The 56475-nt window shown below is 68.6% G+C and carries 51 protein-coding genes (2 of these 51 running past the window's edge); 29 read left to right on the forward strand and 22 right to left on the reverse strand.

Going from position 1 to position 56475, the window contains the following annotated elements:
* Nucleotides 1-831, forward strand: partial view of a tRNA (adenosine(37)-N6)-dimethylallyltransferase MiaA gene (gene miaA, locus BKK81_RS16770; protein WP_071015248.1) — the 3' portion only. It extends 120 nt beyond the left edge of the window; 831 of the gene's 951 nt are visible here — the last part of the coding sequence; its start codon lies beyond the left edge, outside the window; its stop codon occupies nt 829-831.
* Nucleotides 832-918: 87 nt separating this feature from the next.
* The gene (locus BKK81_RS16775; protein ID WP_071015250.1) at nt 919-1440 is read left to right on the forward strand and encodes a GNAT family N-acetyltransferase; all 522 of its coding nucleotides are present in this window, start codon (nt 919-921) and stop codon (nt 1438-1440) included.
* A gap of 105 nt (nt 1441-1545) precedes the next feature.
* On the opposite strand, the gene purM is transcribed toward BKK81_RS16775, so the two are convergent.
* Complete coding sequence (gene purM, locus BKK81_RS16780; protein ID WP_071015253.1) at nt 1546-2598, reverse strand: phosphoribosylformylglycinamidine cyclo-ligase; 1053 nt, start codon at nt 2596-2598, stop codon at nt 1546-1548.
* A gap of 189 nt (nt 2599-2787) precedes the next feature.
* Between purM and BKK81_RS16785 the strand changes: the two genes are divergently transcribed.
* The 9 genes from BKK81_RS16785 (at nt 2788) to BKK81_RS16825 (ending at nt 13015) form a co-directional block, all read left to right on the forward strand.
* Nucleotides 2788-3858: an AI-2E family transporter gene (locus BKK81_RS16785; RefSeq protein ID WP_071015256.1), complete on the forward strand. Its 1071-nt coding sequence runs from the start codon at nt 2788-2790 to the stop codon at nt 3856-3858.
* A gap of 30 nt (nt 3859-3888) precedes the next feature.
* On the forward strand, nt 3889-4596 hold the full coding sequence (hda, locus tag BKK81_RS16790; RefSeq protein ID WP_071015258.1) for a DnaA regulatory inactivator Hda: 708 nt from the start codon (nt 3889-3891) through the stop codon (nt 4594-4596).
* Between the two features lie 90 nt (nt 4597-4686).
* Entirely contained in the window at nt 4687-5361 is a 675-nt protein-coding gene (locus tag BKK81_RS16795) for an HAD family hydrolase (RefSeq protein ID WP_071015261.1), read from the forward strand.
* A gap of 1 nt (nt 5362) precedes the next feature.
* A complete protein-coding gene (pcnB, locus tag BKK81_RS16800) occupies nt 5363-6865 on the forward strand; it encodes a polynucleotide adenylyltransferase PcnB (protein WP_071015263.1) in 1503 nt (500 codons plus the stop codon).
* Entirely contained in the window at nt 6862-7374 is a 513-nt protein-coding gene (gene folK, locus BKK81_RS16805) for a 2-amino-4-hydroxy-6-hydroxymethyldihydropteridine diphosphokinase (protein WP_071015267.1), read from the forward strand. The genes pcnB and folK overlap by 4 nt, the downstream gene beginning before the upstream one ends.
* 45 nt (nt 7375-7419) lie before the next feature.
* A complete protein-coding gene (locus BKK81_RS16810) occupies nt 7420-8061 on the forward strand; it encodes a deoxynucleoside kinase (RefSeq protein WP_071015270.1) in 642 nt (213 codons plus the stop codon).
* 137 nt (nt 8062-8198) lie between these two features.
* A complete protein-coding gene (gene panB, locus BKK81_RS16815; RefSeq protein WP_071015273.1) occupies nt 8199-9020 on the forward strand; it encodes a 3-methyl-2-oxobutanoate hydroxymethyltransferase in 822 nt (273 codons plus the stop codon).
* A 312-nt stretch (nt 9021-9332) separates the two neighbouring features.
* Nucleotides 9333-12074: a cation-transporting P-type ATPase gene (locus tag BKK81_RS16820; protein ID WP_071015276.1), complete on the forward strand. Its 2742-nt coding sequence runs from the start codon at nt 9333-9335 to the stop codon at nt 12072-12074.
* A 44-nt stretch (nt 12075-12118) separates the two neighbouring features.
* A complete protein-coding gene (locus tag BKK81_RS16825; protein WP_071015280.1) occupies nt 12119-13015 on the forward strand; it encodes a universal stress protein in 897 nt (298 codons plus the stop codon).
* 70 nt (nt 13016-13085) lie between these two features.
* Here BKK81_RS16825 and BKK81_RS16830 read toward each other — a convergent pair whose 3' ends face one another.
* The 4 genes from BKK81_RS16830 to BKK81_RS16845 all read right to left on the reverse strand — a co-directional run bounded on the left by BKK81_RS16830 (nt 13086) and on the right by BKK81_RS16845 (nt 19410).
* Nucleotides 13086-14831 carry a chorismate-binding protein gene (locus tag BKK81_RS16830; RefSeq protein WP_231908062.1) on the reverse strand — a complete coding sequence of 582 codons (1746 nt, stop codon included), beginning with the start codon at nt 14829-14831 and terminating at the stop codon, nt 13086-13088.
* Between the two features lie 584 nt (nt 14832-15415).
* Nucleotides 15416-16552 (reverse strand): molecular chaperone DnaJ, encoded by a 1137-nt coding sequence (gene dnaJ / locus BKK81_RS16835; RefSeq protein ID WP_071015286.1) that lies wholly within the window; start codon nt 16550-16552, stop codon nt 15416-15418.
* A gap of 171 nt (nt 16553-16723) precedes the next feature.
* Complete coding sequence (dnaK, locus tag BKK81_RS16840; RefSeq protein WP_071015289.1) at nt 16724-18661, reverse strand: molecular chaperone DnaK; 1938 nt, start codon at nt 18659-18661, stop codon at nt 16724-16726.
* Between the two features lie 197 nt (nt 18662-18858).
* Entirely contained in the window at nt 18859-19410 is a 552-nt protein-coding gene (locus BKK81_RS16845; protein WP_071015291.1) for a cob(I)yrinic acid a,c-diamide adenosyltransferase, read from the reverse strand.
* A gap of 227 nt (nt 19411-19637) precedes the next feature.
* On the opposite strand from BKK81_RS16845, the gene BKK81_RS16850 reads away from it, so the two are divergent.
* The 10 genes from BKK81_RS16850 (at nt 19638) to BKK81_RS16895 (ending at nt 29529) form a co-directional block, all read left to right on the forward strand.
* Nucleotides 19638-21056 carry an FAD-binding oxidoreductase gene (locus BKK81_RS16850; protein WP_071015294.1) on the forward strand — a complete coding sequence of 473 codons (1419 nt, stop codon included), beginning with the start codon at nt 19638-19640 and terminating at the stop codon, nt 21054-21056.
* Nucleotides 21057-21072: 16 nt separating this feature from the next.
* Nucleotides 21073-21963, forward strand: a complete 891-nt coding sequence (locus BKK81_RS16855) for a LysR substrate-binding domain-containing protein (protein WP_071015297.1) — start codon at nt 21073-21075, stop codon at nt 21961-21963.
* A 189-nt stretch (nt 21964-22152) separates the two neighbouring features.
* Nucleotides 22153-23643, forward strand: a complete 1491-nt coding sequence (locus BKK81_RS16860; protein ID WP_071015299.1) for an FAD-linked oxidase C-terminal domain-containing protein — start codon at nt 22153-22155, stop codon at nt 23641-23643.
* Between the two features lie 7 nt (nt 23644-23650).
* Nucleotides 23651-24568 (forward strand): ion transporter, encoded by a 918-nt coding sequence (locus tag BKK81_RS16865; protein ID WP_071015301.1) that lies wholly within the window; start codon nt 23651-23653, stop codon nt 24566-24568.
* Between the two features lie 58 nt (nt 24569-24626).
* Nucleotides 24627-25721 (forward strand): glycolate oxidase subunit GlcE, encoded by a 1095-nt coding sequence (glcE, locus tag BKK81_RS16870; RefSeq protein ID WP_071015304.1) that lies wholly within the window; start codon nt 24627-24629, stop codon nt 25719-25721.
* Nucleotides 25722-25772: 51 nt separating this feature from the next.
* Nucleotides 25773-27017: a glycolate oxidase subunit GlcF gene (glcF, locus tag BKK81_RS16875; protein WP_071015306.1), complete on the forward strand. Its 1245-nt coding sequence runs from the start codon at nt 25773-25775 to the stop codon at nt 27015-27017.
* Nucleotides 27018-27271: 254 nt separating this feature from the next.
* Complete coding sequence (locus BKK81_RS16880) at nt 27272-27637, forward strand: CidA/LrgA family protein (protein ID WP_071015309.1); 366 nt, start codon at nt 27272-27274, stop codon at nt 27635-27637.
* Between the two features lie 2 nt (nt 27638-27639).
* Nucleotides 27640-28362: an LrgB family protein gene (locus BKK81_RS16885; RefSeq protein WP_071015311.1), complete on the forward strand. Its 723-nt coding sequence runs from the start codon at nt 27640-27642 to the stop codon at nt 28360-28362.
* A gap of 85 nt (nt 28363-28447) precedes the next feature.
* Nucleotides 28448-28828: a VOC family protein gene (locus BKK81_RS16890; protein WP_156811314.1), complete on the forward strand. Its 381-nt coding sequence runs from the start codon at nt 28448-28450 to the stop codon at nt 28826-28828.
* Between the two features lie 11 nt (nt 28829-28839).
* Complete coding sequence (locus BKK81_RS16895) at nt 28840-29529, forward strand: helix-turn-helix transcriptional regulator (protein WP_071015316.1); 690 nt, start codon at nt 28840-28842, stop codon at nt 29527-29529.
* Between the two features lie 100 nt (nt 29530-29629).
* Here BKK81_RS16895 and BKK81_RS16900 read toward each other — a convergent pair whose 3' ends face one another.
* The 3 genes from BKK81_RS16900 to BKK81_RS16910 form a co-directional block, all read right to left on the reverse strand.
* Nucleotides 29630-30130 (reverse strand): glutathione peroxidase, encoded by a 501-nt coding sequence (locus BKK81_RS16900; RefSeq protein ID WP_071015318.1) that lies wholly within the window; start codon nt 30128-30130, stop codon nt 29630-29632.
* A gap of 76 nt (nt 30131-30206) precedes the next feature.
* Nucleotides 30207-31346, reverse strand: a complete 1140-nt coding sequence (locus BKK81_RS16905) for a PilT/PilU family type 4a pilus ATPase (protein ID WP_071015321.1) — start codon at nt 31344-31346, stop codon at nt 30207-30209.
* A gap of 81 nt (nt 31347-31427) precedes the next feature.
* Nucleotides 31428-32474: a type IV pilus twitching motility protein PilT gene (locus BKK81_RS16910; RefSeq protein ID WP_071015324.1), complete on the reverse strand. Its 1047-nt coding sequence runs from the start codon at nt 32472-32474 to the stop codon at nt 31428-31430.
* 166 nt (nt 32475-32640) lie between these two features.
* Between BKK81_RS16910 and BKK81_RS16915 the strand changes: the two genes are divergently transcribed.
* Together BKK81_RS16915 and proC are read left to right on the forward strand one after the other, a co-directional pair.
* Nucleotides 32641-33348 (forward strand): YggS family pyridoxal phosphate-dependent enzyme, encoded by a 708-nt coding sequence (locus BKK81_RS16915; protein WP_071015327.1) that lies wholly within the window; start codon nt 32641-32643, stop codon nt 33346-33348.
* 62 nt (nt 33349-33410) lie between these two features.
* A complete protein-coding gene (proC, locus tag BKK81_RS16920; protein WP_071015330.1) occupies nt 33411-34247 on the forward strand; it encodes a pyrroline-5-carboxylate reductase in 837 nt (278 codons plus the stop codon).
* Nucleotides 34248-34364: 117 nt separating this feature from the next.
* On the opposite strand, the gene ubiA is transcribed toward proC, so the two are convergent.
* From ubiA to recG, 5 genes are all read right to left on the reverse strand, one after another.
* The gene (gene ubiA, locus BKK81_RS16925; RefSeq protein ID WP_071015334.1) at nt 34365-35222 is read right to left on the reverse strand and encodes a 4-hydroxybenzoate octaprenyltransferase; all 858 of its coding nucleotides are present in this window, start codon (nt 35220-35222) and stop codon (nt 34365-34367) included.
* Between the two features lie 212 nt (nt 35223-35434).
* A complete protein-coding gene (locus BKK81_RS16930; protein WP_071015337.1) occupies nt 35435-35920 on the reverse strand; it encodes a Dps family protein in 486 nt (161 codons plus the stop codon).
* A 114-nt stretch (nt 35921-36034) separates the two neighbouring features.
* A complete protein-coding gene (locus BKK81_RS16935; protein ID WP_071015339.1) occupies nt 36035-36217 on the reverse strand; it encodes a hypothetical protein in 183 nt (60 codons plus the stop codon).
* Between the two features lie 424 nt (nt 36218-36641).
* Complete coding sequence (locus tag BKK81_RS16940; protein WP_071015342.1) at nt 36642-37592, reverse strand: LysR substrate-binding domain-containing protein; 951 nt, start codon at nt 37590-37592, stop codon at nt 36642-36644.
* A gap of 134 nt (nt 37593-37726) precedes the next feature.
* A complete protein-coding gene (recG, locus tag BKK81_RS16945; protein WP_071016568.1) occupies nt 37727-39883 on the reverse strand; it encodes an ATP-dependent DNA helicase RecG in 2157 nt (718 codons plus the stop codon).
* 222 nt (nt 39884-40105) lie between these two features.
* Between recG and queA the strand changes: the two genes are divergently transcribed.
* From queA to secF, 5 genes are all read left to right on the forward strand, one after another.
* Nucleotides 40106-41194, forward strand: a complete 1089-nt coding sequence (queA, locus tag BKK81_RS16950; RefSeq protein WP_071016569.1) for a tRNA preQ1(34) S-adenosylmethionine ribosyltransferase-isomerase QueA — start codon at nt 40106-40108, stop codon at nt 41192-41194.
* Nucleotides 41195-41249: 55 nt separating this feature from the next.
* Nucleotides 41250-42380 (forward strand): tRNA guanosine(34) transglycosylase Tgt, encoded by a 1131-nt coding sequence (gene tgt / locus BKK81_RS16955; RefSeq protein WP_071015344.1) that lies wholly within the window; start codon nt 41250-41252, stop codon nt 42378-42380.
* A 209-nt stretch (nt 42381-42589) separates the two neighbouring features.
* Nucleotides 42590-42916: a preprotein translocase subunit YajC gene (gene yajC, locus BKK81_RS16960; protein WP_071015346.1), complete on the forward strand. Its 327-nt coding sequence runs from the start codon at nt 42590-42592 to the stop codon at nt 42914-42916.
* Nucleotides 42917-43139: 223 nt separating this feature from the next.
* Complete coding sequence (gene secD, locus BKK81_RS16965; protein ID WP_071015349.1) at nt 43140-45011, forward strand: protein translocase subunit SecD; 1872 nt, start codon at nt 43140-43142, stop codon at nt 45009-45011.
* Nucleotides 45012-45076: 65 nt separating this feature from the next.
* Nucleotides 45077-46048, forward strand: coding sequence for a protein translocase subunit SecF (gene secF / locus BKK81_RS16970; protein ID WP_071015351.1), 972 nt, complete (start codon nt 45077-45079; stop codon nt 46046-46048).
* Between the two features lie 139 nt (nt 46049-46187).
* Here secF and BKK81_RS16975 read toward each other — a convergent pair whose 3' ends face one another.
* The 8 genes from BKK81_RS16975 to purB form a co-directional block, all read right to left on the reverse strand.
* A complete protein-coding gene (locus BKK81_RS16975; RefSeq protein WP_071015354.1) occupies nt 46188-47183 on the reverse strand; it encodes a response regulator in 996 nt (331 codons plus the stop codon).
* Nucleotides 47180-48310, reverse strand: a complete 1131-nt coding sequence (locus BKK81_RS16980; protein WP_071016571.1) for a hybrid sensor histidine kinase/response regulator — start codon at nt 48308-48310, stop codon at nt 47180-47182. The genes BKK81_RS16975 and BKK81_RS16980 overlap by 4 nt, the downstream gene beginning before the upstream one ends.
* Nucleotides 48311-48330: 20 nt before the next feature.
* Nucleotides 48331-49668 carry a sensor histidine kinase gene (locus BKK81_RS16985; RefSeq protein ID WP_071015357.1) on the reverse strand — a complete coding sequence of 446 codons (1338 nt, stop codon included), beginning with the start codon at nt 49666-49668 and terminating at the stop codon, nt 48331-48333.
* 12 nt (nt 49669-49680) lie between these two features.
* Nucleotides 49681-51081 carry a class I SAM-dependent methyltransferase gene (locus BKK81_RS16990; RefSeq protein WP_071015358.1) on the reverse strand — a complete coding sequence of 467 codons (1401 nt, stop codon included), beginning with the start codon at nt 51079-51081 and terminating at the stop codon, nt 49681-49683.
* Between the two features lie 387 nt (nt 51082-51468).
* On the reverse strand, nt 51469-52059 hold the full coding sequence (locus BKK81_RS16995) for a YceI family protein (protein WP_071015361.1): 591 nt from the start codon (nt 52057-52059) through the stop codon (nt 51469-51471).
* 67 nt (nt 52060-52126) lie between these two features.
* The gene (locus BKK81_RS17000; protein ID WP_071015364.1) at nt 52127-52711 is read right to left on the reverse strand and encodes a YceI family protein; all 585 of its coding nucleotides are present in this window, start codon (nt 52709-52711) and stop codon (nt 52127-52129) included.
* 82 nt (nt 52712-52793) lie between these two features.
* Nucleotides 52794-53336, reverse strand: coding sequence for a cytochrome b (locus BKK81_RS17005; RefSeq protein ID WP_071015366.1), 543 nt, complete (start codon nt 53334-53336; stop codon nt 52794-52796).
* A 255-nt stretch (nt 53337-53591) separates the two neighbouring features.
* Entirely contained in the window at nt 53592-54968 is a 1377-nt protein-coding gene (gene purB / locus BKK81_RS17010) for an adenylosuccinate lyase (protein ID WP_071015369.1), read from the reverse strand.
* Between the two features lie 365 nt (nt 54969-55333).
* On the opposite strand from purB, the gene BKK81_RS17015 reads away from it, so the two are divergent.
* Nucleotides 55334-55948, forward strand: a complete 615-nt coding sequence (locus BKK81_RS17015; RefSeq protein ID WP_071015373.1) for a glutathione S-transferase C-terminal domain-containing protein — start codon at nt 55334-55336, stop codon at nt 55946-55948.
* 40 nt (nt 55949-55988) lie between these two features.
* Here BKK81_RS17015 and mnmA read toward each other — a convergent pair whose 3' ends face one another.
* Nucleotides 55989-56475, reverse strand: partial view of a tRNA 2-thiouridine(34) synthase MnmA gene (mnmA, locus tag BKK81_RS17020; RefSeq protein ID WP_071015375.1) — the end only. Its footprint extends 593 nt past the window's final position; only the last 487 of its 1080 coding nucleotides appear in the window; the start codon falls outside the window, past its right edge; the stop codon is at nt 55989-55991.

Here is a 56475-nt window from a genome sequence, read left to right on the forward strand (position 1 = left end):
CTGGTCTACCGTGGCATGGACATCGGCACAGCCAAGCCCAGCGCCGCCGAACTGGCGACCGTGCCGCACCACCTGATCGACATCATCGACCCCGTCGACAGCTACTCGGCGGCCCAGTTCGTCGCCGATGCCGAGCGCCTGATCGGCGAAATCCGCGCGCGCGGCCGCGAACCGCTGATCGTCGGCGGCACCATGCTGTACTACAAGGCGCTGACGCAGGGCTTGAACGAGCTGCCCCAGGCCGATGCCGCCGTGCGTGCCGAACTGGACGCGCTGGCGGCCGCGCGCGGCTGGCCCGCGCTGCATGCCATGCTGGCCGAGGTCGACCCGGTCACCGCGGCCCGGCTGGCGCCCAACGATGCGCAGCGCATCCAGCGCGCGCTGGAGATCCACCGCCTCAGCGGCCAACCGATGTCGGCCCTGCTGGCCCGCCAGGCCGAAGGCCGCACCTTCGCCGGCAGCGCCGGCGCACGCTTCCGCGTCATCGCGCTCGAGCCCGGCGACCGCGCCGTGCTGCATGCGCGCATCGCCACCCGCTTCGACGCCATGCTCGCCGGCGGCCTGATCGAGGAAGTGGAACGGCTGCGCGCACGCGGCGACCTGCATCCCGGCCTGCCGTCGATCCGCTGCGTCGGCTACCGCCAGGCCTGGGAATACCTGGACGGCGAAAGCGACCGGGACACCATGCGCGAACGTGGCATCGCCGCCACGCGCCAGCTCTGCAAGCGCCAGCTGACCTGGCTGCGCAGCACCCCGGAGCGGCTGGTGGTGGACTGCCTGGCGCCGGACTATGTGCAGCAGGTGGCAGCGCTGGCCGGCCTGGACCGCTGAGCCCGGCACGCCGTGCCAGCCCCGGCACGGAGCCGAAGTGACGCTTGAGCGATAATCCGGCACTCATTGTTCGCATCCGAGCCTGCCATGTCCGTCGACCGTCCCACCTCCTTCACGCTGCGCGCGGCTACCGCCGCCGACTGCGGCACCCTGTTCCGCCTGATCTCGGCGCTGGCCGAGTACGAGAAGCTGAGCCATCTGGTCGAGGCCACGCCGGCCCGGCTGGAGCAGGCGCTGTTCGGTCCCCAGGCGCACGCCGAGGCCATCCTGGTCGACGCCACCACGCCGGAGGGCAGCCGCAGTGTCGGCTTCGCCCTGTTCTTCCACAACTTCTCCACCTTCCTGGCCAAACCCGGCCTGTATCTGGAAGACCTGTTCGTGGAACCGGCCTGGCGCGGGCACGGCCTCGGCAAGCTGCTGCTCCGGCACCTGGCGGCGCTGGCGCTGGAACGCGGCTGCGGCCGCTTCGAATGGAGCGTGCTGGACTGGAACACGCCGTCCATCGAGTTCTACCGGGCGATGGGCGCCGACGTGATGCCGGACTGGCGCATCTGCCGCGTCACCGGCGACGCGCTGGCCAGGCTGGGCGCACCGGCCGCGGGCATCTGACGGGTCACGGATAAGAAAAAAGCCCGCAGGCCGAAGCTTGCGGGCTCTTGATGGCGCGCCCACGGCGCACCATGCCGGCGCGCAAGGCGCGCCGCCGGTCCGGCCTCAGACCACCACGGTCTGTGCCTGGCCTTCCTCGCGCTCGCGGATCTCGCCGATCTGCCACACCGACTCGCCGGCGGCCTGCAGATGAGCGATGGCACGCTCGGCGTCTTCCTTGGCCACGATCACCACCATGCCGATGCCGCAGTTGAAGACGCGGTGCATCTCGGCATCGGCCACCTGGCCTTGCGCCTGCAGCCACTGGAACAGCGGCGGCAGGGTCCAGGCGTCGCGCTGCAGCACGGCGGTCAGGTTCTGCGCCAGCACGCGCGGCACGTTCTCGGTCAGGCCGCCGCCGGTGATGTGGGCCATGCCCTTGACCGGCAGCGCCTGCATCAGCGACAGCAGCGGCTTCACGTAGATGCGGGTGGGCGCCATGATGGCGTCCTGCAGCCGCTGGCCGTGGAAGTCGGCGTTCAGGTCGGGCTTGGCCACCTCGATGATCTTGCGCACCAGCGAGTAACCGTTCGAATGCGCGCCCGACGAGGCCAGGCCCAGCACCACGTCGCCCGGGGCGATCTTGCTGCCGTCGATGATCTCGCTCTTCTCGACCGCGCCGACGGCGAAGCCGGCCAGGTCGTATTCGCCATCCGGGTACATGCTCGGCATCTCGGCGGTCTCGCCGCCGATCAGCGCGCAGCCGGCCAGTTCGCAGCCCTGGGCGATGCCCTGGATCACGGTGGCGGCGGTGTCGACGTCGAGCTTGCCGCAGGCGAAGTAGTCGAGGAAGAACAGCGGCTCCGCGCCCTGCACCAGGATGTCGTTGACGCTCATGGCGACCAGGTCCTGGCCCACGGTGTCGTGACGCTGCAGCTGGAAGGCCAGCTTGAGCTTGGTACCGACGCCGTCGGTGCCGGAAACCAGCACGGGCTCGCGGAATTTCTTCGACAGCTCGAACAGGGCACCGAACCCGCCGATGCCGGCCATCACGCCTTCGCGCATGGTGCGCTTGGCGAACGGCTTGATGCGGTCGACCAGCGCGTCGCCGGCGTCGATGTCAACACCGGCGTCGCGGTAGGAGAGGCCGGCCTGGCCGGAGGTCGGGGTTGCGCTCATGAGATTCAGCTTGTCTTTGAGGAATTGAGAAGTGCGGCAACGCTCGCGCGGGAACCAATGTGCGGCAACCGGCATGTGCGCCGTGCCGCCGAGTCGGTCGACGGCCGCGAGTCCAGTAGAATCGCAATTTTAACGGATACCGGCTCCCGGCTTCCAGTTTCCGGCACGCACGCCACCGCAAACCGCCCGATGAACGCTCCCCTGCTGTCGCAAGAAGCCAAGCGCATCCTGCTCTGGGTGGTGCTGGCCGCCGCCTTCTTCGCGGCCATCGTGGCGCTGGCGCCGGTGCTGACGCCCTTCCTGTTCGCCTTCATCTTCGCCTACATCCTGAATCCCGGCGTGGACTGGATGGAGCGCCACCGCCTGCCCCGGGCGCTCGGCACCGTGCTGATGATCCTGCTGCTGCTGGTGATCTGCGTGCTGCTGTCGCTGCTGCTGGTGGCCGTGCTCCAGCGCGAGGTGCCGCAGTTGCGCGACCAGCTGCCGGCACTGCTGAAGAAGCTCAATGCCGTGGTGGCGCCGCGCCTGGCGGAGATCGGCGTGCGCGTCCGCTTCGACTTCCCGGGGCTGCGCAGCATGCTGTCGGACCGCTTCGCCGCCAGCCCCGAGGACATGTTCTCGACCGTGCTGACCTACGTGAAGCTGTCGGGCTCGGCGCTGATCACCGCCGCCGGCACCCTGTTCATCGTGCCGATCGCCATGTTCTACCTGCTGGTCGACTGGCACCGGCTGATGCGCCGCATCGAGAATGTGGTGCCGCGCCGCTGGGTGCCCAAGGTGCGCGAACTGAGCAGCGAGACCGACGCGCTGCTGTCGCAGTACCTGCGCGGCCAGATCCTGGTGATGCTGATCCTGGCGGCGCTGTATTCGATCGGACTCAGCCTCGCCGGGTTCGACATCGGCGTGCCGGTGGGCGTCTTCACCGGCCTGGCGGTCTTCATCCCCTATATCGGCTTCGGCATGGGCCTGGCGCTGGCCGTGGTCGCCGCCCTGCTGCAGTTCGGCAACTGGTACGGGCTGGCGGCAGTGGCGGTGGTATACGGCATCGGCCAGTTCATCGAGAGCTTCTACCTGACACCGCGCCTGGTCGGCGAGCGCATCGGGCTGCACCCGTTGGTGGTGATCTTCGCCCTGCTCGCCTTCGGCCAGATGTTCGGCTTCTTCGGCGTGCTGCTGGCGCTGCCCACCTGCGCCGTGCTGCTGGTCGGCGCGCGCCAGATCCGGCGCGTTTACCTGGCTAGCGATCTCTACCGCAAGTAGGCATGGCCGCACGAAAGTAACGAATACATCATGTTCCAGCGTCCCAAGCAGCTCTCGCTCGAACTCGGCAGCCCACCGCCGTCCACCTTCGAGAATTTCTTCGTGGCAGCCAACCGCGAGCCGGTGCAACGCCTGCGCGACCTGCCCGCGGCCCTGGCCCAGGAGCGCGCCAGCGACCGCCTGATCTATCTGTGGGGCGAGGCCGGCTCCGGGCGCACCCACCTGCTGCACGCGGTCTGCGACGCCGCCCTGCAGGCCGGCATGCGCTGCCGCTACCTCAGCCCCCACCATGCGCTGGCCGACTTCATCTTCGATCCGGACTGCCAGCTCTACACGGTGGACGACGTCGAGCTGCTGGACGAGGCGCGCCAGATCGCCGTGTTCTCGCTGTACAACGAGGTGCGCGCCTATGCACGCACGGCCCTGGTGGTAGGTGGCGCGGCCGCGCCACGGGCGATGGCGGTACGCGAGGACCTGCGCACCCGGCTGGGCTGGGGCCTGGTCTACCAGCTGGCGCCGCTCTCCGACGAGGATAAGATGGCGGCGCTGCTGCAAGCCGCACGCGAGCGCGGGCTGCAGCTCTCGCCGGAAATCGCCCACTGGCTGGTGACGCGCCACTACCGCGACATGCCCAGCCTGATGGCTCTGCTCGACGCCCTCGACACCTACTCGCTGGAACGCAAGCGGGCGGTCACGCTGCCGCTGCTGCGCGAGATGTTCGCCGAATTCCGCGACTGAGCGGCCTGCGCCGCCTCCGACCCAGGACCGCCGCCCTAGCCGCCAGCCGCTTCCGACCGCCCCGACCCGCTTAATGTAAAATCGCCGCCCATGAATCTGGCACTGTTTGACCTCGACCACACCCTGCTTCCGACCGACAGCGACCACGAATGGGGCCGCTTCCTGGTGCGCCTCGGCGTCGTCGACGAGGATACCTATCGCCGCAAGAACGACGAGTTCTATGGGCAGTACAAGGCGGGCACCCTGGATATCCAGGCCTTCCTGCGCTTCGCGCTGGCGCCGCTGGCGGCCAATCCGCGCGCGCGGCTGGAGGAGTGGCGCAGCCGCTTCATGCACGAGGTGATCGAGCCGGTCATCACGCCGCAGGCGCGTGCGCTGGTCTACAAGCACCTGGAAGCCGGCGACCTGTGCGCCGTGGTCACCGCCACCAACAGTTTCGTCACCGCCCCCATCGCGGCCGCCTTCGGCATCCCGCACCTGATCGCCACCGAGCCGGCCACCGCCGACGGCCGTCCGGACGGGCAGTTCACCGGCGAAGTGGCCGGCGTGCCGAGCTTCCGCGAGGGCAAGATCACCCGCGTCGAAAACTGGCTCGAGGCGCTGGGCCACAACTGGGGGAATTTCGACGCCACCACTTTCTACAGCGACTCGGCCAACGACCTGCCGTTGCTGGAGAAGGTCAGCGAACCGGTCGCCGCCAACCCGGACGATCGCCTGCGCCACCACGCCGCCGCAGCTGGCTGGCGCATCATGGACCTGTTCTGACGTGATCAAGAAGCTCATCACCCGGCTGCTCGGCAAGCCGGCGCCGAAGCAGCGCCGGCAAGGCCGCGCCCACGCACCGCGCGTCATCGCGGTCGAAGAGCACGGCATCGATCCGGCGCTGATCTCGCGCAACGCGGTCAAGGTCACTTCGACGCTGCAGCAGGCCGGCTACCAGGCCTTCATCGTCGGCGGCGCCGTGCGCGACCTGCTGCTCGGCATCAAGCCCAAGGACTTCGACGTCGCCACCAACGCCACGCCCGAGCAGGTGCAGGCGCTGTTCCGCCGCTCGCGCATCATCGGCCGGCGCTTCCAGATCGTGCACGTCACCTTCTACGGCGGGCGCGAGCAGGAAATCATCGAAGTCTCCACCTTCCGTGCCCTGGTCGACGCGGTCGCCAGCGAGACGCTGCCCGAGGGCCGCCGCCTGAAGCGCTCCGAGCTCGACAGCAAGACCCACGCCATCGACGCATCCGGCCGCGTGCTGCGCGACAACGTGTGGGGCACGCAGGCAGAAGACGCCGAGCGGCGCGACTTCACCATCAACGCGATGTACTACGACCCGTCGGCGCAGACGGTGCACGACTACCATCACGGCATGGAAGACATGCGCGCGCGCACGCTGCGCATGATCGGCGACCCCGTCACGCGCTACCGCGAGGATCCGGTACGCATGCTGCGCGTGGTGCGCTTCGCGGCCAAGACCGGCTTCGGCATCGACGAAGCCACGCGCCAGCCCATCGCCGGCCTGGCCTCGCTGATCCACAACGTGCCCAGCGCGCGCCTGTTCGACGAGATGCTCAAGCTGCTGATGTCCGGCCACGCCTGGGCTTCGCTGCAGGAACTGCGCAAGGCAGGGCTGCACAAGGGCCTGCTGCCGCTGCTCGACGTCGCGCTGGAACAGCCGCTGGGCCAGCGCTTCGTGCAGCTCGCGCTGGACAACACCGACCGCCGCGTGCAGGCCGGCAAGCCGGTCTCGCCCGGCTTCCTGTTCGCCGCGCTGTTGTGGCACCACGTGCTGCAGCGCTGGACCGCGCTGCGCGAGTCCGGCGAGCATCCGATCGCCGCGCTCAACACGGCCATGGACGACGTGCTCGAGCGCCAGACCGGCCAGCTGGCCATCCAGCGCCGCTTCGTCACCGACATGCGCGATATCTGGGGCATGCAGCCGCGCTTCGAGAAGCGCGTCGGACGCATGCCGTTCCGCCTGCTGGAATCGCCGCGCTTCCGTGCCGGTTTCGACTTCCTGCACCTGCGCTGCCAGTCGGGCGAGCTGCCCGAGGAAATGGCCGGCTGGTGGCAGTCCTTCCAGGATGCGGACTCCGACGGCCGCGAAGCCCTGATCGACTCGGCGCGCAGCGCCCGCGGCCCGGCCGCCGAGGGCGAAGGCGAGGGCGGCGCGCGCAAGAAGCGTCGCCGGCGCGGTCCGCGGAAATCGGATAAAGTGTCCTCCCGAAGCGACTCGGAAGCGGGCGAGCCCCGCAGCCAGCCGGAGGAATCGGAATGACACTTGCCTTTATCGGCATCGGCGCCAACCTGGGCGATGCCCGCCAGGCGCTGAAGGATGCCGTCGTGTGCCTGGCGCAGCAGGTCGGCATCACGGTGCTGGCGAGATCGTCTTTTTACCGCACCGCGCCGATCGACGCGCAGGGCGAGGACTACTACAACGCCGTGGTCAAGGTGGAAACCTCGTTCACGGCGGGGCAGCTGCTGCGCATCTGCCACCACATCGAGGACCAGTTCGGCCGCGAGCGCCCTTTCCACAATGCGCCGCGCACGCTCGACCTCGACCTGCTGCTGTTCGGCGACGAACAGCACGACGACGAGCACCTGACGGTGCCGCACCCGCGCGTGACCGAGCGCGCCTTCACGCTGGTGCCGCTGCTGGAGATCGACCCCGGGCTGGTGATCCCGGGGCGCGGCCGGGCTGCCGACCACCTGCCCGCGGTGGCTGGTCAGCGCATCGAGAAAATGACACCCTGCAAGTGCAAGCGCCAGCAACAGGCCGGCGCCTGAACCTGCCGCACGGGCGCCGCACCGCCTGACCCGTTTCCTTCCCCCATGCTCGACCATCTGCGCCGCATCATCGTCGAAGGCCCCGTCGGCTCCGGCAAGACCGCGCTCGCGCGGCGGCTGGCACAGACCCTGCGCAGCGGCGAACTGCTCGACGGCGTGCGCGACAACCCCTTCCTCGAACGTTTCCTGCGCGACCGCGCGCGCCATGCGCTGCCGCTGCAGCTGGCCTGCCTGACGCAGCGCGCGGCGCAGGCGCAGCGCTGGCAGGAAGCGCTGCTGGTAGGCCAGCGCATGGTGACGAACTGCCTGCACGAGCGCGACCGCCTCTACGCCGAGCTGAACCTGCCCGCCGACGAACTGGCCCTTTATGACGCCATCGCCGCGCGCATCGCCCTGCCTGCCCAGCGCGCCGACCTCGTCATCGTGCTGCACGCGCCCCCGGCGCTGCTGCATGAGCGCATTGCGCGACGCGGCGCTCCCGGCGAAACCGGTCTCGACCTGCCCTACCTGGAGCGCCTGTGCGGCGCCTACGGCGAGCTGTGCCATCGCTACGACGAGGCACCGGTCCTGATCGTCGACACCGCGCATTTCAATCCGGTGGACAATGACGGCGATTTCCGTACACTACTGACGCGCGTCGAAACGATGCGCGGCCGCAAGGCCTTTCTCAATCTCGCTGCGCCCTGACAGGCTCCGCCTGGCAGATTCCAACCATAACGACAGCGACCGCCTCCGTCGCCGGCAGGCAACCTTACGGACCGGAGCGCACCGCGCCCCGGCGGCCCGCCCCGCCGCACCGGCAATCGCTGCAGACAGGCAATGCCATGAGCTATCTCCTCGATCCCTCCCGCAAGACCGTCACCGTCCCCGCGCTGCAGGCGATGCGCGCCGCCGGCGACAAGATCGTCATGCTGACCGCCTACGATTCCAGCTTCGCCGCGCTGCTCGACTATTGCGGCGTCGATGTGATCCTGGTCGGCGATTCGCTCGGCAACGTGATGCAGGGCCAGACCACCACGCTGCCCGTCACGCTCGAGCACATGGTCTACCACACCGCCTGCGCGGCGCGTGGCAACCAGACCGCGCTGCTGGTGGCCGACCTGCCCTTCGGCACCTATCCCACCCCGGAGGCCGCCTATGAGAGCGCCGTCGCGCTGATGCGCGCCGGTGCCCAGATGGTCAAGATCGAGGGCGGCGAATGGCTGGCGCCGACGGTCAAGTTCCTGGTCGAGCGCAGCATCCCGGTGTGCGCCCATATCGGCCTGACGCCGCAATCGGTCCACGCCTTCGGCGGTTTCAAGGTGCAGGGCAAGACCGACGCCGGCGCCGAACAGCTCAGGCGCGATGCAACCGCGCTGCAGGCCGCCGGCGCCCAGCTGGTGGTGATGGAAGCCGTACCCGCCAAGCTGGCGGCCGAGGTCACGGCGCAGCTGACCATCCCCACCATCGGCATCGGCGCGGGCGTGGACTGTTCGGGCCAGGTGCTGGTGCTGCAGGACATGCTGAACATCTACCCGGGCCGCAAAGCCAAGTTCGTGCGCAACTTCATGGATGGCCAGACCTCGATCGAGGCTGCCGTACGCGCCTACGTGGCCGCGGTCAAGGACGGCAGCTTCCCCGCCGTCGAACACACCTTCTCCGCCTGACGCCCCCGCGCCGGGGCCATGCCCCGGCTCCCCGGCCGCGGCCCGCCGGACATGGCCGGCCGCAGCCCGCCTTCAGCGACCCCCTCCACGCCCGCCCCCCCTCCGGGCAAGGGCAGCCATCTCCCGCCCGCCGCACCGCCAAGAAAGCTACTTGTCAAGCACTTTCAAGGGCGCCGGCCAGGTTCCTTGTCGTCCGCTTTCTTGATGCAGCGCAGTTCCCGCCGCAAGGGGCCACGGTAAGATGGCCGGGCAGTTCACTCATACCGCAATTGGGAAACCGGTCCGCCAGGACCCCGACAAGGCCCTGATTCTATGACTGATCCCCCTGCCGGCCACTGCGACCCGGTACCGACGCCACCCCCCTGGCACACCCTGTCCAACGTGGAAGTCGCGCGAGTGCTGCGTACGGACCCGGCCGGCGGCATCACCGACACGGAGGCCACGCGGCGGCTCGCCGAGGTCGGTCCCAACCGACTGGCGCCGCCCAAGCGGCGCGGCCCGCTGATGCGGCTGCTGCTGCAATTCCACAACATCCTCCTCTACGTCATCCTGGCCTCGGCCGTCATCTCGGCCATCCTCGGCCACTGGGTGGATGCCGGCGTGCTGCTGGTGGCGGTGCTGGTCAACGCGGGCATCGGCTTCATCCAGGAAGGCAAGGCGGAGGCGGCCATCGATGCCATCCGCGCCATGCTGTCGCCACACGCCACCGTGGTACGCGACGGTGCACGGCGCGAGATCGACGCGGCAGCGCTGGTTCCCGGCGACGTGGTGGCCCTGGCCTCGGGCGACCGCGTACCCGCCGACCTGCGCCTGCTGACCGTCAAGGAACTGCGCGTGGAAGAGGCCGCACTGACCGGCGAATCGCTGCCGGTGGAGAAAAGCGCCACGCCGGTGGCCGCCGATGCGCCGCTGGGCGACCGCTTCGGCATGGCCTACTCGGGCACGCTGGTGGTGTACGGACAGGCTACCGGTGTGGTGGTGGCCACCGGCGGGGCGACCGAGCTGGGCAAGATCGACGGGATGCTGGGCGACATCGAGAACCTGGCCACGCCGCTGCTGCGCCAGATCGACCGCTTCGGCCTTGGCCTGGCGATCGCCATCCTGCTGCTGTCGGCGCTGACGTTCGTGGCCGGCATCGCCTGGCGCGGCCACGCGCCGGCCGCAATGTTCATGATGGTGGTGGCGCTGGCGGCCTCGGCCATCCCCGAAGGACTGCCGGCCATCATGACGGTCACGCTGGCCCTCGGCGTGCAGCGCATGGCGCGGCGCAACGCCATCGTGCGGCGCCTGCCGGCGGTGGAGACGCTGGGCTCGGTGACGGTGATCTGCTCGGACAAGACCGGCACGCTCACGCGCAACGAGATGACCGTGCAGCGCATGGTCTGCGCCGGCCGCGTCTATGACGTCGGCGGCGTGGGCTACGCGCCCGACGGCGAATTCCGCGTCGACGGCCGCGCGGTCGATCCCGGCGACGCGCCGGCACTGGCGATGGCGCTGCGTGCGGGGGTGCTGTGCAACGACGCCCGCATGCGCCACGAGGACGGCCTGTGGCATGTGGAGGGCGACCCCACCGAAGGTGCGCTGCTGGTCGCCGGCAGCAAGGCCGGACTATCGCAGCAGTCGGCCGGCGAGAGCTGGCCCCGGCTGGATTCTATCCCCTTCGAATCCGAGCACCGCTTCATGGCCACCTACCACCGCGATGCCGGCGGCGCACCGTGGATCCTGGCCAAGGGGGCACCGGAGCGCATCCTCGACATGTGCGCCCTGCAGTGGGACGGCGATGGCGAACACGCGCTCGATGTCGACTACTGGCGCCGCATGGCCACCGACACCGCGGCCCAGGGCCTGCGCCTGCTGGCGCTGGCCTGCAAGCGCGCCGCGCCGGCGGACGCGCGGCTGGATTTTGCCGACATGGAGAGCGGCTACACGCTGCTGGCCCTGGTCGGCATCATCGATCCGCCGCGCGAGGAAGCCATCCGCGCCGTCGACGAATGCCACCGTGCCGGCATCCGCGTCAAGATGATCACCGGCGACCACGCGGAAACCGCCCGCGCGATCGGCGCGCAACTCGCCATCGGGGTCGGCAAGCCGGCGCTGACGGGCAGCGAGGTGGCGCTGATGGACGACGCCGCGCTGCGCCGCGTGGCCATGGAAGTCGACGTGTTCGCGCGCGCCAGCCCCGAGCACAAGCTGCGCCTGGTGGCGGCGCTGCAGCAGGCCGGCCAGGTGGTGTCGATGACCGGCGACGGCGTCAACGATGCCCCCGCGCTCAAGCGTGCCGACGTCGGCGTGGCGATGGGGCTGAAGGGTACCGAGGCCGCCAAGGAGGCCGCCGACGTGGTGCTCGCCGACGACAATTTCGCCGCCATCGCGCGCGCCGTGCGCGAAGGCCGCGCGGTCTACGACAACCTGAAGAAATTCATCCTCTTCATGCTGCCCACCAACGGCGGCGAGGCCCTGATCGTGATCGCGGCCATCCTGTTCGACCTGCCGCTGCCGCTGACCCCGGCCCAGGTACTGTGGATCAATATGGTCACCTCCAGCGCGCTGGGCCTGGCGCTGGCCTTCGAGCCCGCCGAGCCGGGCCTCATGGCGCGGCGCCCGCGCCCGGTCGGCGAGCCGTTGCTGTCGGGCTTCTTCGTCTGGCGCGTGCTGATGGTGTCGGTACTGATGATGGCCGGCGCACTCGGGCTGTTCCTGTGGGAACTGGCCGACGGCACCAGCCTGGAGACGGCGCGCACGATGGCGGTCAACGCCGTGGTCGCCGCCGAGATGTTCTACCTGCTCAACAGCCGGCATATCTTCCATACCGTGATCAGCCGCGAGGGCCTGTTCGGCAACCCCTACGTGCTGGCCTCGATCGCCGCCTGCGTGCCGCTGCAGCTCGCCTACACCCACCTGCCGGTCATGCAGACCGTATTCGGCTCGACCGACCTGAGCGCGCTGGAATGGGCCAAGGCGATCGGCGCCGGGCTGCTGGTGTTCTGCGGCTCGGAGCTGGAGAAGACCGTGATCCGCCGCCTGCCGGTCGGCCGGCGGCTGGCAACCCGCTGAGCGCCGTGCCGCGCCTGCCGGCATTCCAAACCCGTGAGAACGCCATGACCACGTCCACCGCCCCCGACCCGACACCATTCCCCGCCCGCCTGCTGCTGGCGACCGACCTTTCCGCGCGCTGCGACCGCGCGCTCGACCGTGCCGCCCAGCTCGCCGGCCAGTGGCAGGCCGGCCTGCTGGTCGGCCACGTGCTCGATCCCGCCGCGCATCCGGACCAGGCCCTGGCCTGGGCCGCCGGCACCGGCGCGGGCGACGCGCTGCGCATCGCCCGCCAGCAGCTCGCGCGCGACCTGGCGGGCTTGCCGGTGCAGGCCGACATGCAGATAGCGAAGTCCAAGGACGTGGCGGCCGGCATCCGGGACATGGCCGACGCGGCCGGCGCAGACCTCGTGGTCACCGGCGTGGCGCGCTTCGAGCTGCTGGGACGCTTCCTGCTCGGCTCCAGCGTCGAGCGGCTGGCGCGCAGCCTGCCGCAGCCCCTGCTGGTAGTGCGCAACCGCCCGCACGGCCCCTATCGCGAAATCGTGGTCGCCTGCGACTTCTCGCCGGCCTCGCGCGATGCGCTGCGGTGCGCCGCGCGGCTGTTCCCCGGACAAGAGCTGACCGTCTTCCACGCCTACCAGCAGCCCTATTCCGGAATGGCCGACACCGCGCCGCCGGCGCGCGGCATCCCGCAGGCGGAACAGGATGCCTGCGCCGCCTTCCTCGCCGACAGCAAGCTGCCCGCCTCGACGCGGGTGCGCCCGGTGATCCTGCGCGGTGCGCTGGAGCTGCTGCTGACCCAGCACGTGCGCCGGCACGAAGCCGACCTGGTGGTGATGGGCGCGCAGGGTCGCGGCGCACTGGCCAGCGCGCTGCTCGGCAGCACCGCGGCACGGCTGCTCGACTGCCTGCCGTGCGACGCACTGGTGGTGCATCGGCCGCGCGCGGCGGCCGACTGAGTCTGTGCGACGCCGCTTGCGCCCGGTCCGGCCGGGTTCGGAACGGATCCAGGCCGGTTTCAGGCGGGTTTCAGGCCGGTTTCAGGCGTGCCGGCAGCACGCCGCGCAGTGAGTTCACCACCACCAGCGCCTGCGCGCGCGCCAGCATCGCGCGCGTGATCACGCCTTCGGCAGCCGGGCCGTCCAGCAGGGCATCGCCCTGCTCCAGCACCACGGCGCGCATGACCCCGGGCAGGATGTCCGCGGCCAGCGGGGGCGTCAGCCAGCGTCCGTCGACCTTGACGAAGACGCTGCTGCGCCCGCCCTCGAGCAGTTCATCGCGCTGGTTGAAGAAGAGGCGATCGAAAGCGCCGGCGCGCTCGGCCGCCTGCCAGCCCGCGTCATAGACCGCGCGTGCACTGGTCTTGTGGCGGCGCAAGGGATCGGCCCCAGCCAGGGGCTCGGGAGCCTGGTCGAGCCAGACCCGGCCTTCCTCCATGGCCAGCGGGGCCAGCGGCCCGCTCGTCACCTGCAGAGAGCCGGCCTTGTCCAGCGCCAGCCGCACACGCCAGTCCCCGGCGCCCAGGCGCACGGCCTCGGCGGTGGCGGCCTGCGCTGCCGCTGCGGCATCGAAGGCGAAGCCGAAGCAGGCGGCCGACGCCGCCAGCCGTTCCAGGTGCCGCGCCAGGCGCAGGCATTGCCCGCCATTCGCGCGCAAGGTCTCGAACAGGGTGAAACCCGGATCGTATGCGGTCAGGAAGCGCGCCTTCCAGCCACACTCGGCATATTCGTCGGCCGCCACGCTGTCGTGCACGATGCCACCGCCCACGCCCATCTCGCCACGGCGCAGGCCGTCGGCGCCGGGTGCGCCCAGCACCAGCGTGCGGATCGCCACGGACAGCGTGAACGGGCCGATCCCGTCGCCGCTGCCCTGCCCCGCCGCTGCGGCGGGCGGGTCGATCCAGCCGACCGAGCCGGTGTAGAGGCCGCGCGGAGCCGGCTCCAGTTCGGCGATGATCTGCATGGTGCGCCGCTTGGGCGCGCCGGTGATCGAGCCGCAGGGAAACAGCGCGCCCAGCAACTGTGCCAGTGAGGTGCCGGCGCGGGCGCGCGCGGTCACGGTGGAGGTCATCTGCAGCACGCGCCCGAAGGGCTGCACGGTGAAGCGGTCCGGTACCGCCACGCTGCCGGGCACGGCGATGCGGCCCAGGTCGTTGCGCAGCAGGTCGACGATCATCACGTTCTCGGCGCGGTTCTTCGCATCGGCGGCCAGCGCCGACGCGGCGGCCGCGTCGCCAGCGGCGTCGCCCGTGCGCGGAGCGGTCCCCTTCATCGGCCGGGCCAGCAGGCTGCCCGCCCCATCGTGGCTGACGAACAGCTCGGGCGACAGCGACAGGACCCAGCCGTCGCCGGGCAGGCATGCCAGCACGCCGTATGGCACCGGCTGCGCCGCGCGCAGCCCGGCGAACAACGCGGCTGGCGCGCCGAAGGCGGAAAAGCGCAGCCGCTGGGTGTAGTTGACCTGGTAGGTGTCGCCGGCTTCGATCCATTGATGGATGCGCGCGATGGCGTCCTCGAAGGCGGTCCGCGAGGTATCGGAGGCGACCTGCATCACGCCTGCGGGCGCGCCGCCGCCAGTTCCTGCACCGGCCAGCCAGGCGTCGACATCGGCCGCCGGCAGGCGCTGCATGGCACGGAACCACAGCAGCCGCAGGGCACCATCGTGGAAGGGCAGGTCCTGGCCCGTATGCACGGGCACGCCGACCAGCGGCCCGCCGAATTCGTAGGGCGCGAACAACGCCGCATGCCAACCCTGCCGCCAGCCTTGCGCGAGCATGGTGTCCAGCGCGCCCAGGCGGTCCAGCGCCTGCGCGACCTCGATGCGGTCCTCGCGCACGAAACCGGTGTACAGGCGCGAGGACCGGCCCGGTGCCGCGCCAGGGGAGGCGGCCGCATCGTCGAGCAGCACGAAGGGTTCGGACGCGGAAAGCAGGGAGGAAAGCGGGGGAACTGCCACGGCGGAAAACGACGGTGAGGGAGACAGGGGAGGCGAAGCGCCATTATCGCGCCAAGCGGCGTCGGCCGGGGAAAAGGCCGGATGCAGTCGAGCCGAAAGAGTGATCCCGTCCGCCGCGACCGACCGACGCCCGCCCTCTCCCCCAGCCCCTCTCCCGCAAGCGGGAGAGGGGCTGGGGAGAGGGGTGGTTTAGCAAGGCGCCACGTATAGACGAAGCCAACGGTGTGCTCCAGCGCGCGAGCATAGGGACGAAGCCAACGGTGTGGCCCCAGCCGTCACGGCCGGCCGGCGGGAGAGTGGTCACAAGCCGCGCGGCACGACCACCGGCGCCAGCCGAATCCGCCAGGCGAAAAAAAGCCGCGCTCGCGCGCGGCCTTGTTGCCACGGGACCGGCCCCGCAGCCGTCAGCTGAAGAAGCTCTTCACCTTGTCCAGCCAGGACTGCTCCTGCGGGCTGTGGCGCGAGCCGCCTTCGTGCACCGAGCGGTCGAACTGGCGCAGCATGTCCTTCTGCGCCTCGGTCAGCTTGACCGGCGTCTCCACGGCGACATGCACGTAGAGGTCGCCCGGATAACCGGAGCGCACCCCCTTGATGCCCTTGCCGCGCAGGCGGAAGGTCTTGCCCGCCTGGGTGCCTTCGGGCACCGGGAAGGTCGCCTTGCCGCCCAGCGTGGGCACTTCCAGGTCGCCGCCCAGCGCCGCGGTAGCGAAGGAAATCGGCATCTGGCAATGCAGGTCGTCGCCGTCGCGCTCGAACACCGCATGGGGCTTGATGTGGACTTCCACGTACAGGTCACCCGGCGGCCCGCCGTTGATGCCAGGTTCGCCGTTGCCGGACGAGCGGATGCGCATGCCCTCGTCGATGCCGGCCGGGATCTTGACCTCCAGCGTCTTCTGCGACTTCAGCCTGCCCTGGCCATGGCACTTGGTGCAGGGCTTGGGAATGTGCTTGCCGCTGCCGTGGCACTTCGGGCAGGTCTGCTGCATGCTGAAGAAGCCCTGCGACACGCGCACCTGGCCCACGCCGTTACAGGTCGGGCAGGTCTCGACATTGGTGCCGGGCTCGGCGCCGTTGCCGTGGCAGCGGTCGCACTCGTCCCAGTGCGGCACGCGGATCTGCGCCTCGTGGCCGTGCGCGGCCTGCTCCAGCGTGATCTCCATGCTGTAGCGCAGGTCGGCGCCGCGGTAGACCTGCGGGCCGCCGCCGCCGCGGCGGCCGCCGCCGCCCTGGCCGAAGATGTCGCCGAAAATATCGCCGAAGGCCTCGGCGAAGCCGCCGTAGCCCTGGCCGCCGCCGAAACCGCCCGCCATATTGGGGTCGACGCCGGCGTGGCCGTACTGGTCGTAGGCGGCCTTCTTTTCCGGATCCGAGAGCATCTCGTAGGCCTCCTTGGCCTCCTTGAACTTCTCCTCGGCATCCTTGCTGTCCGGATTGCGGTCCGGGTGGTACTTCATCGCGAGCTTGCGATAGGACTTCTTGATCTCTTCGTCGCTCGCGTTCTTACCCACCCCGAGCACTTCGTAATAGTCACGTTTTGCCATGGTGGCTGCTTACCTGAGTGGCCGGGTGCGCAAGACGCGCGCACCGGGCGAATAGCAAAAAAGCCGAGCGAGGCATCCGACGGCGGTCACCCGCTTGGTCCGATGTCCGTCGCCCGGCGTCGGGACGGGTCACGGCGGGGCGCCCAGCCCGCGCCGCACCCGCGGTCCCGTTTACTTCTTGTCGTTGACTTCCTTGAACTCGGCATCCACGACGTTGTCGTCCTGCGGCTGCGCCTGCTGCTGCGCGCCGGCCGCACCGGCCGCGGCGCCTTCGCCGGCCTTGGCCTGCATGTCGGCGTAGACCTTCTCGCCCAGCTTCTGGCTGGCTTCCGACAGGGCGTTGATCTTGGCCTCGATGTCGGCCTTGTCGCCGCCGCGCACCGCATCTTCCAGTTCCTTGACGGCAGCCTCGATCTTTTCCTTCTCGCCGGCTTCCAGCTTGTCGCCGTACTCGGTGACCGCCTTCCGGGTCGAGTGGATCAGCGCATCGGCCTGGTTGCGGGCATCCGCCAGCTCACGGGCCTTCTTGTCTTCCTCGGCGTTGGCCTCGGCGTCCTTGACCATGCGCTGGATCTCGTCTTCCGACAGGCCCGAGTTCGCCTTGATGGTGATCCGGTTTTCCTTGCCGGTGGCCTTGTCCTTGGCGCCCACGTGCAGGATGCCGTTGGCGTCGATGTCGAAGGACACTTCGATCTGCGGCGTGCCGCGCGGCGACGGCGGGATGCCCTCGAGGTTGAACTCGCCCAGCAGCTTGTTACCGGAGGCCATCTCACGCTCGCCCTGGTAGACCTTGATGGTCACCGCGGGCTGGTTGTCGTCGGCGGTCGAGAATACCTGCGCGTGCTTGGTCGGGATCGTGGTGTTCTTGCCGATCATCTTGGTCATCACGCCGCCCAGCGTCTCGATGCCCAGCGACAGCGGGGTCACGTCCAGCAGCAGCACGTCCTTGCGGTCGCCCGACAACACCGAGCCCTGGATCGCGGCGCCGACGGCCACGGCCTCGTCGGGGTTGACGTCCTTGCGCGCTTCCTTGCCGAAGAACTCCTTGACCTGCTCCTGCACCTTGGGCATGCGGGTCATGCCGCCGACCAGGATCACGTCATCGATGTCGCTGACCTTGATGCCGGCGTCCTTGATCGCGATGCGGCAAGGCTCGATGGTGCGCGTGATCAGTTCCTCGACCAGCGCTTCCAGCTTGGCGCGGGTGATCTTCAGGTTCAAGTGCTTCGGACCCGAGGCATCCGCCGTGATGTACGGCAGGTTGATCTCGGTCTGCTGCGAGCTCGACAGTTCGATCTTGGCCTTTTCGGCAGCTTCCTTCAGGCGCTGCAGTGCGAGCACGTCCTTGGACAGGTCGACGCCCTGCTCCTTCTTGAACTCACCGATGATGTAATCGATGATGCGCTGGTCGAAGTCCTCGCCGCCAAGGAAGGTGTCGCCGTTGGTCGACAGCACTTCGAACTGCTTCTCGCCATCCACGTCCGCGATCTCGATGATCGAGATGTCGAAGGTGCCGCCGCCGAGGTCATACACGGCGATCTTGCGGTCGCCCTTCTCGTTCTTGTCCAGGCCGAAGGCCAGCGCGGCCGCGGTCGGCTCGTTGATGATGCGCTTGACGTCCAGGCCGGCGATGCGGCCGGCGTCCTTGGTGGCCTGGCGCTGGCTGTCGTTGAAGTAGGCCGGCACGGTGATGACCGCTTCGGTCACCGGCTCGCCGAGGTAGTCCTCGGCGGTCTTCTTCATCTTGCGCAGCACTTCGGCGGAGACCTGCGGCGGCGCCAGCTTCTGCTCGCGCACCGAAACCCATGCGTCGCCGTTGTCGGCCTTGACGATGGAGTACGGCATCAGGCCGATGTCCTTCTGGACTTCCTTCTCTTCGAACTTGCGGCCGATCAGGCGCTTCACCGCATACAGGGTGTTGCGCGGATTGGTGACCGCCTGGCGCTTGGCCGGCGCGCCCACCAGGATCTCGCCGTCTTCCATGTAGGCGATGATCGACGGGGTGGTACGGGCGCCTTCCGAATTCTCGATGACCTTGGGAGTGTTGCCTTCCAGGATCGCCACGCAGCTATTGGTGGTACCGAGGTCGATACCGATGATCTTACCCATTTATTCTCTCCTATTGAGCCATCGCTATCCGCGCGGCTGCAATTCAACCTGAGGCCGAAATTGTGGCACCCAGGGGCTTTTCAAGGGTCTACAGCGCTTTTCCGACTAAATTTCTCGACTTTTCGCGGGGATATCGGCAGGAGGCCGCGTGCCGGAACCCGGACGTGAAGTCCCGGCGCAACAAAGTCGACCTTCCGTCACTCATCCCGGGCGCGCTGCCACAGCACGTCGCTGCCGCCGGCGGACCGGTTGAGCACGCGGGCCAGCACGAACAGCAGGTCCGACAGGCGGTTCAGGTAGTGGCGCGGCGCATCGTTGAGCGCCTCGGCGGCACCGAGGGCAACCAGGCTGCGCTCCGCCCGGCGGCAGACGGCACGGCAGACGTGGGCCTGGGCCGCGCCCCGGCTGCCGCCCGGCAGGATGAACTCGGCCAGGCGCGGCAGGTCGGCGTTGTAATGGGCCAGCCACTCGTCGAGCCGGATCACGTGGGCCTCCTTGAGCAGCGGGTAACCCGGGATGGACAGTTCGCCACCGAGATCGAACAGGTCGTGCTGCACCTGCAGCAGGGCCCCGCGCACCGCCTCCGGCAGGTCCTCGGTCAGCAGCAGGCCGAGTTGCGAATTCAGTTCGTCGACATCGCCGATGGCGCCGATGCGCAGGCTGTCCTTTCCGGTTCGGCTGCCGTCGCCGAGGCCGGTGGTGCCGTCGTCGCCGGTGCGGGTCACGATCTTGGTCAGGCGCTTGCCCATGTTCTGCTCTCTCCTGCGGCGCTTGCCGCGCTATAGCTTGTGAACCGGACATTATGGCGCCGTTCGCGTCGCGCGGGCAGTCCGGCGCGGCCACCGCCTCCGGGCCGCCGGCCCCGGGGCGTAAAATAAACAAATTGACACCCAGACGAAACCGGGCCGCGCCCCTGCCGCCCGCCGGTCCGCTGCCGGCGGCGCGGGCGCCGGGAACGGGCCCGCAGGAGACCGGCATGAACCACCCCACCCCCCAAGCCGCGCTGGCGCGCCGCCCGCTGCCGCCCGCTGTCGTCCAGGCCCTGCAGGCCCGCTTCGGCGAGCGCTTTTCCACCTCGGCGGGCGTGCGCGAGCACCATGGCCGCGACGAATCGCCGTTCCCGCCCGCCCTGCCGGATGCCGTGGTGTTCGCGCACAGCACCGACGAGGTAGCCGCGGTGGCGCGGCTGTGCCATGACCACGACGTGCCGCTGATCCCCTATGGCGTCGGCTCCTCGCTCGAAGGCCACCTGCTGGCGGTGGCCGGCGGCATCAGCCTGGACCTGTCGCAGATGAACCGCGTCGTCGCGCTGCAGGCCGAAGACCTGACCGTGACCGTGCAGCCCGGCGTGACGCGCAAGCAGTTGAACCAGGAAATCAAGGATAGCGGGCTGTTCTTCCCCATCGACCCGGGCGCCGACGCTTCGCTGGGCGGCATGTGCGCCACGCGCGCCTCGGGCACCAATGCCGTGCGCTACGGCACCATGCGCGAGAACGTGCTGGCGCTGACGGTGGTCACCGCCGACGGCCGCGTGATCAAGACCGGCACGCACGCGCGCAAGTCTTCCGCCGGCTACGACCTGACCCGCCTGTTCATCGGCAGCGAAGGCACGCTCGGCATCCTGACCGAGATCACGGTGCGCCTCTACCCGCAGCCCGAGGCCATCTCGGCCGCGGTGTGCGCCTTCCCCAGCATGCGCAGCGCCGTGCAGGCGGTGATCGAGACCATCCAGCTCGGCGTGCCGGTGGCGCGCGTGGAGTTCGTCGACCCGCTCGCCATCCGCGCCATCAACCGGCACGACAAGCTGGCGCTGCCCGAGCTGCCCCACCTGTTCTTCGAGTTCCACGGCAGCGAGGCCGGCGTGCGCGAGCAGGCCGAGACGGTGCAGCAGATCGCCGCCGACCACGGCGGCCAGGGCTTCGAATGGGCAACCCGCCCCGAAGACCGCAGCCGCCTCTGGAATGCACGCCACAATGCCTATTTCGCCATGCTGCAGCTCAAGCCGGGCTGCCGCGCGGTGACCACCGACGTGTGCGTGCCGATCTCCCGCCTGGCCGACTGCGTGGGTGAGACCGAGCGCGACCTGCGCGCCTCTTCGCTGCCCTGCCCCATCGTCGGCCACGTCGGCGACGGCAATTTCCACGTGGTGATCCTGGTCGACCCGGCACTGCCGCGGGAGATGGAAGAGGCCGAGGCACTCAACCGCCGCATCGTCGAGCGCGCGCTGGCCATGGGCGGCACCTGCACCGGCGAGCACGGCGTGGGGCTGCACAAGATGGACTTCCTGGTGCGCGAGCACGGCGAGGACGCGCTCGACCTGATGCGCGCGATCAAGGATGCGCTCGATCCGAAGCACATCCTGAACCCCGGCAAGATCTTCCGCGCCTCGCGCTGAAGGAGCACGCGCATCCATGGCTTCGCTGTTCAACCGCGTCCCGCCGCTGCACCTGCTGATCGCCTTCGAGGCGGCCGCCCGGCTGGGCAGCTTTGCGCGCGCCGCCGAGGAACTGTCCGTCACGCCCAGCGCGGTCTCGCACCGCATCAAGAACCTCGAAGAGCTGTGGGGCGACGACCTGTTCGTGCGCGCCAACGCCGCGCTGCGCCTGACCGCGGCCGGCACGCGCTACCTGCGCAATGTGCAGGATGCGCTCAAGTCGCTCAACGAACTGGCCCGCCCCGAGTACAACAAGCAGCGCGCGCGCCTGCGCGTGGCGATCCCGCCCACCTTCGGACGCCAGCACCTGGTGCCGCGCCTGCCAGAGTTCGGCGCGCTGTACCCGCACATCGACATCGAACTGCACCTGGCCGTCCCCCTGCTCGACGTCAAGGCCCAGGACACGGATGTGGAGATCCGCTACGGCACCGGCCGCTATCCCGACCTGAAGGCCACCAGGCTGCTGGTCGAACCGGTCTTTCCCGCCTGCGGGCGCGAATACTTCGAGCGCATCGACGGCCGCGCCGTGACGCGCCCGGAGCACCTGCACGGCCTGGTGCTGCTGCGCAGCCCGCTGGAACCGTGGAAACCCTGGTTCGAGACCGCCGGCCTGGACTGGCCCGAACCCCAGACCGGGCCCCAGTTCAACGACATCGGGCTGATGCTCGAAGCCATCGCCACCAACCAGGGCGTGGCGCTGGTGCGCCAGCGCATGGCCAAGCAGTGGCTGTCGCTCGGCCAGATGGTGCGCCTGCTGGACATCGAATCGGTATCGCCGCACGGCTACTACATCGTCGAGCGCGAACAGGCGCCGCTCAATCCCGAGGCCCGCTACTTCGTCGACTGGCTGCTGGGCCTCGACTGGTAGAACCCGGCCCTGCCGCCCTATCATGCCTATGCCTGGGGACGGCGGCCGGCATGCCGCCCCGGCATGAACGGAATTGATCGCCCTGCCGCGCCGAATTCACGTCTGCAGCAGGCGTTTCCGGCGCGCGGCTGCGCTATAGTCAGCGCTCCCGGACACGGCGTGCCGCGCCCGGCCACTACAGGAGTTGCCATGAATGCCCCGCACGAAGCCAAGCCCCTGACCGATGCCGCCCGCCAGGCGCTGCTCGACGGCCTGGCCGCGATCCTGCCCGACGCGGCGCTGCTGACCCGTCCGGAAGATACCGTGCCCTACGAGTGCGATGGCCTGGCCGCCTACCGACAATTGCCGCTGGCGGTGGCCCTGCCGGATACCGAGGACCAGGTGGTGGCCATCCTGCGCCTGTGCCACCGGCTCGGCGTGGCGGTGGTGCCGCGCGGCGCCGGCACCAGCCTGTCAGGCGGCGCCATGCCGGTCGCCGACGGCCTGGTGCTGTCGCTGGCCAAGTTCAAGCGCATCGTCTGCGTGGATGCGCGCGCGCGCACCGCCGTGGTCCAGCCCGGCGTGCGCAACCTGGCCATCTCCGAGGCCGCCGCGCCCCACCAGCTCTACTACGCCCCCGACCCCTCCTCGCAGATCGCCTGCACCATCGGCGGCAACGTCAGCGAGAACTCGGGCGGCGTGCACTGCCTGAAGTACGGACTGACCGTGCACAACGTGTTGCGCGTGCGCGCCGTGACCATGGAAGGCGAAGTGGTCGAATTCGGCTCCGAGGCCCCCGACGCGCCCGGCCTCGACCTGCTGGCGGTGCTGATCGGCTCCGAGGGCATGCTGGCGGTGGTGACCGAGGTCACCGTGCGGCTGATCCCCAAGCCCCAGCTCGCCCAGGTCATCATGGCCAGCTTCGACGACGTGGAGAAAGGCGGCAATGCGGTGGCCGACGTGATCGCCGCCGGCATCATCCCGGCCGGCCTGGAAATGATGGACAAGCCGGCCACGGCCGCGGTCGAGGAATTCGTGCACGCCGGCTACGACCTCGATGCCGCCGCCATCCTGCTGTGCGAGTCCGACGGCACGCCCGAGGAAGTTGCCGAGGAGATCGCACGCATGAGCGAGGTGCTGCGCGCCTCCGGCGCGACCCGCATCACCGTGTCGCAGAGCGAGAGCGAGCGCCTGCGCTTCTGGAGCGGACGCAAGAACGCCTTCCCCGCCGCCGGCCGCATCTCGCCCGACTACTACTGCATGGACGGCACCATCCCGCGCAAGCACATCGGCACCCTGCTCAAGCGCATCGAGCAGATGGAGGGCAAGTACGGCCTGCGCTGCATCAATGTGTTCCATGCCGGCGACGGCAATATGCACCCGCTGGTGCTGTTCGACGGCGCGGACCAGGACGAGTGGCACCGCGCCGAGCTGTTCGGCGCCGACATCCTGGAAGCCTGCGTGGAACTGGGCGGCACCGTCACCGGTGAGCACGGCGTCGGCGTGGAGAAGCTCAATTCGATGTGCGTGCAGTTCGCTCCGGCCGAGCGCGAAGCCTTCTTCGCCGTCAAGGCGGCCTTCGACCCGGCGCGCCTGCTCAATCCCGACAAGGCCATCCCGACCCTGGCGCGCTGCGCCGAGTACGGCAAGATGCACGTGCGCCGCGGGCTGCTGCCCCACCCCGACCTGCCGCGCTTCTGACGCCACCATGTCCCGACCGTTGCAACAGGAAATGCTGCGCCAGCGCCTGGGCAGGCCCGAGGCCGGCTGGCGCCAGCGGTGGTACACCATCATCTTCGAGGCCGACACGCGCGCCGGGCGCCTGTTCGACATCGCGCTGCTGGGCGCCATCGTGGCCAGCGTGCTGGTGGTGGTGCTCGACAGCCTGGCGGCCGTGAACCAGCGCCTGGGCACCTTCTTCACCGTGCTGGAATGGATGTTCACGCTGCTGTTCACCATCGAGTACGCCATGCGCGTGCTGGTGGTGCGGCGGCCGCTGCGCTATGTGTTCAGCTTCTTCGGCATCATCGACTTCATCTCCATCCTGCCGACCTGGCTGGCCTTCTTCGTGCCGGAGCTGGCCTTCCTGATCGACGTGCGGCTGCTGCGGCTGCTGCGCGTGTTCCGCATCCTGAAGCTGACCGTCTACTTCGAGGAGGCGCAGGTCCTCTACCTGGCGCTGGCCAACAGCCGCCGCAAGATCGGTGTGTTCCTGTGCACCGTCTGCATCATCACCGTGATCCTCGGCACCGTGATGTACGTGGTGGAGGGCCCGGAGCACGGCTTCACCAGCATCCCGACCAGCATGTACTGGGCAGTGGTCACGCTGACCACCACCGGCTTCGGCGACATGGTGCCCAAGACGCCGCTGGGCCAGCTCATCACCTCGCTCACCATCCTGCTCGGCTACGGCATCATCGCCTTCCCCACCGGCATCGTCGGCGCGGAGCTGGCGGCGACCATCATCCGGCGCCCCCTCACCACGCGCACCTGCACCCATTGCCTGAGCGAGGGACACGATGCCGACGCGCATTTCTGCAAGCACTGCGGCAGCGCGATGGCACCGCACCAGAATGACGCCGGGATACAGGCGCCGCCGGGTGCCGGTGCCGGGCGCAAGCCCTAGCGGCGCGGCGGCGACCACATCATTCAGAACAGAACAGCCAGACCAGAGACAACCCCACATGGATACCTCGCTCGACGCCTTCCGCGATGCCATCCGCCAGGCCGCCGCCCAGCGCACTCCGCTGCGGCTGCGCGGCGGCGGCAGCAAGGACTTCTACGGCCAGGCCCCCGCCGGCACGCTGCTCGACACGCGCGGATGGCGCGGCATCGTCGAATACGATCCGGCCGAGCTGGTGGTCACGGCGCGCTGCGGCACGCCGCTGGCGGAGCTGGAAGCGGCGCTGGCGGAAAAGCGGCAGATGCTGGCCTTCGAGCCGCCGCATCTCGATGCCGGCGCCGGGCTGGCGACCGTGGGCGGCGCCGTGGCCGCCGGCCTGTCGGGGCCGCGCCGGCAATCGGTCGGCGCGCTGCGTGACTTTGTCCTCGGCGCCCAGCTGATGGACGGGCGCGGCGAGGTGCTGAACTTCGGCGGCCAGGTGATGAAGAACGTGGCCGGCTATGACGTCTCGCGCCTGCTGGCCGGCTCGCTCGGCACATTGGGCCTGATCCTGGAAGTCTCACTGAAGGTGCTGCCGATCCCCTTCGCCGATACCACGCTGCGCTTCGCCTTCGACCAGCAGCAAGCCCTCGATGCACTCAATACCTGGGGCGGCCGCCCGCTGCCGATCGCGGCCTCGGCCTGGCACGACGGTGCGCTGCACGTGCGCCTGTCGGGCGCCGAGGCGGCGCTGCGCGCGGCTTGCGCCCAGCTCGGCGGCGAGACCGTGGCCGAGAGCGAGTCGGCCGCACTGTGGCAGGCACTGCGCGAACAGAGCCATGCCTTTTTCGCCCCTGTCGCCGCTGGCCGCGCCTTGTGGCGCATCGCCGTACCGGGCACCGCCGCGCCACTCGCCCTGCCCGGCGCGCAACTGGTGGAATGGGGCGGCGGGCAGCGCTGGTGGCTGGCCGACGATGACAGCGCGGACACGGCAGCCCATGTGCGCGCGGCCGCGCAGGCGGCGCGCGGACACGCCACGCTGTTCCGCAACGGCGACAAGTCGGTCGGCGTGTTCACGCCGCAACCGGCGCCGCTGGCAGCGATCCACGCGCGCCTGAAGGCTGCCTTCGACCCGGCCGGCATCTTCAATCCGCAGCGGCTCTACCCCGGGCTCTGAGGCCCGCGCCGACGGCAAGCGCCCGACCCTGACCCACACGGCACCGAGACCATGCAAATCACCCTGGCCGATTTTCTCCGCGACACACCCGAGGGCACGGAAGCCCAGTCCATCGTCGGCAAGTGTGTGCACTGCGGCTTCTGCACCGCCACCTGCCCCACCTACCAGCTGCTCGGCGACGAGCTGGACGGGCCGCGCGGCCGCATCTACCTGATGAAGCAGGTGCTCGAAGGCCAGCCGGTCAGCGAATCGACGCGCCTGCACCTGGACCGCTGCCTGACCTGCCGCAACTGCGAGTCGACCTGTCCGTCGGGGGTGCGCTACGGCCGCCTGGTCGATATCGGGCGCGAGGTGGTCGAACAACGGCTGGCCGCCGCCGGCAAGCTGCGCCCGGCCGGCGAGCGTGCGCTGCGCTGGGTCCTGCGCGAAGGCCTGACGCGTCCCGCGCTGTTCGGCTCCGCGCTGCGGCTGGGGCAGATGGCGCGGCCGCTGCTGCCCGCCGCGCTGCGCGCCAAGGTGCCGCCGCTGCAGGACGCCGGCGTGCGCCCGCGTCGCAGCCACGCACGCAAGATGCTGCTGCTGGAAGGTTGCGTGCAGCCCGCCATGTCGCCCAATATCAATGCCGCCACCGCGCGCGTGTTCGACCGCCTCGGCATCGAACTGGTGACGGCGCGCGAAGCCGGTTGCTGCGGCGCGATCCGCTACCACACGGGCGACCACGCCGGCGGCCTCGACCATATGCGGCGCAATATCGATGCCTGGTGGCCACACATCGAAGCGGGCGCCGAAGCCATCGTGATGACCGCCTCGGGCTGCGGCGCGCTGGTCAAGGAATACGGCCACCTGCTGCGCGACGACGCGCGCTACGCCGAGCGCGCGCGCCGCGTCTCCGCGCTGACGCGCGACCTCAGCGAGGTCCTGCCCGATTTCGCCGACGAACTGCAGGCCCAGGCCGGCACCGTGCCGCGCGCAGGCCGGCGCGTCGCCTACCACCCACCCTGCACGCTGCAGCACGGCCAGCAGATCCGCGGCAAGGTCGAAGCGCTGCTGGGCCGGCTCGGCATCGAGGTCAGGCTATGCGCGGACAGCCACCTGTGCTGCGGCTCGGCGGGCACCTACTCGGTGCTGCAGCCGGAACTGTCCCTGCGCCTGCGCGATGACAAGCTGGCCAAGCTGCAGGCCTGCGAACCGGAAGCCATCGTCTCGGCCAACATCGGCTGCATCACGCACCTGCAAGGTGGGACCGGGACGCCGGTGATGCACTGGATCGAGCTGGTGGACCGGGTGCTGGGGTAGGCGAAAACGGCGGCGCGGCGCGAAGCCCGTTACGCGGGACGAAGCCGTCGAGATACGCCAACACCACGCGCCAAGCACGAGGTCTTGGCTCCCTCTCCCCGTACGAGGAGCGGCTTGGGGAGAGGGGTGGTCCAGCAAGGCGCCACGCATGACGAAGCCAACCGATTGGCACAGGAACGAGGCCCAGCCCTCCCCCCCTGGAGTACCATATCCGCCGATCGCGTCCCTCCGGCTTCCGGCCGGCCAGAATTTTCATGCTCCAGACCTTCGCCATCCTGCTGATCTTCCAATCCATCGGCGAGGTGATCAGCTACGCGCTGCACCTGCCCGTGCCCGGCCCGGTGATCGGCATGATCCTGCTGTTCGGCTGGCTGGTCTTCGACGACCGGCTGCTGCCCGTGATCCAACCCACCACCGGCGAACTGCTCAAGCACCTGTCGCTGCTGTTCGTGCCTGCCGGCGTCGGCATCATGGTGCACGCGCGGCGCATCGAGGGCGAGTGGCTGCCGATCGCCGTCGCCCTGGTGCTGTCGACCTGGCTGGCGATCGCCACCGCCGCGCTGGTCACGCGCATGCTGATGCGCCGTGCCGCGCGCGCCGAGGGAGGGAAGCAGCCATGACCATGACGCCGCGCCTGAACGAGATCTGGGTCTATCTGGCCGCCACGCCGCTGCTGGGGCTGACCGCCACGCTGCTGGCCTATGTCTTCGCGCACCGCATCTACGAGCGCGCGCGCTTCTCGCCGCTGGCCAATCCGGTGATGATCGCCGTGGCACTGCTGGTCACCGTGCTGACGGTGACCGGCACGCCCTACCAGACCTATTTCGACGGCGCCCAGTTCGTGCACTTCCTGCTGGGCCCCGTCACGGTGGCGCTGGCGGTACCGCTCTACCTGCAGCTGCCCAAGCTGCGCACCCATGTGCTGCCGCTGCTGGGCGGCCTGTTCGCCGGCTCGTTGATGGCGGTGGTGTCAGCGGTCGGCATCGGCTGGCTGCTCGGCGCCTCGCCGCAGACGCTGCTGTCGCTGGCGCCCAAGTCGGTCACCATCCCCATCGCCATGGGCGTGGCCGAGAAGATCGGCGGCCTGCCTTCGCTGACGGCCGTGCTGGTGATGCTGACCGGCATCATCGGCGCGGTCAGCGCCTCCGGCGTGCTGGACCTGCTGGGCGTGCGTGACGACAGCGTGCGCGGCTTCGCCACCGGGGTGGCGGCGCACGGCATCGGCACCGCGCGCGCTTTCCAGGTGAACCAGGAAACCGGCGCCTTCTCGGCGCTGGGAATGGGACTGAACGGCGTGCTGACGGCCATCCTGGTCCCCATCCTGGCGGCATGGATGCCACGCTGAAGCGGCGCGCACGATACTGACAGCACGCTGTCAGGAGCCGCCGCGCATGATGCGAACTCCACAACCGCCGACCTCAGGAGGCATCATGCAACACGGTCTGATCAACTGGCTGGAGATCCCGGTCAACGACATGGCGCGCGCCGTGCGCTTCTACGAGCAGGTGCTCGACGTCCGCCTCAAGCGCGAGTCGATGAGCGACCTCGACATGGCGATCTTCCCCAATACCGACCCGGGCGGCGCCCTGGTGGCCGGCGAGGGCTTCCGCCCCAGCACCGGCGGTCCCCTGCCCTACCTGCACGCACCCCGCCTCGACGCCTTGCTGGCGCGCGTGCGCGAGGCCGGCGGCGAGGTGGTGTTCGGACCGCTGCTGCTGCCCGACAACATCGGCCGCATCGCCCACTTCGCCGACAGCGAAGGCAACCGCATCGGCGTGCACGAGCCGCCCGCGGGCGCCGCACAAGGCTGAACGGCTGCCGCATGAGCCGACGCGCCGACCGTCTCTTCCAGATCGTCCAGGTGCTGCGCGGGCGCCGCCTGACCACGGCGGCGCTGCTGGCGCAGCGGCTGGGCGTGTCCGAACGCACCGTCTACCGCGATATCCAGGCGCTGTCGTTGTCGGGCGTGCCGGTGGAGGGCGAGGCCGGCATCGGCTACCGGCTGCGCGCCGACTTCGACGTGCCACCGCTGATGTTCAGCGCGCTCGAGGTCGAGGCCATGGTGGCCGGCCTGCGCCTGCTGAAGGCCTGGGGCGGCGGCGCGCTGGCGGCGGCGGCCGACCCGGCGCTGGAGAAGCTGGTGGCGGCACTACCGCCGGCGCGCCGCATCGCGGCGCAGCAGAGCCGCATCTTCGCGCCGGAATTCGTCAACCCGGCGCACGTGCGCGACACCTTCGACGTGGTCCATGCGGCGCTGGGCGAACAGCGCCTGCTGGAGCTCGACTACAGCGACGCCCAGCAACGCATCACCGAGCGCGTGGTGCAGCCGCTCGGCCTCTTCTTCTGGGGCAACGCCTGGCTGCTGGCCGCCTGGTGCACGGCGCGCACGGACTACCGCAGCTTCCGCCTGGACCGCTGCCGCGCCATCCGCATGCTGGAAGCGCGCTTCCACGAAACGCCCGAGCGCTCGCTGAACGGCTTCCTGCGGGCGGTGCAGGCCAGCGGCGGGTAGCAGCGGGTAGCAGCGGGGAGCGGCGGGGGCGCCAGCCAGCGCCGGAGGCAGGCCGGCGGTGCCGGCATGCCGAATCCGGGATTTCAGGACCCTCGCTTCGTCAGGCTGCCGGAGCCGGTTCCGCCAGCAGCGCCTCGATGTCGCGCTTCAGTTCCTCCGGCTTGGTGGTCGGCGCATAGCGCTTGAACACGCTGCCGTCGCGGCGCAGCAGGAACTTGGTGAAATTCCACTTGATGGCCTCGGTGCCCAGCACGCCGGGCTTCTCCGACGTCAGCCAGCGGTACAGCGGGTGGGCAGCCGGCCCCTTGACGTCGATCTTGGCGAACATCGGGAAACTGACGCGGAAGCGCGTGTCGCAGAATTGCGCGATCTGTTCTGCGTCGCCCGGCTCCTGTTTGCCGAACTGGTTGCAGGGAAAGCCGAGCACGTCGAAATCCTGCCCGGCATAGGTTTCCTGCAGCGCCTGCAGGCCGGCGTACTGCGGCGTGAAGCCGCATTCGCTGGCGGTATTGACGATCAGCAGCACCTTGCCGCGGAACTGCGACAGCGGCACCGGCCGGCCGGCCAGCGATTCGGCCTCGAACTGGTAGACATGGCTCATGACGGGGACTCGGGAAGTTGTCGGGATAAAGACGGCCACAGCATAGCGCGGCCGCGCCCCGCGTGCGCGCGGCAGCTCAGATCACGTTCAGGTGCTCGGTGCCGGCGGCCAGGTCGCCGTCGCGGTTCCTGGTGCTGTGCAGCTTGATCATCAGCCGCAGGTCGTTGAGCGAGTCGGCATTGCGCAATGCATCCTCGTAGCTGATCTTGTCTTCCTCGTACAGGTCGAACAGCGCCTGGTCGAAAGAGATCATGCCCTGCTCGCGCGATTTCTTGATGACCTCCTTGAGCTCGTGGATCTCGCCCTTGAAGATCAGGTCGGCCACCAGCGGCGTGCCGATCATGATCTCCACCGCCGGCACCCGGCCCTTGCGCCCCTTGCGCGGCAGCAGGCGCTGCGAAATCATCGCCTTGAGGTTCAGCGACAGGTCGATCAGCAACTGCTGGCGCTTTTCCTCGGGAAAGAAGTTCACCACGCGGTCGATGGCCTGGTTCGCGTTGTTGGCGTGCAGCGTGGCCAGGCACAGGTGGCCGGTCTCGGCGTACTGCATCGCGTACTCCATGGTCTCGCGGTCGCGGATCTCACCGATCAGGATCACGTCGGGCGCCTGGCGCAGCGTGTTCTTCAGCGCCACGTGCCAGCTTTCGGTATCGATGCCCACCTCGCGCTGCGTGACGATGCAGTTCTGGTGGGCGTGCACGTACTCGATCGGGTCTTCGATGGTGATGATGTGGCCGTAGGACTGCGCGTTGCGGTGATCCAGCATGGCCGCCAGCGTGGTCGACTTGCCCGAGCCGGTGGCGCCGGTGACGATCACCAGGCCGCGCTTGGACATCACGATCTCGTGCAGCGTGGCCGGCAGGTCGAGTTCGGCCACGGTGGGGATGCGCGTATTGATGGTCCGCAGCACCATGCCGGCCTTGCCCTGCTGGATGAAGGCCGAAGCGCGGAAGCGCCCGGCGTTGGGCACCGACAGGGCGAAGTTGCATTCGTGGCTGTCGTCGAACTCGGCGATCTGCCGCTCGTTCATGATGGCCCGCACCAGCCCGAGCGCCTGGGTGACGTTGAGCGGCTGCTGCGAGACCGGCGTGATCTTGCCGTCCACCTTGATCGCCGGCGGAAAATCGGCGGTGATGAACAGGTCCGAGCCGCGGTTGCCTACCATCAGCACCAGCAGCTCGTGGATGTACTTGGCGGCGGATTCGCGATCGAGCATGGCGCAGTCCTGCGGTTGTGCGTGGTACGTGTTGCGTAAGGCGGGCGGCAGGTGCCTCGGCGGCACGTCCTCCCGCCGGCCTCAGCCGCCGGTGAAGGCGTCGGGATTCTTGGCGATGGCGCGCGCGTCGCCGTAGTGGATCACGCCGCGCTTGATCAGGTCCGTCAGCCCCTGGTCCAGCGTCTGCATGCCCAGCCCGCTGCTGGTCTGCATCATCGAATACATCTGCGCGATCTTGTTCTCGCGGATCAGGTGGCGGATGGCGGGTGTGGCGATCATGATCTCGTGCACCGCGGTGCGGCCATTGCCGTCGCGCGTCTTCAGCAGCGTCTGCGAGATCACCGCCTCCAGCGATTCCGACAGCATGGTGCGCACCATGTCCTTCTCCTCCGGCGGGAACACGTCGACCACGCGGTCGATGGTCTTGGCCGCGGAGCTGGTATGCAGCGTGCCGAAGACCAGGTGGCCGGTCTCGGCGGCGGTCAAGGCCAGCCGGATGGTCTCCAGGTCGCGCAGCTCGCCGACCAGGATCACGTCCGGATCCTCGCGCAGCGCGGAGCGCAGCGCATTGGCGAAGGAATGGGTGTGCGGCCCGAGTTCGCGCTGGTTGATCAGGCTCTTCTTCGAGTGGTGCACGAACTCGATCGGGTCTTCCACCGTCAGGATGTGGCCCATGTCGTGCTCGTTGCGGTGGTCCACCATGGCCGCGAGCGTGGTCGACTTGCCCGAGCCGGTCGGGCCGGTGACCAGCACCAGGCCGCGTGGCTTCATGCACAGGTCGGCGAACACGGCGGGCGCGCGCAGGTCCTCCAGCGTGAGCACCTTGGACGGAATCGTGCGGAACACAGCGGCAGCGCCGCGCTGCGTGTTGTAGGCGTTGACGCGGAAACGCGACAGGCCGGCGATCTCGAAGGAGAAATCGACCTCGAGGCGCTCTTCATAGGCCTTGCGCTGGGTGTCGCTCATGATGTCGTACACCATGGCGTGCACATCCTTGTGCGCCATCGCGGCGACATTGATGCGGCGCATGTCGCCGTGGATCCGCACCATCGGCGGCATGTCGGCCGACAGATGGAGATCGGAGGCCTTGTTCTTGACGGCGAAAGCCAATAGCTGCGCGATGTCCATCTATAATGACCCCACCCGGAAATTTGCGTGCCGGCACGCGCCTGCGGGTCAGCGCCCCGCGCCCGGAACTGCATTCTTTGGTACAGCTTTTTCGTGTTTTTATGCTGACAGGTCCTGCCGACTTGAACTTCCGCCGCCCGCTTCTCCCTGCCATGTCCGCCGGATTATGTCTGTAATCGCCGCCAACTTGCAAGACGTCAACGGACGCATCGCGGCGGCCGCACAACAAGCCGGCCGACCGGCCGGCGCAGTCGCGCTGCTGGCCGTTTCCAAGACCTTCCCCGACGGGGCCGTGCGCGAGGCCTTCGCTGCCGGCCAGCGCGCCTTCGGCGAGAACTACGTGCAGGAAGGCGTGGCCAAGGTGGTCGCACTCGCCGACCTGCGCGAACAGATCGCCTGGCACTTCATCGGTCCCCTGCAAAGCAACAAGACGAGGCTGGTCGCCGAGCACTTCGACTGGGTCCACGCCATCGACCGCCTGCGCGTCGCCGAGCGGCTCTCGGCGCAGCGTCCGGCCGGGATGGCGCCGCTGCAGGTCTGCATCCAGGTCAATATCAGCGACGAGGCCAGCAAGAGCGGCGTGGCGCCGGAACAGGCGCTGGCGCTGGCGCAGGCGGTGGCGGCCCTGCCCGGACTGCGGCTGCGCGGCCTGATGGCCATCCCGGAACCGGCGGCGGATGCGGCGGCCCAGCGCCTGCCGTTCGCCGCCCTGCGCGCACTGCTGGGCTCGCTGCGCGAGGCCGGCCTGGATGTGGACACCTTGTCGATGGGCATGTCGGGCGACATGGAAGCGGCCATTGCCGAAGGTGCCACGCTGGTCCGCATCGGTACGGCCATCTTCGGTTCGCGCCCCGCGCCCGCGCCGCACGGCTGAGGACGGGCCGCGCAATTTCGGCGCCCCCTGCGCTTCCCCACTTTTCTTCGCGAGACACAGCAATGCTCGACACCCTTAGCTTCGGATTCCTCGGCGGCGGCAATATGGCCAGCGCGCTGATCGGCGGCCTCGTCGCGCGCGGCGTGCCAGCCGGCGCCATCCGCGTGGCCGACCCCTTCCCGGAGGCGCAGGCGCGCCTGGCGCGCGATTTCGGCGTACACACGGCGGCAGCGCCCGACGCGGCCTTCGCCGCCAGCGACGTGCTGGTGCTGGCGGTCAAGCCGCAGCAGTTCCGCGACGCCACCGCCCCGCTGCATGACCTGCTGCAGGCCGGCGGCAAGGATCCCCTGATCATCAGCGTGGCCGCCGGCATCCGCCTGCAGGACATGCAGCGCTGGCTGGGCGGCCGCACCCGCCTGGTACGCGCGATGCCCAACACGCCCGCGCTGTCGGGCATGGGCATGACCGGCCTGGCCGCCGCGGCCGGCCTGGGCGAGCGGGAACGCGCCATCGCCACCGCGGTGGCCGAGGCCGTCGGGCAATGCCTGTGGGTGGAGGACGATGCCCGGATCGACGCGGTCACCGCCATCTCGGGCAGCGGCCCGGCCTACGTCTTCTACTTCATCGAAGCCATGCAGCGCGCCGCCACCGAACTCGGCCTGTCGGCCGAGCAGGGCCGCCAGCTGGCGGTCGAGACCTTCCGTGGCGCCGCCACGCTGGCGGGACAGTCGCCCGAACCGGTCGGCACGCTGCGCGAGCGGGTCACGTCCAAGGGTGGTACCACCTACGCGGCGCTGACGGCCATGGAAGGCGCCGGCATCGCCGACGCCTTCGTGCGCGCCATGCACGCGGCGGCTGCGCGCGGCGCGGAGATGGGCGCGGAGTTCGGCAAGGATTGAGGACTCGCGCCGCGCTGCTTGTCTCCCCTCCCCCGCTTGCGGAAGAGGGGCCGGGAGAGAGCGCAGGCGCAGGCGCCACGTACTGGCATCGGCACTGCCCCGATGGTGACGATTGCCTCAGCGCAGGCAGTACGACAACGCCACCCCGGCAAACACGCACGCACCCAGCCAGTTGTTGTGGCGGAAGGCGGCGAAGCACGGCATGCGCTCGCGTCCGCGGATCAGCGTGTAGTGGTACACCGTGCAGGCCGCCGCCGCCGCCAGCCCTGCCCAGTAGGGCCAGCCGAGCGCAAGCTGCAGGCCGGCCCAGGCCATCAGGCCGAGGAAGACCGCATAGCAGATCATGATCGCCGCCACATCGAAGCGGCCGAAGGTGATGGCCGAGGTCTTGATGCCGATCAGCAGGTCATCGTCGCGGTCGACCATCGCGTAGGCAGTATCGTAGGCCACTGCCCAGAACACATTGCCCACCAGCATCACCCACGCCAGCACCGGCACCTGGCCCTGCACGGCGGCGAAGGCCATCGGGATGCCGAAGCCGAAGGCGATGCCCAGGTAGGCCTGCGGGATGGCGAAGAAGCGCTTGAAGAAGGGGTAGCTGCCCGCGATGAACAGCGCGACCACGGCCAGCCACTTGGTCAGGCCGTTGAGCGGGATCACCAGCAGGAAGGCCAGCAGCGACAGCACGCCGGCCACCATCAGCGCCTCCCATCCCGCGATGCGGCCCGCGGTCAGCGGCCGCTCCCTGGTGCGCTTGACGTGCTTGTCGAAATCCCGGTCGGCCCAATCGTTGACCGCGCAGCCGGCCGAGCGCATCAGGAAGGTACCGACGGTGAAGATCCAGAACAACTGCCAGCCCGGCCAGCCGTCGGCCGCCATCCACAGCGCCCACAGCGTGGGCCACAGCAGCAGCAGCGTGCCGATCGGCTTGTCGATGCGGACCAGCCGTATATAGAGGGCAAGGCGTTCGAGCATGGGAGGCTGGGAGGGTATGGCGGAAGACATGGGTGGAAACGACAAGGAGTGCCGCAGGGGCGGAAGCAGACCCTAGCAGGGCCGACAGGAAAAGCAGATCGGCGCGCCCGGCCGGTGCCAGCCAGGGCACCGCGCCGCAACGCCGGCACCCCGCGGCCGTAGCGGCAGCGGGGCGGGAGACCGGCGTGCGGGCGCCGGCCGGGACCTGGCCGTCAGGCCAGCATCGAACGCAGCATCCACGCAGTCTTCTCGTGCGTCTGCATGCGCTGGGTCAGCAGATCGGCCGAGGGCTCGTCGGCAGCGGCATCGACCAGCGGGAAGATCGAGCGGGCCGTGCGCACCACCGCTTCCTGGCCTTCCACCAGCTTGCGGATCATGTCGGTCGCGTCGGGCACGCCCTCCTCTTCGGGAATCGAGGACAGGCGGGCGTATTCCTTGTAGGTGCCGGGCGCCGGGTAGCCGAGCGCACGGATCCGCTCGGCGATGGCGTCCACCGCCAGCGCCAGCTCGTTGTACTGCGTCTCGAACATCAGATGCAGCGTGTTGAACATCGGGCCGGTGACGTTCCAGTGGAAATTGTGCGTCTTGAGGTAGAGGGTGTAGGTATCGGCCAGCAGCTTGGACAAGCCTTCAGCGATCTTCTTGCGGTCCTTGTCGGCGATACCGATGTTCACGCTCATCTCTTTCTTCTTTGCCATGGTTTGCTTCGCTCCATCATTCCGGTAAGGTCACGCGGATGCCGCCGGCTGGCGGCGGGCGGCATCGCCCGTGCATTATGGCACTACTCGATGGCAGGCCCGGGGGCGGCGCTGCTAGCTCAGCACACCGTGCAGGGCCCGGGCCGCGTCGTGCAGCACCACCGCCGCACCCAGCATCGAGACGGCCAGGCCGATCTCCTTGCGCCAGAGCTTGCGGCGCAGGCGCGCCGCCTCCGTGGCGCCCGGCATGGCCGCAATGCGCATCCCGCGCCAGGTATCGATGAAAGTGGCAATCATGAGGTTCCTCCAGTTGGCGACCACGATGGTGGTACGCGGCGCGTACGCTCACTTCGCCGCGGCATAGCTGGCCAGGCAGGCGGCCAGTCCGCGGCCGATGGCACGCAAGGAAGGCAGGTGGAAGCGGTTCATGTCGGGCTCCTGAGGCCGGCTTGCGCTGGCGGTGTCGATGGAGGAAGTCTAAGGAAACCCGCATGATTGGTAAATTTGAATATTTACCTTGAATCAATAGTAAAAAACTAAAACACATCCGACCCGCTCCGGCCGGGCCGAGGCCCGCCGCGTCACAAACCCGTGAGAGCCGGGAAAGAAGCGAAGCCGCCGGAATCCAGTCCGGCGGGATGCCGACGGCTATCCGACGAGATGCCGGGACATGCGCGCGTGCCGGCGGCGCCGGCAGGATGGCGCCGCGCCGGGACCGGGCTCAGGCGGCCTCGGCCAGTTCCTTGGAGACCAGCTTGCGCACGCCAGGCAGCTCGCAGGCAGCTACCGCGGCGGACAGCGCCTGCATCGCGGGCAGGCGCGTGAAGCTCTTGCGCCAGGCCAGCACCACGCGGCGGTCGGGGACCGGGTCGGCGAAGGGCACGTAGGCCAGCATGTCGCTCTTGGGCTTCATGTCGGGCACCGAAGTGCGCGGCAGAACGGTGATGCCCACGCCGCTGGCCACCATGTGGCGGATGGTCTCGAGCGACGAACCCTCGAAGGTCTTCTGGATGCCGTCGGCCGCCTGCGAGAAGCGCGACAGCTCGGGGCACACGCCCAGCACATGGTCGCGGAAGCAATGGCCGCTGCCCAGCAGCAGCATGGTCTGCTGCTTCAGCTCGTCCGGATCGACCTGGGACACCTGGGCCAGCTGGTGGCCGCGCGGTACTGCCACCACGAAGGGCTCGTCATACAGCGGCTGCACGGTCAGGCCGGAATCGGCGAAGGGCTCGGCCATGATGGCGCAGTCGATCTCGCCCTGCTTGAGGAGTTCGATCAGCTTGACCGTGTAGTTCTCCTGCAGCATCAGCGGCATCTGCGGCACGGTCTCGATCATCTGCTTGACCAGCGCGGGCAGCAGGTAGGGCCCGATGGTGTAGATCACGCCCACGCGCAGCGGACCGGCCAGCGGGTCCTTGCCCTGCTTGGCGATCTCGCGGATGGCCATGGTCTGCTCGAGCACGCGCTGCGCCTGCGCCACGATCTGTTCGCCCACCGGCGTCACCGACACCTCGGACGTGCCGCGCTCGAAGATCTGCACGTTGAGCTCGTCCTCCAGCTTCTTGATGGCCACGGACAAGGTCGGCTGCGACACGAAGCAGGCCTCGGCCGCCCGGCCGAAATGGCGCTCGCGCGCGACGGCGACGATGTACTTGAGTTCGGTGAGCGTCATGGCAATCAATTAAATCTGGGTATGCGATAGATTTTACCTTCGATTGCCCGCCTTGTCAGATTGGCGGCCGGCGCGCGGCGGAGGCGGCACGAATGTGGCGATCCGGTCATCCACGCCACCGACGCGCCACCGGCTCAGGCCTTCAGGAACTGCTCGCGCCCGCCCAGCCAGCGCGCCAGATGGGCCTCCACCGCTTCGGGATGGCGCGCCAGCATCAGCTCGGCGGCTTCCTGTGCGTACTCGACCATCCAGGCATCGCGTTCGAGATCGGCGAAACGCAGCATCGCCTCGCCCGACTGGCGTGCGCCGAGGAATTCGCCCGGACCGCGGATCTCCAGGTCGCGCCGGGCGATCTCGAAACCGTCGGTGGTCTCGCGCATGGTGCCCAGCCGCTCACGCGCGGTGGGCGACAACGGCGCCTGGTACATCAGCAGGCAGACCGACTCGGCGCTGCCCCGCCCGACCCGGCCGCGCAACTGGTGCAGCTGGGCCAGGCCGAAGCGCTCGGCATGCTCGATCACCATCAGCGAGGCATTGGGCACGTCCACGCCCACTTCGATCACGGTGGTGGCCACCAGCACCTGCAGCCGGTTGGCGGAAAACGCCGCCATCACCTCGGCCTTCTCGGCCGGCGGCAGGCGCCCGTGCACCAGGCCCACCTTCAGGTCGGGCAAGGCGGCCGCGAGCGTCTCATAGGTCTCGACCGCCGTCTGCAGCTGCAGCGCCTCGCTTTCCTCGATCAGGGGGCAGACCCAGTAGACCTGCCGGCCCTCGGCGGCCGCGTGGTGCACGCGCGCGATCACCTCGTCGCGGCGGGCGTCGTTGACCAGCCGCGTGACCACCGGCGAGCGCCCCGGCGGCAGTTCATCGATGACCGAAACGTCGAGGTCGGCGTAGTAGGTCATGGCCAGGGTGCGGGGGATCGGCGTGGCCGACATCATCAGCTGGTGTGGCACCGCCGCCGCGGCCCCCGCCCCGTCATCGGCGGCGCCGTCGGCCTTGCCGCGCAGGGCGAGGCGCTGCGCCACGCCGAAGCGGTGCTGTTCGTCCACCACCGACAGGCCCAGGCGGGCAAAGCGCACCGTGTCCTGGATCAGCGCGTGGGTACCGATGGCAAGCTGCGCCTCGCCGGCTTCGACGCGCGCCACCGCCTCGCGCTTGGCGCGCGCCTTCAGGCTGCCGGCGAGCCACACCACGGGCACACCCAGCGGCTCCAGCCAGGCCGAGAGCTTGCGGTAGTGCTGCTCGGCCAGGATCTCGGTCGGCGCCATCAGCGCGGCCTGGTAGCCGGCGTCGATCGCCTGGCAGGCCGCCAGCGCGGCCACGATGGTCTTGCCGCTGCCCACGTCGCCCTGCAGCAGGCGGTGCATCGGATGGGGCGCGGCCATGTCGCCGCCGATCTCCTCGACCACGCGCCGCTGGGCACCGGTCAGCTGGAACGGCAAGGCGGCCAGGAAGCGTGTCAGCAGGCCGCCCTCGCGGCGCGGCATGGCCGGCGCATTCTTGTCGCGGCGTGCCGCCTGCGCGCGCTTGAGCGACAGTTGCTGGGCCAGCAGTTCGTCGAACTTGACGCGCTGCCAGGCCGGATGGCTGCGCTCGGCGAGCGCGGCTTCGTCCACCTGTTGCGGCGGCGCGTGCAGCAGGCGCAGGCACTCGCTCAGCGGCCGCAGGCGCAGGCGTGCCAGCGGGCCCTGCAGCACCGGCTGCGGCAGCGTCTCGGGCAGGGGCGTGCGGCCGAGCGCGCCGCCGATGGCCTTGCGCAGGTAGGCCTGGGAAATGCCGGCGGTGGCCGGATAGACCGGGGTCAGGCGGTCCGGCAGCGCCTCGCCCTCGCCCACCGTGCGCACCGTGGGGTGCACCATCTCGGCGCCGAAGAAGCCGCCGCGCAGTTCGCCGCGCACGCGCAGGCGCGCGCCCTCGGCCATCAGCTTGACCTGGCTGCCGTAGAAATTGAGGAAGCGCAGCACCAGTTCGCCGCTGTCGTCGGCCAGCTTGACCACCAGTTGCCGGCGCGGGCGCACGGTGACCTCGCTGGAGGTGACCACGCCCTCGACCTGCACCGGCAGCCCGAGGCCGGCGCGGGCGATGGCCTCGGACACGGGCAGCAGCGTGGTCTGGTCCTCGTAGCGCAGCGGCAGGTGCAGCACCAGGTCGACGTCGCGCTTGAGGCCCATCTTGGCCAGGCGTGCCATCGCCGAGGATGGTTTGCCGCCGGCGGCGGCCGGCGCCGGCCGGGAGGGCCGGGCAGCGGCGGCGGGTTCGGTGTCAGGGGTCGGAGCGGTGCCTGGCATCGGGCGGCGATCGATCGCGGTCAAGGACGGTGGAAGACGGTCGGCTGGCCATGGACGCTCGTCGGGCGCGCCCCTTCGCCCGGCGCGGGGCCGGGGCAAATGGGCGATATCACGCGCACCGGAACGGCCTTGGCCGTGCAAGCCTTACAATATCGGATTCGCCGATTGTACCCATGCCTGCCGCCGCCACCGTGCGGCGGCTTCCGCATTGCCGCTTCCACCATGCTGACGCTGTCCGATTTCGACTTCCCGCTGCCACCCGAGCTGATCGCGCAGACCGCCCTGCCCGAGCGCAGCGCAAGCCGCCTGCTGGTGGTGGAGCGGGTCGCCGCGGGAGATGGCCCCGAGGCCACCCGCCTGCTGGACCGCGCCTTCGCCGACATCGTCGACTCCCTGCACCCCGGTGACCTGCTGGTCTTCAACGACACCCGCGTGATCAAGGCGCGCTTCTTCGGCCACAAGGCCAGCGGCGGCAAGGTCGAGGCGCTGGTCGAGCGCCTGCTCGACAGCCATACCGCGCTGGCCCAGGTGCGTGCCTCCAAGACGCCGGCCGAGGGCAGCACGCTGCGCCTGGCGGATGCCTTCGAGGTCACGGTCGGCCCGCGCGCCGGGGAGTTCTTCACGCTGCGCTTCCCCGAACCGGCGCTCGACCTGATCGAGCGCTTTGGCCGGCTGCCGCTGCCGCCCTATATCACGCACGATCCCGACGCCTACGACGAGACCCGCTACCAGACGGTCTATGCGCGCAACCCCGGCGCGGTGGCGGCGCCCACCGCCGGCCTGCACTTCGACGACGCGCTGTTCGCCCGGCTCGACGCCATGGGCGTGCGGCGCGCCTTCCTGACCCTGCACGTCGGCGCGGGCACCTTCCAGCCGGTGCGCAGCGAGAACCTGGCCGAGCACAAGATGCACTCGGAGTGGTACGCGGTCTCGCCGGAGCTGGCCGAGGCGGTGCGCGCGACACGTGCCGCCGGCCGCCGCGTGATCGCCGTCGGCACCACCTCGCTGCGCGCGCTGGAATCGGCCGCGCGCGAGGACGGCACGCTGGGTGCCGGCAGCGGCGATACCGACATCTTCATCACGCCGGGCTACCGCTTCCGCCTGGTCGACGCGCTCATCACCAATTTCCACCTGCCGAAATCCACGTTGCTGATGCTGGTCTCGGCCCTGGCCGGCGTGCAGACCATCCGCGCTGCCTACCGCCACGCTATCGCGCAGCACTACCGCTTCTTCAGCTATGGCGACGCCATGCTGCTGACCCGCCAGGACGCGGCCGCCGCACCGGCCGACGCCGCCCGGGACGCTAACTGAGCGGCCGCCCGCGCGCCGCGCCACCTCCCGGAAACCGACCCGCCCCGAACCTGCCATGCTCGAATTCGAACTCCTCACCACCGACGGCAACGCACGCCGCGGCCGCGTCAAACTGAACCACGGCGTGGTCGAGACGCCCATCTTCATGCCGGTGGGCACCTATGGCTCGGTCAAGGCCATGTCGCCGCTCGAACTGAACGAGATCGGCGCGCAGATCATCCTCGGCAACACCTTCCACCTGTGGCTGCGTCCGGGCCTGGACGTGATCGGCGCGCACGAGGGCCTGCACCGCTTCGTCGGCTGGGACAAGCCCATCCTGACCGACTCGGGCGGCTTCCAGGTGTTCTCGCTGGGAGAGTTGCGCAAGATCACCGAGGAAGGCGTGACCTTCGCCTCGCCGGTCAACGGCGACAAGCTGTTCCTGTCGCCCGAGATCTCGATGCAGATCCAGCGCGCGCTGAACTCGGACATCGTGATGCAGTTCGACGAGTGCACGCCCTACGAGATCGAAGGCCGCCCCGCCACCCACGCCGAAGCCGCCGCCTCGATGCGCATGAGCCTGCGCTGGGCCAAGCGCTCGCGCGACGAGTTCGAGCGCCTGGCCAACCCCAACGCGCTGTTCGGCATCGTCCAGGGCGGCATGTTCGAAGACCTGCGCGACGAGTCGCTGGCAGGCCTGTCGGAGCTGGACTTCCACGGCTTCGCCATCGGCGGCCTGTCGGTGGGCGAGCCCAAGGAAGACATGATGCGGGTGCTGCAGCACGTGGCCCCGCGCCTGCCGGCCGACAAGCCGCACTACCTGATGGGCGTGGGCACGCCCGAGGACCTGGTGGCCGGCGTCGCCACCGGCGTCGACATGTTCGACTGCGTGATGCCGACCCGCAATGCGCGCAACGGCTGGTTGTTCACCCGCTTCGGCGACGTCAAGATCAAGAATGCGGCCCACCGCAACGATCCGCGGCCGCTGGACGAAAGTTGCGAATGCTACACCTGCCGGAATTTCTCGCGCGCCTACCTGCACCACCTGCACCGGGTCGGCGAGATCCTCGGCGCGCGCCTGAACACCATCCATAATCTGCACTACTACCTGCAGCTGATGCGCGAGATGCGCGAGGCGATCGAGCAGCACCGCTTCGACGCTTTCCGCCTCCAGTTCGCGGCGGACCGCGCGCGCGGCACGCGCTGAGCACGGGCGGCGCAGCGCCGCTGCCCGGTACGGGCCGGGCGAACTTTCCGCGCCGGGCCGGTCGAATGCCTGGGTCCCGCCGCGTCCGAGACGCGCTCCGGCGGGCACCCCGCACAAACCCCTAGGGCGCCGCAGGCGGCGCCGGAACGGTCATAGTCGGGTGGTAGAATGCCCGATTCATCAAATCTATTTTGTGACGGAGAAGCAACGTGTTCATTTCCAACGCATTTGCCCAGACCGCAGGTGCCGGTGGCGCGGCAGGCGGCCTGATGAGTTTCCTGCCCATCATCCTGATGTTCGCGGTGCTGTGGTTCATCATGATCCGCCCGCAGATGAAGCGCCAGAAGGAAACCAAGGCCATGCTCGAAGCGTTGGCCAAGAACGACGAGGTGGTGACCGCCGGCGGTATCCTCGGCAAGGTCACCAAGGTAGGCGAGCAGTACGTGAGCGTCGAAGTGGCGGAAGGCACCGAGATCACGGTGCAGAAGAATGCCGTCACCACGGTCCTGCCGAAGGGCACGCTGAAGGCGCTCTGATTCCCCTGGCGACGGCGCCCCGGCGCCGTGCCGCTGCACGCCACTTCTCGCCACTTCCGGCAGGTCCGGGCCACACGGCCCGGACGCATGCCCAAGCAGCCGCCTGATCCAGCCCGGGACGTCCCGCGGAGGCCAGGCGGCTGTTTGCCAACCGGATCGGCCCACGCCGCAGCGCCCCTGAACCCGGCGCCGGCCCCGCCGACCGCAGAATGACTGGCCAAAGATGAATCGTTATCCGCTTTGGAAATACCTCGTGATCCTGGTGGCGCTGGCCACCGGCATCATCTACACGCTGCCGAATTTCTTCGGCGAGGCGCCCGCCGTGCAGGTTTCGTCGGGCAAGGCCACCGTCAAGGTCGACCTCGCCATGCAGAAGCAGGTCGAGCAGGTCCTGGCGCAGAACAACCTGCAGCCCGACGGCGTCTTCTTCGACGTCTCGGGTCAGTCTGGCTCCGTCAAGGCGCGCTTCCGCACCCCCGACGACCAGCTCAAGGCCAAGGACGTGCTGAACCGCTCGCTCAACCCTGACCCGAGCGATCCCACCTACATCGTCGCGCTGAACCTGCTGTCGGGCTCGCCGCACTGGTTGACCGCGCTGCACGCGCTGCCGATGTACCTGGGCCTGGACCTGCGCGGCGGCGTGCACTTCCTGCTGCAGGTCGACATGAAGGGCGCCGTCGACAAGAAGCTCGACAGCCTGGCCACCGATGCGCGCACCCTGATGCGCGACAAGAATATCCGCCATGGCGGCGTCGACCGCGACGGCGAGAAGCTGACCATCCACTTCAGCAACGCCGACGATGCCGGCAAGGCCCGCGGCATGCTGTCGGACAACCTGCGCGAGCTGGCCTTCAACGTGGATGGCAACGACGTGGTCGGCCTGTTCACCGATGCGGCGCGCAAAGCCGTGCAGGACGCCGCCGTCAAGCAGAACATCACCACGCTGCACAACCGCGTCAACGAACTGGGCGTGGCCGAACCGGTGATCCAGCAGCAAGGCGCCGACCGCATCGTGGTGCAGCTGCCCGGCGTGCAGGACACCGCCAAGGCCAAGGACATCATCGGCCGCACGGCCACGCTGGAAGCGCGCCTGGTCGACCCCAACGCGCCCCGCCTGCCGCGTCCGGGCGATCCGGTGCCCTATGGCAGCGAACTGTTCACCCAGGGCAATGGCGCCCCCGTGATCCTGAAGAAGCAGGTGATCTTCACCGGCGACCGCATCGAAAGCGCCTCGGCCGGCTTCGACCAGAACCAGCGCCCCTCGGTCAACATCAAGCTCGATGCGCAGGGCGGCCGCGTGCTGCGCGACATCTCGCGCGAGAACATCGGCAAGCCGATGGCCATCGTGCTGTTCGAGAAGGGCAAGGGCGAAGTGCTGACGGTGGCCACCATCCAGTCCGAACTGGGTTCGAGCTTCCAGATCACCGGCTCCTACTCGACCGAGGCCGCCAGCGACCTGGCGCTGCTGCTGCGCGCCGGTTCGCTGGCCGCGCCGATGGACATCATCGAGGAACGCACCATCGGCCCGTCGCTGGGCGCCGACAACATCAAGAAGGGCTTTGACTCGGTGGCCTACGGCTTCGCCGGCATCGCCGTCTTCATGATGCTGTACTACATGCTGTTCGGCGTGTTCTCGGTGGCGGCCCTGGCGATCAACCTGCTGCTGCTGGTGGCCGTGCTGTCGATGCTGCAGGCCACGCTGACGCTGCCGGGCATCGCCGCCATCGCCCTGGTGCTGGGCATGGCGATCGACGCCAACGTGCTGATCAACGAGCGCATCCGCGAGGAACTGCGCGCCGGCGCCGCGCCGCAGACCGCGATCGCCACCGGCTTCTCGCGTGCCTGGGCCACCATCCTGGACTCCAACGTGACCACGCTGATCGCCGGCCTGGCACTGCTGGCCTTCGGTTCCGGCCCGGTGCGCGGCTTCGCCGTGGTGCACTGCCTTGGCATCCTGACCTCGATGTTCTCGGCGGTGTTCTTCAACCGCGGCCTGGTCAACCTCTGGTACGGCCGCAAGAAGCGCCTGCAGGGCCTGGCCATCGGCCAGATCTGGAAGCCGGACACCGACCAGGGCGGCAGCACGGCCAAGTAATCGGCAGGTCCCGCGCGGCGCGCGGGACCGCCAGCAGATAAAAGCAGGACACAACAGGATCCGATATGGAATTCTTCCGCATCCGGCGCGACATTCCGTTCATGAAGCACGCGTTGGTCTTCAACGTCGTCTCCTTCCTGACGTTTGCCGCAGCCGTGTTCTTCCTCTGGCACAAGGGCCTGCACCTGTCGATCGAATTCACGGGCGGCACGGTGATGGAAGTCAATTACCAGCAAGCCGCCGATCTGGAGAAGATCCGCGGCCAGGTGGGCAAGCTGGGCTACGCCGACGTCCAGGTGCAGAACTTCGGCACCTCGCGCGACGTGATGATCCGCCTGCCGCTGCAGAAGGGCCCGGACGGCAAGCAGGTCACCTCCGCCCAGCAGAGCGAGCAGGTCATGGGCGCGCTGAGCGCGGCCTCGCCCGACGTCAAGCTGCAGCGCGTCGAGTTCGTCGGCCCGCAGGTGGGCAAGGAGCTGGCCACCGACGGCCTGCTGGCGCTGCTGTGCGTGGTGATCGGCATCGTCATCTACCTGTCCTTCCGCTTCGAATGGAAGTTCGCGGTGGCCGGCATCATCGCCAACCTGCACGACGTGGTGATCATCCTCGGCTTCTTCGCCTTCTTCCAGTGGGAGTTCTCGCTGTCGGTGCTGGCGGCCATCCTCGCGGTGCTGGGCTACTCGGTCAACGAATCGGTGGTGATCTTCGACCGGATCCGCGAGAACTTCCGCAAGTACCGCAAGATGACCACCCACGAGATCATCGACAACGCGATCACCAGCACCATGTCGCGGACCATCATCACCCACGGCTCGACCGAAATGATGGTGCTGTCGATGTTCTTCTTCGGCGGCCCGACGCTGCACTACTTCGCCCTCGCGCTGACGGTGGGCATCCTGTTCGGCATCTACTCCTCGGTGTTCGTCGCCGCGGCGCTGGCCATGTGGCTGGGCGTCAAGCGCGAAGACCTGGTCAAGAGCGAGAAGAAGACCGACGGCACGGATCGTGGCGATCCGAATTTCGGTGCGCAGGCGTGAGCGGCTGAGCCCCGGGCCCGGCGTCGGGCTTCGGGAATGAAAAAGGCGCCCACGGGCGCCTTTTTCATTTACCGCCAGGCGCCGGAAAGCGAGAGGGGCGCCCGCGGGCGCCCCTCTCGCTTTCCGGCCGAGGCCTGGCTCAGAACTGCTCGATCCAGACTGCCAGCCGGTCCGCCGCGAAGCTGTCGGCACGCGCGCCGACACGGCACAGCACCGCATCGCCTTCGCGCACGAACTGCAGCGCCCCGCCCGTCTCTTCCAGCCACAGCAGGCTGGCCAGCCAGGTCACGTGCTGCGCCGACACTGCCTCTCCCACCGGCAGGCTGAGGAACTCGGCGAGAAACTGCGGGCTGGTCCAGACCAGGGCCTCGCCCTCGCGGCGCACGGCCGCATCGCCCAGCACCTCGGCCAGCACCGCGATGGCATCGGCGCCGCCACGGCCCGCCAGCTGCGTGCGCAGCGCACCGAGCCGGGCCGTCAGCGCATGGCCGAAGTCGCCGCAGCGGCGGCTTTCGGCGCTGATCAGGTCGGCGTAATCCATCAGCAGCCAGTCCGGCTCGATATTGCTCGCGCCGCCCAGCACCGCACCGGCCAGGTAGGTCTCCACCGGCTGGAAACGGCCGGGACCGAGCAGGCTGGCGCACAGGGCATGGACCATGCCCACGCGCGAAGCGGTGGTCTGCTTCTGCAGCACGACCAGCTTCTCGCGCACCAGCTGGTCGCGCTCCTTGCGCAGGCCGGCCAGTTCGAGCGCCTGCTTGAGCTCCATGCGCAGCGCGGTGATATCCCAGGGCTTGCGGATGTAGCGGTGGATCTGACCCTGGTTCACGGCCTCGACGGTCTGTTCCAGCTCCGAGTACGCGGTGGTCAGGATCCGCACGATATGCGGATAGCGCTCGCGCGCATAGCGCAGCAGTTCGTTGCCGAACTCGCCCGGCATGCGCTGATCCGAGATCAGCACGGCCAGGCTGTCGGCATGCGCATCGAGCAACGCCTTGCCTTCTTCCACCGATGCGCCGGTCACCACCGGCGCCAGTTGCCCGATGGCGCGCTGGAAGTACTTGACCGCCGTCGCCTCGTCATCGACGAACAGAATCGCCGGTGGAGGGGCCTGCGTGGCAATCGGATCGCTCATCGATCACTCCTATGCATTCGACTTTTGGTATTGGGAAATTCAAGCGTCACGATCGTGCCGGCGCCCGACTGCGAGTCGATCTGGATCCCGCCGCCGAAAGATTGCATGACGCGATTACAGAAAATCATGCCCAGGCCGCTGCCGCCCGCTTCCGCGTATGTCGTCACGGGATCGACCAGCAGCCGCTCCATGACCTCGGGCGGAATGCCCGGGCCGTTGTCGCAGATACGGATCCTTGGGCGCGGAACCGCTTCCACCACGAAGCGCAGCGACGGTGCCGGAACGTCGGCGAGCGCGCGCAGCGCATTGCTCATGACCGAGGACAGCACCAGGGCCACGCAGTTCGGCAGCGTGTAGACGGGAAAGTCTCCAGGCGTCTCGACCTGCACCCAGGCTCGCTGCCCCTCGGCAAAGGGATAGGTATCGAGCAGCGCCATGATCAGGGCGCCGGCGTTGATGTCCGGCGCCGTCTTGGCCGGCGCGCCGCCCGCGGTGTTGCGCACCGACTGCAGGAAGGACGAGATCACGGCGAGGCAGTACTGGGCATTGCTGTACATCGCCGCGGCCGCCTGGCCGATCTCGCCCTGGCGCTGCACGCTGTAGTCGGCCTCGCTGCGATTCTGTACGCCCTGCGCGAAGTTGGCGATGGCCGCCAGCGGTGTGTTCAACTCATGTGCCAGGAACGCCAGGGTCTCGTCGATCGCGGTCAGCCGCTGGTGGCGCACCTCGCGCTCGCGATGGCGTTCGACCGCCGCGCGCAGCACGTCACGCACCTGTGCCAGGCCGAGCGGTTTCTCGAGGATGCGGAAGACCTCGCCGGAATTGACCGTATCCAGCAGCATGTCCTTGTCGGCATAGGCCGTCACCAGGATGCGCACCACCGTGGGAAACTCGCGCGCCACCTGCCGCAGCAGGTCGCCGCCATTGCGCCCCGGCATGCGGAAGTCGGTGACGAGGATGGCGATGCGCGCGCCCTGCCCCCACAGCAGTTCCATCGCCTCCTCGGCGCCGGAGGCCAGCAGGATCTCGTACTCGCCGCCGACGGCGCGAGCGAAGTACTTGCGAGCCATGTCCTCGTCATCGACGTAGAGGATCGTGGCCTTCGCCTGGCCGGAGTCGCTGCTCATGGCATCCTCACTCGGCATCCTCACTCGGCTCGCGGCAGATCGAAGGTGAATGCCGTCCATTGGCCCAGTTCGCTCTCGGCGTAGAGCGTGCCACGGTGGCGCTCGATCACAGCATAGCTGATGGACAGGCCCAGCCCCAGGCCCTGGCCGACCTCCCGGGTGGTGAAGAACGGCTCGAACACGCGGGCGAGGTTCTCCGGCGCGATGCCCGGGCCGTTGTCGCGCACGCTGACGTGCAGGCGGCCATCCTCCCAGTACGCCGAGGTATGGATGGCCGGCTTGGTCGTCTGCGCCTTGCGCATGGCGAGCGCGGCATTGGAGAACAGGTTGATCAGCACGCCGATGATCGCCGCCTCGTCACCCAGCACCAGCGTATCGGCGGGCAGTTCGCGCGTCAGCGCGACGCCGCGCAGTTCGTGCGCCGTCAGCCGGCATGAGGAATCCAGTGCCTTCTCGAACAGGAAGGGCACCCCCTCGGCTTCGGCGCCCGGCTTGCGGTAGGCGAAGGTCTTCAGGTCGGAAACGATATGCTGGATGCGCTGCATGCCCTGCTTCGCATCCACCAGGCACTCTTCCAGCGAGGCATTGGCCTTGGCGACCGGTTCCTCCATGGCCACCTCGATGGCCATCAGGCAGAAGTTGACCGGATTGTTGACCTCGTGCAGCAGCCCGGCCGCCAGCGTGCCGATGGCCGCCATCTTCTCCTGCTGCAGCATCTGGCCCTTGATCTCGGCCAGGTTCCGGTTGATTTCCGCCAGTTCCAGGTTCTTCTCCGCCAGTTGCTCCTTCAGGCGGAAGAGGTGGAAATGGCCACGCTCGTTCATGAAGGTATAGACGGCGCTGGCGGTGATCGAAAAGGCGATGAAGATCGAGTTGACGATGAAGTGGCCGCGATCCGCCAGCCCCAGCGGATGGGCCAGGCAGGCGATCACATAGAACAGATAGGTGACCGCGCCGAAGCCGATGGTCTGCCACAGCCCCATCGGCAAGGCGATGCCCACGGCGAAGATGACCAGGTTGAGCCCGGCATAGTAGATCGACGAAGCCCCTTCGGTCACGCCGATCATCCAGGCGATCATCATCTGCGGCAGGATCAGCCAGGCCAGCGTCAAGGGCTGGACATGGCGCCGGCCGAAGGGCGTGGGCAGCAGCGCGTAGATCCCGCCGATCAGCAGCGCGATGAACGAGCGCGCCAGGAAGAAGCGCAGTTGCTCCTGCGGATAGATGCCGTAGTCCAGCAGCACCCCCGCCATCACCAGCACGACGGCGGTCAATGCGCCAGCCTTGCTGCTTGCCAGCCGGAACTCGCGCAGTTCGGCTTCGTAGTTGGTGTACCGGTGTACGACCCGTCTGAGCATGATGGCCCCGGCTCAGGCGGAAGGGTGGTGCACGGTCGCCTGCACGAACACATTGACGCCTGTGCTGTCGCAGTAGACCTTGGGGTCCTGGCAGTTCGGCGGCAGCAACGACAGCATATTGGCCTCGTCGCGGTAGATCAGGTACCACTCGAGCATGTGTTCCATGCTGAATTTCTCGGGGTTGCTCGCATGCACGTTGGTGGCGAGGACCGAGCCGCCTTCATAGGTACGCGAGGCAAAGTAGCTGATCAGGCGCGAGCACACCTTGTCGGACAGGTAGTCGAACAGGCCCGCGCAGTAGACGGCGTCGAACTCCTGCAGGTTGGGGTCCGGCGCGATGCGCCGCTTCAGCAGATCGTGCACCGACTGGTGCACGTACTCGACCTGCACGCGCGCGCCGGCACGGGCGGCGGCGCCTTCGATGCGCTCGCGCGTATAGGCCAGCGTCTCCTCGCTGAAATCCACCAGCTGGAACGACAGCAGTTCCGGATTCGGGTAGGTCTCGATGAAGCGCTGGATCTCGACCGCCGGTCCGCAGCCCACATTGAGCAGGCGGAACGGCCGCCCGGCGGCGCGCGCCTTCTCTGCCATGCCGTTCAGGTATTCGATCAGCAGCTCGATGCGGTTGCGGTGCGCGGCCGCCACCGCCGACTGCAGGAAGGTGGCGTTGACGATCTGGAAATAGGTGCTCGGCCCCTGGCGCGGATCGGACAGCAGCTGGTTGACCATCTCGTAGTCCCCCGCGTAGCCGAGCGGCTTGGTGTAGGTGCGGAAGACGAAAGGGGCGCGCAGCAGCAAGGGATGCAGCGCAGACTGCGTGAAGGTGCGGTGCATCGGTGCGAGTTCGGGCTCCACCTGCAGTGCCTCGCCCTCCAGCATCGCGGAATAGTGGCGGATCCTGTCGCCGATCGGCTGGGCCAGTTCCAGGAACACGTCCATGCGCAGCGTCTCGCCTTCCTTCGGCAGCACGGTGGTCATGTCGACCTGTTCGACCCAGCGCGAGACGTCGGAGAGAAAGGCCCGCATCTCGTTGACCACGATCTGGTAGTCGCGGCGGATGCGGAAGCGCTCGGTCCATTCCTGCACGAAGGAACGGGATTCCTGGCCCACCGAGGCGGGCTCGCCCGTCATCTCGGACAGCTCGCGCCACTCCTCGATCAGGGTCACCGACACGACCGCCGTCAGTCCGGTATTGACCAGGCTGATCACCACGGCCTTGCCGAAATAAGCGTTCTTGGTCCCCATCTTGACCGAAAGGTCGGACAGCACCTCACTGACCTGGACGATCGAATAGGGATTGTAGATTTCCATCACCAGAGACTTTCTCTGGAGATTGATGATCGTGCCTCGCACCTGCTCGCCCTGCGAGTTGCGGAAGCTGACCACCGGATCGATTTGCGTTTGGGAGTACACGGTATTGCGCCAGGGAAATCCGAGAAACGCTGTGGGCCGTCCGCTTCAGGTCGGGCCGACCCGGCACAGCACATGGGCGAGACGGACGCGCGGCTTGCGCGCCGCTGTCCGACGCTACGTCAGGAACGCATAGGGATAGCCTTCGGCTTTGCCGGGTGCAGCCGCGCGGCGAATGTCCGCTAGCCTGCCGCAGGCCTGCAGCCCGGTGGGAAATTGCAGCGGACCATTGTACTGTGGCGACGGGTGGCGTACAACCGACCTGGCGAGGGGTGCCGAGGCCACCTCGTAGCGTGCTCGCGGCGTGCCTGCCCGCCGTGTTCCGACCAGGACCGCCAACGAAAAACGGGCCGGCAAAGCCGGCCCGTTTCTGGCGCAATGGATCCGGACTCAGTCCGCGCGCACGCCCTCGACCTGGATGGCCAGCTTCACTTCCGGCTTGAAGCCCATCTTCAGCGCGTAGTCGACACCGAAGTCGGCGCGGCTGAAGGTGCCCACGGCGTCGGCGCCGCAGACTTCACGCTTGAGCATCGGGTGCTGGATGCACTTGAAATCGCTGATATTGAGCTGCACCGGCTTGGACACGCCATGCAGCGTCAGCACGCCATCGATCGCGGTCGGCACGTCACCGTTGAACTTGATGAACTTGCCCTTGTAGCTGGCCTCCGGGAAGGCCTGCACGTTGAGCATGTCGGGGCTCTTCACGTGTTCGTTCAGCTTGCTGTTGCCGAAATCGATCGAGGCCGGGTCGATCTTGACGTCGACCGAGCCGGTCTTGGCCTCGCGGTCCAGGGTGACCACGCCGCTCGACTTGGTGAACTTGCCGCGCCACGTCGATACGCCGCCCATGTGGTCGGCCGCGAAGCTCGGGTAGGTATGCGTCGGGTCGAGGTTGTAGGTCACGCTGGCGGCGGAGGCCACGCCGACGGCGGCGGTGGCGGACAGGGCCGCGACGGCGGCGAGGATGGTGCGCAGTTTCATGGGTTCTCCCTGCAGGACGGATAAGACGGGTTGGACGGGTTGGAATGGGGAACAGGCCGCGGGCGGATCAGCCCTGCTTCCTGGCCGGGGTGACGATGTGGAACTTGACCTGGACTTCGTCGGCGACCACCGAAGTGTCCTTCCACTCGCCGTCGCCGATATTGAAGGCGTTACGCTTGATCGGCAGCACGCCGTCGAAGACCTGGACGCCGCCCTCCTGGCGATAGCTTGCCGGCACCACGATGTCGACGGTCTTGCCCTTGATGGTCAGCTTGCCGGCCACGTCGTACTTGCCGGCGGCACCGCCCTTGATGCTGGTGGACTGGAAGACGGCCTTCGGATACTTGGCGGCGTCGAACCAGTCGCGCCCCTTCAGTTCCTTGGTGGTCTCGGCATCGCCGATCTCGAAGCTGGCGACGTCAATCTCCATCTTGGCCGACGAGTTGGCCAGCTTGGCGGGATCGAAAGCGACCGTCGCATCGAATTTCTTGAACTTGCCCTCCATGGGTACGCCGATCTGGCGGGCGACCGCCGTGACCGAGCTCTTGGCCGCATCGACCTGGGCCCAGGCGGAAGGAATCGCGGCGCCGGCGGCGGCCAGGACTGCCGCGCCTGCCAGGGCCAGCGCACGGGGACGGAAATTGCGGTTCATCGAATGACTCCTGTCAAAATCGTGGCGCTACGCGCCATTCTGCGTTGGCAATGCGAGGACGTGACCGGGAAACGGCCGACGCCTACTTGAGAAACGGCAGCATGCGGGCCAGCGTGCCGTCCCGGTTGACGAACTGGTGCTTGACGGCGGCGGCGGCATGGACGACGACGATCGCGGCCATCAGGTAGTTCAGCCATTCGTGGGCCGGCTTGAGCGCGGCCTTCAGCGCGTCATTGGGCTCGATCAGCGCGGGCATGTGCCACAGGCCGAGAAAGACCACCGGTACGCCCGCCGCCGAACTGTAGAAATAGCCGGTGAGAGGCACCACGAGGATCAGCAGGTAAAGCAGGTGGTGCGCGCCGGCGGCGGCCTTGACCTGCCACGCGGGCGTGCCCGCGGCCGGGGCCGGCGCACCCTTGGCGCCCCGCCAGAGCACACGGACCAGCGCCAGTGCGAAGATGGTCACGCCCATCCACTTGTGCCAGGAAAAAAGCTTGAGCTTGGTCGGGGTCAGCCCGGGAATACCCGTCATGTAGAGACCCAGGGCGAAAGCCGCGAAGATCAGCAAGGCCACGAGCCAGTGCAGGCTGATGGCGATGGGGCCGTAGGCAGCTTTGGAACGCATGGACTCTCCCTGCCCGTGGCGGGCGTTGCACGATCTTTGAGAATTTGAGAAGGGCCGCCGGAAACCGTTCCTGGCAGCGCCTTGGATTCTCGCATTATTGAGCGCCCGGGGGGATCATGAGCAGGCCGAACTTAATTCAGTTATTCAATATTTTTGAATTGAGCGCGCCGGCGACCCGGCGCGCGGCAACATATCGGCCGCCATGAAAAAAGCCACCCTCGCGGGTGGCTTCTCGACGCAGCGGGGCGCGGCCGCTCAGATCCGCTCGGCCAGCGCCACGGCCTTGCCGATGTAGCTGGCGGGCGTCATCGCCAGCAGCAGTTGCTTGGCGTCGTCGGGAATCGCCAGGCCGGTGATGAAGGTCTGCAGCGCCTCGCGCGAAATACCCTTGCCGCGCGTCAGCTCCTTCAACTGCTCGTACGGATTGGGCACGCCGAAACGGCGCATCACGGTCTGCACCGGCTCGGCCAGCACTTCCCAGCAGTTATCGAGGTCTTCGTTCAGGCGCTCGGGATTGGTTTCCAGCTTGCCCAGGCCGCGCAGGCAGGCCTCGTAGGCCAGCAGGCTGTAGCCGAAGGCCACGCCGATATTGCGCAGGACCGTGGAGTCGGTCAGGTCGCGCTGCCAGCGCGAGACGGGCAGCTTCTCCGACAGGTGGCGCAGGACGGCATTGGCCAGGCCGAGGTTGCCTTCCGAGTTCTCGAAGTCGATCGGGTTGACCTTGTGCGGCATGGTCGACGAGCCGATCTCGCCGGCCTTGGTGCGCTGCTTGAAGTAGCCCAGCGAGATGTAGCCCCAGACGTCGCGGTCCAGGTCCAGCAGGATGGTGTTGGCGCGCGCGATGGCATCGAACAGCTCGGCCATGTAGTCATGCGGCTCGATCTGGATGGTGTAGGGATTGAAGGTCAGGCCCAGGCGGGTCTCGATGACCTGGCTGGAGAAGGCTTCCCAGTCGAAGGCAGGATACGCCGACAGGTGCGCGTTGTAGTTGCCCACCGCACCGTTCATCTTGCCCAGCAGCTCGACGCGCTCGATGCGCTCGATGGCGCGCGCCAGGCGCGCCGCCACGTTGGCCATCTCCTTGCCCAGCGTGGTCGGGCTGGCCGGCTGGCCATGGGTGCGCGACAGCATCGGCTGTGCCGCGTTGGCGCGGGCCAGCTCGACCAGGCGCGCATGCACGCGCTTGAGCGCCGGCACCACCACCTCGTCGCGCGCGCCCTTCAGCATCATGCCGTGCGAGGTGTTGTTGATGTCTTCCGAGGTACAGGCGAAGTGGATGAATTCGCTGGCCGCCTCGAGCTCCGCATTGCCCTTGACCTGCTCCTTGAGCCAGTACTCGACGGCCTTGACGTCATGGTTGGTGACCGCCTCGATTTCCTTGATGCGCGCGGCGTCGGCTTCGGAGAACTTGTCGACCAGGGCCAGCAGCGCCGCCTCGGAGGCCGGCGAGAATTTCGGCATGTCGGGCAGGCCGGTGCGCGCCAGCGCGATCAGCCAGTGCACCTCGACCTTGACGCGGTTGCGCATGAAGGCCGCCTCGGAAAGCCACTCGCGCAGCGCGTCGGCCTTGGCGGCATAGCGGCCATCGATGGGAGACAGGGCGGTGAGTGGCGAAAGGGAGGTGGTGGACATGCTGGAAACCGCAAAGGGGGAGTTGGGAGGGGAGCGCCGTTCCGGCTCCACGGCGCAGGCCGCATGAGACGGATCCGGCACGGATCGGGCACGCGCCGGACCGCAACGGCCGGACGCAACGCGCGATTTTACCATCGGCCCCGCCCCGCTGTGCAGCAGCCGCGGAGACACCGGACGCGCCCCTGTGCCCGCCCCGCAACGCAAAGTGCGCGGCCGCACGCTCGGCCGCGGCGCGCGGGCTGCGCGGGTATACTCGCGCTCGCCGATCCATTAGCCTGTTACGAAGTGCATCGGGCACGGACGCCAACGCCGGCCGGCCGTGCCACGAGCGCCGATGCACTTCATAACAAGCTCAAGGGGAGCATATGAAGCTGATTGCATCGCAGACGAGCCCTTACGCGCGCAAGGTGCGCGTGGTAATGGCGGAGAAGAAGATCGACTACCAGCTCGTCGAAGAGAACGTCTGGTCGCCCGACACCACCATCGGCCAGTTCAATCCGCTCGGCAAGGTGCCCTGCCTGATGATGGAAGACGGCGGCGCGATCTTCGACTCCCGTGTCATCGTCGAGTATGTGGACACGCTGACACCGGTCAGCCGCCTGATCCCGCAGGGCGGACGCGAACGGCTGGAAGTACGCTGCTGGGAGGCGCTGGCCGACGGCGTGCTCGACGCCGCGCAGCTGGTGCGCCTGGAAGGCACCCAGCGCGAGCCCGGAGAACGCAGCGAGCGCTGGGTCCAACGCCAGCTCGGCAAGATCGACGCGGCGCTGGTCGCCATGGCCAACGGCCTGGCGGATCGCCCCTGGTGCTCGGGCAACCACTATTCGCTGGCCGATATCGCGGTGGGCTGCGCGCTGGGCTACCTGGACTTCCGCTTCCCCGAGATCCCCTGGCGCCAGCGGCATCCGAACCTGGCGGCCTACCAGGACAAGCTGGCCAAGCGCCAGTCCTTCCTCGATACCGAGCCGCCGCGCGGCTGACACCCGGAGCGGGCTGTGCTCTTGCGCACAGCCCTGCGCCCTACTGGATGATGCCGCCGCCCAGGCACACGTCGCCGTCGTACAGCACGGCCGATTGACCCGGCGTCACCGCCCACTGCGGCTCGTCGAAGGCGAGCTCCAGCGTGTCCTCCCCCGCCTGCGCCACCATGCAGGGTGCATCGCTCTGCCGGTAGCGCGTCTTGGCCGACAACCGCCGGCCCGCCGCGGGCGGCTCGCCGGCCACCCACGACAGGTCGGCTGCGGCCAGCTCCGTCGTCTGCAGCCAGGGATGGTCATGCCCCTGCACGACATAGAGCGTATTGGCAGCCATGTCCTTGCGTGCCGCATACCAGGCATCGCCGTTGCCATCGCGGCTGCCGCCCAGGCCGATGCCCTTGCGCTGGCCCAGCGTATAGAAGGCGAGGCCGATGTGCTCGCCCACCACCTTGCCGTCCGCGGTCTTCATCGGGCCCGGCCGGGTCGGCAGGTAGCGGTTGAGGAAGTCTCGGAACGGACGCTCGCCGATG

Origin of the sequence: Cupriavidus sp. USMAHM13, from assembly GCF_001854285.1 — a bacterium.
Lineage (GTDB): Bacteria > Pseudomonadota > Gammaproteobacteria > Burkholderiales > Burkholderiaceae > Cupriavidus > Cupriavidus malaysiensis.

What these genes read in the sequence shown, in the direction of transcription:
- folK (WP_071015267.1), top strand. Translation starts at nt 6,862, where the DNA reads ATGACACTTGCCTTTATCGGCATCGGCGCCAACCTGGGCGATGCCCGC.
- queA (WP_071016569.1), top strand. Translation starts at nt 40,106, where the DNA reads ATGCTGACGCTGTCCGATTTCGACTTCCCGCTGCCACCCGAGCTGATC.
- BKK81_RS16880 (WP_071015309.1), top strand. Translation starts at nt 27,272, where the DNA reads ATGCTCCAGACCTTCGCCATCCTGCTGATCTTCCAATCCATCGGCGAG.
- dnaJ (WP_071015286.1), bottom strand. Translation starts at nt 16,552, where the DNA reads ATGGCAAAACGTGACTATTACGAAGTGCTCGGGGTGGGTAAGAACGCG.
- ubiA (WP_071015334.1), bottom strand. Translation starts at nt 35,222, where the DNA reads ATGCTCGAACGCCTTGCCCTCTATATACGGCTGGTCCGCATCGACAAG.
- BKK81_RS16930 (WP_071015337.1), bottom strand. Translation starts at nt 35,920, where the DNA reads ATGGCAAAGAAGAAAGAGATGAGCGTGAACATCGGTATCGCCGACAAG.
- BKK81_RS16985 (WP_071015357.1), bottom strand. Translation starts at nt 49,668, where the DNA reads ATGCTCAGACGGGTCGTACACCGGTACACCAACTACGAAGCCGAACTG.
- BKK81_RS16900 (WP_071015318.1), bottom strand. Translation starts at nt 30,130, where the DNA reads ATGAGCCATGTCTACCAGTTCGAGGCCGAATCGCTGGCCGGCCGGCCG.
- BKK81_RS16905 (WP_071015321.1), bottom strand. Translation starts at nt 31,346, where the DNA reads ATGCTCGATCGCGAATCCGCCGCCAAGTACATCCACGAGCTGCTGGTG.
- BKK81_RS16785 (WP_071015256.1), top strand. Translation starts at nt 2,788, where the DNA reads ATGAACGCTCCCCTGCTGTCGCAAGAAGCCAAGCGCATCCTGCTCTGG.
- BKK81_RS16915 (WP_071015327.1), top strand. Translation starts at nt 32,641, where the DNA reads ATGTCTGTAATCGCCGCCAACTTGCAAGACGTCAACGGACGCATCGCG.
- dnaK (WP_071015289.1), bottom strand. Translation starts at nt 18,661, where the DNA reads ATGGGTAAGATCATCGGTATCGACCTCGGTACCACCAATAGCTGCGTG.
- glcE (WP_071015304.1), top strand. Translation starts at nt 24,627, where the DNA reads ATGGATACCTCGCTCGACGCCTTCCGCGATGCCATCCGCCAGGCCGCC.
- BKK81_RS16845 (WP_071015291.1), bottom strand. Translation starts at nt 19,410, where the DNA reads ATGGGCAAGCGCCTGACCAAGATCGTGACCCGCACCGGCGACGACGGC.
- BKK81_RS17000 (WP_071015364.1), bottom strand. Translation starts at nt 52,711, where the DNA reads ATGAACCGCAATTTCCGTCCCCGTGCGCTGGCCCTGGCAGGCGCGGCA.
- glcF (WP_071015306.1), top strand. Translation starts at nt 25,773, where the DNA reads ATGCAAATCACCCTGGCCGATTTTCTCCGCGACACACCCGAGGGCACG.
- BKK81_RS16795 (WP_071015261.1), top strand. Translation starts at nt 4,687, where the DNA reads ATGAATCTGGCACTGTTTGACCTCGACCACACCCTGCTTCCGACCGAC.
- panB (WP_071015273.1), top strand. Translation starts at nt 8,199, where the DNA reads ATGAGCTATCTCCTCGATCCCTCCCGCAAGACCGTCACCGTCCCCGCG.
- tgt (WP_071015344.1), top strand. Translation starts at nt 41,250, where the DNA reads ATGCTCGAATTCGAACTCCTCACCACCGACGGCAACGCACGCCGCGGC.
- BKK81_RS16935 (WP_071015339.1), bottom strand. Translation starts at nt 36,217, where the DNA reads ATGATTGCCACTTTCATCGATACCTGGCGCGGGATGCGCATTGCGGCC.
- BKK81_RS16820 (WP_071015276.1), top strand. Translation starts at nt 9,333, where the DNA reads ATGACTGATCCCCCTGCCGGCCACTGCGACCCGGTACCGACGCCACCC.
- BKK81_RS16995 (WP_071015361.1), bottom strand. Translation starts at nt 52,059, where the DNA reads ATGAAACTGCGCACCATCCTCGCCGCCGTCGCGGCCCTGTCCGCCACC.
- BKK81_RS16865 (WP_071015301.1), top strand. Translation starts at nt 23,651, where the DNA reads ATGTCCCGACCGTTGCAACAGGAAATGCTGCGCCAGCGCCTGGGCAGG.
- BKK81_RS16830 (WP_231908062.1), bottom strand. Translation starts at nt 14,831, where the DNA reads ATGCTCGCGCAAGGCTGGCGGCAGGGTTGGCATGCGGCGTTGTTCGCG.
- hda (WP_071015258.1), top strand. Translation starts at nt 3,889, where the DNA reads ATGTTCCAGCGTCCCAAGCAGCTCTCGCTCGAACTCGGCAGCCCACCG.
- BKK81_RS16825 (WP_071015280.1), top strand. Translation starts at nt 12,119, where the DNA reads ATGACCACGTCCACCGCCCCCGACCCGACACCATTCCCCGCCCGCCTG.
- purB (WP_071015369.1), bottom strand. Translation starts at nt 54,968, where the DNA reads ATGTCCACCACCTCCCTTTCGCCACTCACCGCCCTGTCTCCCATCGAT.
- purM (WP_071015253.1), bottom strand. Translation starts at nt 2,598, where the DNA reads ATGAGCGCAACCCCGACCTCCGGCCAGGCCGGCCTCTCCTACCGCGAC.
- BKK81_RS16855 (WP_071015297.1), top strand. Translation starts at nt 21,073, where the DNA reads ATGGCTTCGCTGTTCAACCGCGTCCCGCCGCTGCACCTGCTGATCGCC.
- secD (WP_071015349.1), top strand. Translation starts at nt 43,140, where the DNA reads ATGAATCGTTATCCGCTTTGGAAATACCTCGTGATCCTGGTGGCGCTG.
- BKK81_RS16860 (WP_071015299.1), top strand. Translation starts at nt 22,153, where the DNA reads ATGAATGCCCCGCACGAAGCCAAGCCCCTGACCGATGCCGCCCGCCAG.
- BKK81_RS16890 (WP_156811314.1), top strand. Translation starts at nt 28,448, where the DNA reads ATGCAACACGGTCTGATCAACTGGCTGGAGATCCCGGTCAACGACATG.
- BKK81_RS16850 (WP_071015294.1), top strand. Translation starts at nt 19,638, where the DNA reads ATGAACCACCCCACCCCCCAAGCCGCGCTGGCGCGCCGCCCGCTGCCG.
- BKK81_RS16980 (WP_071016571.1), bottom strand. Translation starts at nt 48,310, where the DNA reads ATGAGCAGCGACTCCGGCCAGGCGAAGGCCACGATCCTCTACGTCGAT.
- proC (WP_071015330.1), top strand. Translation starts at nt 33,411, where the DNA reads ATGCTCGACACCCTTAGCTTCGGATTCCTCGGCGGCGGCAATATGGCC.
- BKK81_RS16975 (WP_071015354.1), bottom strand. Translation starts at nt 47,183, where the DNA reads ATGAGCGATCCGATTGCCACGCAGGCCCCTCCACCGGCGATTCTGTTC.
- BKK81_RS16775 (WP_071015250.1), top strand. Translation starts at nt 919, where the DNA reads ATGTCCGTCGACCGTCCCACCTCCTTCACGCTGCGCGCGGCTACCGCC.
- BKK81_RS16940 (WP_071015342.1), bottom strand. Translation starts at nt 37,592, where the DNA reads ATGACGCTCACCGAACTCAAGTACATCGTCGCCGTCGCGCGCGAGCGC.
- recG (WP_071016568.1), bottom strand. Translation starts at nt 39,883, where the DNA reads ATGCCAGGCACCGCTCCGACCCCTGACACCGAACCCGCCGCCGCTGCC.
- BKK81_RS16910 (WP_071015324.1), bottom strand. Translation starts at nt 32,474, where the DNA reads ATGGACATCGCGCAGCTATTGGCTTTCGCCGTCAAGAACAAGGCCTCC.
- BKK81_RS16895 (WP_071015316.1), top strand. Translation starts at nt 28,840, where the DNA reads ATGAGCCGACGCGCCGACCGTCTCTTCCAGATCGTCCAGGTGCTGCGC.
- BKK81_RS16810 (WP_071015270.1), top strand. Translation starts at nt 7,420, where the DNA reads ATGCTCGACCATCTGCGCCGCATCATCGTCGAAGGCCCCGTCGGCTCC.
- BKK81_RS17005 (WP_071015366.1), bottom strand. Translation starts at nt 53,336, where the DNA reads ATGCGTTCCAAAGCTGCCTACGGCCCCATCGCCATCAGCCTGCACTGG.
- secF (WP_071015351.1), top strand. Translation starts at nt 45,077, where the DNA reads ATGGAATTCTTCCGCATCCGGCGCGACATTCCGTTCATGAAGCACGCG.
- BKK81_RS17015 (WP_071015373.1), top strand. Translation starts at nt 55,334, where the DNA reads ATGAAGCTGATTGCATCGCAGACGAGCCCTTACGCGCGCAAGGTGCGC.
- BKK81_RS16885 (WP_071015311.1), top strand. Translation starts at nt 27,640, where the DNA reads ATGACGCCGCGCCTGAACGAGATCTGGGTCTATCTGGCCGCCACGCCG.